Consider the following 56,874-nt stretch of genomic DNA (forward strand, 5'->3'; position numbering starts at 1 on the left):
AGGCGACCAGCAGGTTGACCCTTTCGGCAAATCGCCCGGCGGACGCCGCCATTGCCCACAATCGGTCGGACCGTTGAATCTGAGGTCGATCGAGATCATGGTTCGATCTTGGCAGCGCGGAAAGGGCCCGGTGCCGCCCTCGAAGCTAGGCCGGCGCCACGCTGAAGGTGCCAGCCGCGCAGCATCGAGTGCTTCTTTGCCGGTCGCCGGGTCGATCGGGATGCCCTGGTAGGTGTGCTTGCCCCGGCGGCGAAGGTCGCGGTTGCCCGCCGGTCTCTCCCGGGTCGGTGGCACCAAAAAACTCGCCGATCGCCTCGCCGCCTGGTCCGAGTACCTCAAATTCGTGGGGCTGGTCGCCGGTGTTGGTCATTTCAAATCGGATTGTCGTGCCGGCGGTGATGTCGGTGAGATCGAGGTCCTCGTAGAGTGGGGAGTCGATAACGTCAGACGTTGATCGTCGGTCGGGTTCGGCAGGCGGTGCCGCCCTCGCCGGTGACCGTGAAGTCCGACGTGATCCGTCGCCGGTCATGCCCGGCTTGCACTTCACCTGGTAGTCGCCGGCGACCAGGTCCACAGTGCGTGCAGGACTTACCGGTGATGACGCTCTCCACCTCGCCCATCACGTCACCGTCGCCGTTAGGGACGTATCCGTCCGACACCTTCTTACCGTCGTTGGTGAACTCGAAGCCCACCTTGCCCGGCCTCGATGATGTCGTTCTCGAGCGTGCAGGCGTCGTCAGTGCCGATGACCGTGGCCAGGATATCTGCCGCTTCACCCGAACAGGCGGACATCAATTGCGCTGGCAGTGATCAGGGCGACAGCAAGGGACCCGGCTTGGCGCAGGTGGACTTCAACATGGGCGCTCCGGAGGGGATGTGGACAGGGTCGGTGTGCGACTGCCGCCGATTGGGGCGACGGCGAGGGCGGTGTCGGCCTGGACCGGCGATAGGCTCGCCGGTCGACGGCTCTGAGGCTGCGGGCTGCCGCAGGGAACAGGAACATCGTCGGGACGAGGTAGCCGACGTAGGTGATCACCTCCGGCTACGGTCATCTGCGGGCCGAGGTTGAAGATGCCGCCAACCACGGCGCCGTACCAGCTTGGTGACGTCGTAACCCTGCAGGTCCCAGGCCAGCGTGTTGAGGCCGGGCACGATACCCCGCCTCCTGCGGGTCAATGCACCCGTGAGCGAAACACCCCCGCAGCGATCACGATCAGCGCGGCACCGGTGAACTTGAAGAACGCCGCCAGTTCCTTCGCACCGTGCCGCGATAGATGAAGACGCCGGCGACGACCACCGATGCCAATGCCGAGCACGGCGCCGATCGCCGGCGCTGCCCCCGCCCCTTGGGCCTGAAAGGTCGGGTAGAGGAACGGGGCCGGTTTCGAGGCCCTCCCTATCGACGGCCAGCAGCGCCGCCAGGAACACTCCGGCAGCGCCCGGCGGGGGCGGCTTCCATCTTTCCGTGCAGGTCGCCCTTGATCGTGCGCGAGGCCCGCTTCATCAGAACACCATCCAGGTGACGAACCCGACCGCCACGATCGACAGGATCTCGCCGAAGGCCTCCTGGGCCTCGAAGCTCATCGAGGCCGAGGTGAAATGCAACACCGCTCCAGAACCCGAACGACAGGAGGATCGCCATTCCCCACGCCGCCCCACGGTGCTGCGATGCGGTCGCACGCCGCTCGGCACGGACCAGGAAGGTCAACAGGATGCTGACAACCAGAGCTGCCTCGAGGCCCTCTCGCAGTCGGTGAGGAACGTCTGTAACACCTGCGGCCTCCAACGTGCGTTCTCGTGGGGTCGGGCGGCCATCAAGGATGCGTCCGGCCTGTTGCAAGGGAGCCTAACAACGATGCCCGGCAGGAATGCAACCACCCGGTCGAAATCGTTTCGGGGACGTCGACGTGGGCGGTTCAACACTCCGGAACCCGCACCGACACGTTGACCGCCAACCCATGCCCCGCGACGTCTCCTTGAAGCGGTCCGACATCGACTCGGCGGTATGCGCGCATCGTCGATCACCTCGGTGAGGTCACCCGAGCCGCCGCCGGATCGCCGGCGATCGCCGGAAACCGGCGGCGTTGATCGCTTTGACCGCCCCATCGTGTTGCGTTCGATGCAGGGCACCTGCACCAGGCCGCTTCACCGGGTCACACGTCGCAGGTGGTGCTCCGCAGCAATCTCGGCCGCCATGAGCGCCTGGTCAGGGTGCCGCCCATCGCCTCGGTAGGCGCTGCACAGCCGCCGCCACGGCGCTCGACACCCCACTTCAGCCATGCAGCCGCCCATCGCCGCCGAAATCGTAGCGCCCTTCTTGAACAACATCACCGACCTCGCCGGCGACCAGCGGGAAGTCGTGAACCACGGTCCGGGTGTCGGGGCCGAACGGTCGTCGGCGTCGTCAGCGAGCACAGGTAATACACGACCTTTGACCAGGATGCAGCGCCAGCGGCGCCGTTGGTGGGCGGCGGTGACGACCCGGCCCAGGTTGACGTTCTCCTCGTTGGTCGCCATCATAAGCGCGCTGATCCGCTACAGCACCTGGCCGAAGTCGTGGTCGCCGCCCCGGATCCGCGCCAGCCAGACGTCGACCGAGTTCTCCTCGGCGAAGGGGAGTCGTCGTCGATCCGGTCCTCGCTGAGCAGCAGCCGCACCACGGCGGCGCCGCTCGGCGCTGGACCCCAAGCCCGCCGGGCAGGGTGCCTGACCCCATGGCAGCCGCGGTACACGCCTCGACCATCACCCGCCCCGTCGTCCAGACCGGCTCGGATCCGCTCGTTGTTGCGCCCCGCCAGTTCGTTTGCCCACACCACGTCGGCGATGCGCCCCTCTGTTGCGACGCAGTGGGGCGCAAGTCGTCAGGTCGCTGGAGTGAAATTACCGCAGGTCGGCCTGACGCCTGCGTGTCCGGTCGGTTCCCGCCTCGCCGAGTTCGTCGTTACCCAGCCCGTCATGTCGCAGCACGAAACCTCCCCACCGAAGTAGGTCGATTTCAGCGAGCGACCCCGGCGCTTGCCACGCACGTCATGGCGTTGGCGTGCCCCGAGGAGAGCACTCGTCGGGGTGGAACACGCTGTCAGGTCAGGTCGAAGGCGATTGGGGCAGAGCGTCCGTCAAGCTGAGCGACCGTCGATGGAGCACCGCCGCAGGTTGGCAATGTCGTCGACGTCGACCGTCACCGGGGTCGTGGCCGAGCAGCGCCAAGGCAATCGCCTGATCGGTGGCGTGGCCTCGGCCCGGTGAGGAGCCGAGGAGCCATAGAGGTGCACCTGGATCCGTTCGACTGCGGCAGGCCTACCGTCCTCATCGCGTGACTCGTCAACTCGGCCAACCAGCGCCTGGATTGCCCGCCACGGAGGCCCGAGCGTGTGGGAAACCGGACGGCCCGATACCCACCTTCAACATGTCGAACACGCTGGGCACTTCCATCAGGCCCCTTAGCCAACACACCCAGACCCGCAACGTTCGCCGTCCGTGGTTGCGATCAGGCTGGAGCTTTGGTCTAATGGGGCCTCCCAACCAGTCGGCCTCCCGTCGATGCCGCCGCGCCACAGCATCAGGCCGTGACGCCAGTCGCCAGCGCAGCGACCGCCGGGAACGGCGGTCGCTGCGGGCGGGTTAGAGAGAAAGCGGATCGGGCCGCCGCCGACTTCTGCCGCAACCACCGCCCGGGGATGATGCCGATGCCGGTGCCGAGAGAAGGTGGGCGTGCCCACCCTGGTCGCCAGCCAGTCGGCGAGGCGGCGAAACCAGCCCGGGCGATTACGAGCCTGCCGCCCGACGATCGGCGTCAACCCGCCCTCAACCAATAACGCGTCGACGACGTGCATCCCCTGGGCAGGATGCGGGCCTTCACCCAATCCCGGGCGACCCATCGGGCGAAGGCGCAAGCCAGGTAGCTCGACCCCCCATGTTGCCGATCCACGACAAGCGCGATCGCCAGTGGAAACAGCCGCACCATGCCCGCCGGCGCCATGTAGACGAAACTCCCGGCACCGAAGGGCTGGGTCACCCACATCACCACCACGAAGATGATCAACCCGAGCGCTCCGGTGTCGGTGAGCAGGCCCTGCACGTTGCCGTCCTCGACGATCCAGCTCAGCGCGTAGGCGCCACAAGAAGGCGATCGCAACCAGCGCGAGCGATCAGGGCCACGATTCGGGAGTTCATCCACGTCACCGGAGGTCGAGCCTCAGCAACCCTTTTTGGCGATGTCCGGAGCGTATCCCTCCGCCATCTCGCGCAGCTGCGGATCCTCGGCGACGCGCGGCTCGAAGGCCTCCCAGGCCGCCTGGCGCTGTAGGAGGAGGTATTCGGTGGGCCAATTGCCTTCGTGGGGTCGGTAGCCCTTCAACACGTTGCGGGCGACCGTGGCCTTGTCGCACCTCGTGCACCCCATCAGCGATGCCCATCGTCGGTGCGATGGCGTACATCGCCTGCGGCACAAAGATGAGGTTGGTCGATACCGAGCGAACCGAGGATGTACGGCGCGTTGAACGACACCCACCGCGCAGCACCTTGGCCATCGTGAACTTCACGGCGGCGATGTCGATGCGCGCCTCCTGGAAATGCTCGTGTTGTCGATCTTCCAGGCGGTCTCCAACACGAGCAACCACCAACATTCGAATCGAGGCGTAGCTGTCGGCGATCTTCTCCTGCACCATCTGGTGGTCGCCGATGATCTTGCGCCGTGTGATTCGCGACTGAAGCGCACGCTCGCATCATATCGAAGGCAGCTTGCACTGGCTGATCGTGCCGCATGGCGTAGTGGATCCGTCCGCCGCCCAAGCAGCGCTGGGTGCTTACCTTGGCGCCGTCCTCGGGTCGAGCAGGTGATCGGCGGGGATGCGCACGTCGTTGTAGATGTGGTTATGGTTGCGGGGCTCAGGCATGATCTCGACGCCGGGGTTTTCCGGTACGACGAACATGCCGTTGGTGCTATGACGAACAGCAGGTCGGCCACCCGCCCGGCGCTGGTAAACCACTTCTCGCCGTTGATCACACTCGTCGCCGTCCTTCACCGGCCCTGGGTGGTGCCAACTCAGCTATGTTCGGTCAGCTGGCCCAGGGGTAGGGTCATCGCCATCGGAACCCCGGCGCACTCGCTCCTGGTTGAGCATCAGGGCCACCTCCCCAGCGCTACCACGGCCGGTCGGGTGACTTCGCCGGCGCGCATCCCTGTTTCTCGATCTCCAGGGCCCCCTAGCCCGAGGGTCTTCCCTCATCGCCCGAGCCGGCCTCGATCGCCGTCCAGCAGGCCTACCTCAGCTGGCCGGACCAACCCGCCGAGGCTACTCATCAGTAGCGCCTCTGAAAGGCCCTGGCGTCCGCCCCCACCTGGGCCGCCTGAAGCTCCCTGCACCAACGACCTCGGCTGGGGGTCCCCCGTCCCGTCACCGGCCACGACTACTGGAAGTCCAGCTCGGCGGTTCGACCTAACGTCCGTCGGCAGAACCGCTCCCACGTCAACTCCAGGCCCCTGAAACTCGGGTTCGGTCGAGAAATACAACCCAGATTACGCCCCGTCGTGTCCGTGCTCTCCCCAGGACCTCTACGGCTGCTCCGTCCGGCAGGTGGGCGGGCAGCAGCTCGTCAGCGGCCCCACCCAGTGCCGGGGCGACTTCCATCTCGGGATGAACTTCTGACGTTCACCTTCCATGGCCGGCACCCAAGCCGGGCCACTCCACCCAACAGGCCGCCCAGACGCCCAGCCCCTGTGCCATCTCGACCTTCCGGCGTAAAAGGCTTGACGCTGATCGAGAGCACCCGCCGCCAGCCTGGTCGCGATCGGTTCCTGAAGTCGGCGCCTGACGCTGCATGCCCGGCCGGAGTCGGCGATGTCGAACACGTGCGACGCGATCACAGGTCCTCTCAAACTTGCAGTGGCCGCCGTTCCTGAACAGGTTGTCGGCTGCCCTCATGAAGCTGGCTAACGTGCGGGCAGGTCCGTTACAGGGCCTTGATCGACAGCAAACCGCCGAGGCCTCATAGCGGGCGACCCGCTTCGTCTGTTGCCTCCGAACTGGACCGGGAGACTGAAGGACATCGCTGCGCACCGGCGGCGTTGGGGGCCCTCGCTGGTTACCCTGGATCGACGGACTGGGCCGCCGAAACTCCTCGCCCGGCCGCAGAAGGTTTAGGACGGCAACTCTCCCCGATGTGGGTGGCGCGACAGGGCCTTCACCGCCGGCACCGCCTGGTCGAAGCCCTCGAACACTTGGCTGCGGTGCACCAGCGCCCCAGCGCCGAAGAGCCGACCTGCCTCGGCGTTGGCCTCGTCGAAGCGGCCCAGTGGTCGAGAGCGTTAACCCTTCCATCTGGCGCCCGCATCGCCCAGCAGTTTACGTAGTTGGCCGGGTCAGTTGCTCGCCTGAGACGTAGCTGGAGATCACGCCGCACAGCACCACCCGTGCGTTCATGGCCAGCCGGCCGAGTGCTGCGCGTCGAGGATGGGCCCGCCGACGTTGTCGAAGTACACGTCGATGCGATCGGGGCACTGCTCCGAACTCGGCGCCGCCCGCAGGTCGGCGGTGCGGTAGTTGATGCAGGCGTCGAATCCGAAGTCGTCGACGACGGCGGTGCAACTCTCGTCGGAGCCGGCCAGCCTGACCACCCGCGCCACCGCCTTGGCCAGCGGACCGGCGATCGACCCGGTGGCGCCGGCCGCTGCGCTGACCAGCACGGTCTGCCCCGCCGGAGGCTGCCGATGTCGGCCACCGACGATGGGCGGTCCCCCCGGTCGAGCCGAACAGGCGAGCAACCCGGCACGATCGATGCCGGCGCTCCTTCTTTTCGCCCGCGGCCGCCGCTTTGGCACACTCGGTCGTGTACCACCAAGGTCGATCGCGGGCGATCGAGTAGTCGCTGAAGCCGCCGAGGGTGGTGACGACGTCGCCGACCTGGTAGGCCTCGCAGTTGGTGGCGACCACCTCGCCCACCGTGGCGGCACGGACCACTTCGCCCAGCTGCACCGGCGGGGTAGCCCGGCTGATCGTCCAGCCAAGTGCGCACCGCCGCATCGATCCCCACCAGGCTGGTCCGTACCAGCGCCTCGCCGTCGCCCAACGCTGGTACGTCGGTCTCGACGAGCTCGACGTTCTCATCGGCGACCAGCCCTGAGGGCGGCCGCAACACAACCTGGCGGTTCGTCTCGTTCATCGCGGCGAGTGTACGTGCCGACGTCGACCGATTCCCGGGAGAACTACGCCAGGCTGAGCACCGCCTCGGCGCAGCGCCGACCGAGTACAGCGGCCCCTGGATGGACGGTGTCGCGGTGGTCGCCTGCAGACGACAGTCCGTCTCCCTAGCGAGCGCCCCGCTGCTTCGGGGCGAATGGGGGCCGCTGTTCGGGTTGACCGTGAGCGATGGCGTCGGTGCGCAGGTGGGTCCACGAGTCGACCGTGGGACCCCAGATGCTGCGCAGCGGGGACCGGACGGCGGGCTCCGAGGTGGGCGTCATCGACGCCGGGGCAGGCGGCGGAGATCAGTGCCGATCCGGCCGGGCCGCACTCGGGGCGACGTTGGTCATCACGGCGATGTTGGGGCGGGGCCGCGTCCGGTTCCGTCCACGACGATGTAGCGGTCCAGGATCGCGGCGGTGCAGCGCCGAACCACACGCACGATGCCGACTTCGACCCGACGATGGGCAGGCTGAGCAGCGCCGCCGCGCCGGGACCCTCGGCGGCGACGATCACGCGGTCGGCTGCCAGTGCACGGCCATCGTCGACGAGCACCACCTCGCCGCTCGCACCGCCCCCACTTTGGCGTCGAGGTGGACCGTCCCAGCGGGGACCGCTCGCCAGCTGGTTCGGGATGGCCTGCATCCCACCGGCGGGCACTGCAGCCGCTCCGGCGAACAGGCTCTTCAACACCACGTCGAACATGCGTCGGCTGGCTCTGAAGCGCCGGATCGAGCTGGATCCGCCGACGAACGGCCGAAAGAACCCGTGATCATTCGTTGACTGAAGCCTCGCCGCCACGCAGCGCTTCGGATGTGGACACATCGTTCTGGCGCAACAGGTCCGACCCCGAGGTTCGTCCCAGGCGATCCCGCTGGCGCAGCAGCCTGGCCTTGTCGGCGATCGTGCCGATCCGGGGCGGAGCCGGTTTTTCCACCAGGTGCGGGGCCGACGATCGGATCGCCGACCAGGTGCATCGCGGTGCCGTTCCACACCAGGCGCCCGGCTCGAAGCGGCGCAACTCGGAGGGTCGACATCGAACTGCCTCTCCAGCTCCCGGATGGGCGGTCAGCAGCACCTGGAAGCGCGGTCGAGCCGAAACCCGTCGACCAGGTCGGTGCGCACCCCCCCGACGCCATCGGATGCCTCGAGCACGACGACGTCCCGGCCGGCCTGGGTGAGCTGGCGCGCCGCTGCCAGCCCGGCGAGACCTGCGCGACGATGGCGACCTCGGTCCGTTCGGGCAGCTGATGAGCGGCGCCATGAGAAGGTCTACACACGTGGGCTCCTTCCGCGCCCGCCGATCCTGCGCCGGGTGCAGACTGCCACGGACGCACCGTCGCTGCCCGAACGGGGTCGGTCGGTGACAACTGATCGTCGTGGGCACAGAAAGCCAAGGCGCTGCCGGCTGCTTCGAGTACTTTTCACGAAGGTCGGGCAGGCGGGACAACCCTCCCGTCCCACGCCAGACCGGAACCCCAAACCGAGGTGGCCCAGCCATGATCCAAGCTATTGGTGACCTACTCCCGTCGGCGTTGGGCGTGGCGCTCAGCCCAGTCCCGATCATCGCCGTCATCCTCATGCTGGGCACCCCCAAGGCCCGCAGCACCGGCTCGATGTTCGCCATCGGCTGGATCGCCGGGCTGGTGATCGCCTCGGCCATCGTCCTGGCCCCGACGTCCGGAGCATCGGATCCGGACAGCGCCATCAACCGGCGTGAACTGGTTCCAGGTGGTGGTGGGGGGTGCTCTTCCTGCTTCTCGCCCTGAAGCAGTGGCGCTTCGCGTCCTCGGCCCGGCGAGGAAGCGGGAGTTGCCCAAATGGATGGCGACCATCGACACCTTCACGCCAGGCAAGTCGCTCGGGCTCGGCGCTGCTCTCCGGGGTGAACCCGAAGAACCTGGCCCTCACCGCCGCAGCGGCTGCCAGCGTCGCTCAGGCCGGGCTGAGCGGTGCCGACAGCGCCGTCACGATGGCGGTGTTCGTCATCATCGGTTCGCTGACGGTCGCCGGACCGGTGCTGTTCTACCTGGTCGCGAGCGAACGTGCCGCCGGCCCGCTCGGCTCGATCAAGGACTTCATGTCTGCACACAACTCGGCGATCATGATGATCCTGCTGCTCGTGCTGGGAGCAAAACTGCTCGGGCAGGGCGTGGGGGCGTTGGGGGGGTAGCGCTGGTCGGCGCATCGCCGCTTCCGTTCGACAAGTTCGAGCGGTACGTTGGGTCGATGAGGCGGCTCTGGACCCATCGCGACATCGACGCCCCCGGCGCCGGTGGTGTGGCAGCTGTTGTGCGACTTGGAGCGGTGGCCGGACTGGGGCCATCCCGGTGCGCAGCGCCACCCTCGACGGCAAGGCGCTCTCATTGGGTGCGACCGGCAGGGTCACCACCGCAGTCGGGGTCGACCTGAGCTTCACGATCACCGAGTTCGAGGCCAACACCGCCTGGGCGTGGAAGGTTGCCGGGCTCCCCGCTACCGCACACTCGGTGGAGTCGCTCGGTGCCGACCGGTGCCGGGCGAGGTTCGGGGTCCCGCTTGCGGTGGCGCCGTACCTGGCGATCTGCGCGCTGGCGCTGCGCCGCATCAACGAACTGGCAACCGTCGACCGTCGGCTCCTGAGCGGGGTCAAACCGCCGGGCCGGACACCTTGGAGAACCGAGCCACCTGAACGTCGACGGCGGGCGAGTACATGGCATGGGGCTGCCCTCGGGCCTGGGCAACCCGGCGGCCTCGACGACCGGTTGGTCGATGTCGACTTCGTCGACACGGTGGAGGGGCCAGCGCTGGTGGTCCACCCGGCCGTAGAGCAGTTGGCGGCGCCGACAGGTGAGCAGAGCCCAACGAGCGGACAGAAAGTGCTCCAGGTCGCCGACCTCGTCGTACCGAGGCGGGTGCCGACACGAGAGCCAGGTCGGCCTCGGCTTCGGAGCTTCTGGGCCAGCGCCTCCTCATCGTGTAGCGCTGGCGGTCGGCGTCACGCTCGTGGCGCGTCTTCGCCCAGCAGTAGGGCAACGCAAAGGCTGCGCGCGCCACTGCGACGATCGGCGAACGGGGCACGTCAAGCGAGAAGAACCACACGCCTCGGCGGCCGAGCGCATCGGTCACGTAGGTGCGGACGTTGATCTCGGTGAAGTCCCCCAACCAGGGATCGGGGGCGTGGGCCCAACGCACCCGGCGCATCTCGAAGGATCAGCCCCCCAGGCTCGTCCGTCAAAGGTATCGACAGTGATGTCGGCGGGAGCAGCCGCTGGACCACCTCGGGCTCGTAGGCCCAATGGAAGTAGGCCAGCTCGGCCCTGTTGGCGCATGATCGTTCGGCCGGTCAGGGGAGGATCGGCGATGACAGGCTCCGGGGGTGGGGTGCTCGGCGATCGTCCCGGGGTGCCGCGGTGCGGCGGTGCTACCCTGGTCGAGGCCATCAGCCGGCGACCCGTTCGGCATGGATCACGGCGTGGGCGATGGCCTCGTCCAAGTCGTCGAAAAGAAGCTCGTGGGCAAGGCGGTCGATCGCCCCTACCTCTTGCAGGATCCGAAGATGCTCCGGGCGTGGGCCCTTCAACAGCACGGTGACGTTGCGTCGCTCGAGCTCGTCGATGATCTCGCCCAAGGCCTGCGCCCCGGTTGCGTCGAGCATCTGCAGCCCGGGGGAGGCACAGGATCACCACCCGCACCTCGTCGATCGAGGCCAGCTCGCCAGAAGGGCGTTGCACCGCACCGAAGAACAGCGCCCCGTCCAGGCGATAGGACACGATGTGTTCGGCCCGGAGCGGCAGAGGCGGTGTCGGCGTCGAGCAGCGGCAACGGCTCGGCGACCGGGCACCGACGTGCGCGCCAGCTGACGCAGCGCCAACACCGCGGCCGCCGCCATTCCCACCTGCACGGCCAGGATCAGATCGAACCCGACGGTCACCACCGCCGTCACCGCCAGGATGACCCCATCAGACCTGGTCGCACGTGCGACCGTGGCGACGTTTCCGACGTCGACCATGCGCACGGCCGTCACGATGAGCACCCCCGCAAGGGGCGGCCAGCGGGATCTCGGCCACCAGTCCAGACCCGACGAACACGACCGCGATCAGCACCAGCGAGTGGACGATCGAAGCCACCCGGGTGTGGGCACCCGCCTTGACGTTCACCGCGGTCCGGGCGATCGCCCCGGTGGCGGCACCCCGCCGAACAGCGGCACGATCATGTTGGCCAGGCCCTGGCCGATCAGCTCTCGGTTGGGATCGTGTCGCCCCCCCCAGCCATCCGTCGGCGACCTTGGCCGACAGCAGGCTCTCCAGCGCAGCCAGAGCCGCCACCGCCAGCACCGCACCGAACAGGTCGGAGACGACTCCGGCGTCGAATGCCGGCAACGAGGGGGTGGGCAGCGACGACGGCAACGCCCCGATCACGCCGACGTCGGCGCCGCCGAGCCGGGCGACGATGGTGGCCGCCACGACTGCGAGGAGCGAGGCGGGTATTCCCCGATGGATGCGGGGTACCCCCACCATGATGGCGACCACCAGTGCGACCAGGCCGAAGGCCCACCACATCCCTCCCCCGCCGACGGCCTCGCCCACCGCCCGAACCGCCACCGCCGCCGTGTTCTCCCCCTTCGGTTTGGGCACCCCCAGGGCGGCGGGCACCTGCTGCAGGAAGATGATGACGGCGATCCCCCAGGGTGAACCTTCGATCACCGGCCACGGGATGAACGCCAGGTAGCGGCCGAACTTGGCGGCGCCGGCCGCCACGATCACAGTCCCCGCCAGCAAGCCCACCACGAACACCGCTTCGACGCCGTGGCGGGCCACGATCGGCACCAACACCACCGTCATGGCGCCGGTCGGACCCGGACACCTGCACGCTCGATCCACCAAACACCGCGGCAACCAGACCGGCGATGATCGCCGTCACCAAACCAGCCTGAGCGCTCAGCCCGGAGGCGATACCGAACGCCAACGCCGGCGGCAGAGCCACGACGCCAACGGTGAACCCGGCGACGATGTCGCCACGCCACGACGTCGACAGGCCGTCGTAGTCCGACCGCTGGGGCAACAGCTCCCCCAGCCACAACCAGAACGATCGCCCGGTGCGGATCCCGTCGCTGGGTCGCACGATTGGCCGGCTCGTGGGCTCCTCGGGCTGGCTCATCGGCCGTCCTGATCCTGGGTGAGTCCTTGAAGAAGGTCCCGGGTCTCCTCCAGGTTGGAGATCCACAGCCGGCGGGCGACCGCCAACAGCTCCACCCATGAGCGGATCCTTCAGCGCGTAGAAGACCGTCGTCGCCTCCCGACGGGCGTTGACCAGGCCGGCCCGGCGGAGAATCGCCAGTTGCTGGGACAGGTGCGGGGCCTCGACCTCGACCTCGTCCGCCAGTACTCCCACCGGGTACTCCGCGCCGGCCGCCAGTACCTCGAGCACTCGGACGCGAACCGGATGTGCCAGGGCCTTGAAAAAGTTGCGCCTTCACCTCGAATACCGGCGCTCCGGCTTGCTGCTCAGTTCCGATGGGCGCCATGACTGCGTTTCTTCTATCTGCCAATAAAAGTTAGGTCAGCGGTATGTTAACCAGCGCCCATGCTGTGCCGTCAGGCGATGCACGCCGTGGCGGTTGGCCGCCCGTCAAGTGGGTTCGGCAGGTGTGGCGGTCTCCTCGGCCGGGACGTCATTGGCGGCGCTCACGTCGCCAAACCACGCCCGATCCGGGTCTCGCTCGACAAAGCTCAGCCCGAGCAGAACGCCGAGGGAGATCCCGATCATCGACGTCAACGTGGTGGCCAGGGTGGTCAGGCCGTTCGAGCCGAGCGGACCGAGCAACATCGTGACCCCCTGCAGGCCGAGCGACCCGGGGACCAGAATCCTGAAGGCGGGCAGGAAGATCACCAGCGGGCTTGGTGCGGACGAGTGCCGGGTGGCGAGCGCCGCAAAGGGGTCAACGCACCGCTCCGAAGAACGACGAGAGGGCCCCGCCGAAGAAAAAGGGCCCGAGCACCTGAGCCGCATAAGCCAGGTAGAGCATGCCGAGCAACCACCAGCGTGACGAGCGGGACCCACCGTTGTACCAAATGATGCCGATGCCGAATACGGCGACGCCCACCCACGGTGCGATCGTGCCGATGATGCTCGACGCCTCCCCGGTTGAAAGACCGCTTCCTTCGACGCCGACCAACTGAGCGCCGGCGACGATGCCGAACCCAAGCAGCACGAGCTGCAGTGATCCCGGAGGCCACTCGTGACGTGCCGGCAACCAAGTCGCCGGTGAGGAGTTCGATCACCCCATCGTGAGCTTTGTTCCCTGCATCAGCATGACCAGCGGAGCTATCAACGCAGGGATGACCCGAAAATCGCTGATGAAGTGGACTGCGGTGAACACCCCGATCGAGGCGGTCAGCGCCGCGACCAGAGGCTGGAACGAGACGTACCACGAAGCGGTGATGCCCCGGGTCCACACGAACACCGAGCCGATGGGGGCACCCAGGGCCCCACCGACGAGGAGTTCCTTCCAGGTGCCATGCAAGAGAAGCACGAGGCCAATCGTCGCCAGGATGTAGCCGCCCACCCTCACCTTGGGCGTGAACTGCGGGTCGGACTGCTGAATCCGTTCCAACTCCGCCCGAGCCTCATCGACGGTCATCGAAGTGCGCGTGACGCGTTGGATCAGGTTGGTGACGTCGTCCATCTGGTCAAGCCGCAACGGTGCGGTGTCGGCAGCGGCAGCCTCGGTGTGGACACTGTTCTCGTTGGGAATCGACAGCACCAACGAGGTAGGGAACACGATGGTTCCGAGGTTGTCGATGCCGTAACGGTTGGCCACCCGCTCCAAGGTGGATGCAACCATCGAAACCGCGACTCCCGACCTGATGAGAACCCGGCCCAGCTCGAGCAGGAGGTCGAGGGTTCGGACGTTGAGTTGCGCCGCGGTCTCATCGCGTCTGGGGGTGTGGTCGCGGGTCGGAGATGATCCGGCGCTTCCTCGGCGACGATGGGTCCGTCAGGCTGACGCCGCAGGATCACCCGAGTGGCGACGCCGATGACGACCAGGACGAACACGGCCAACAGGATCGAGCCGATGGGGACGTTGGAGCTCCGAACCTGGGCCGGCCGGCTGGTTCTGCTGCTCCCCTCGTCCTCGCGGTCTTCCTTGTCTGCGTCTGCGCCCGCGTCGTCCCGGCCCGGTACCTCGTCTCGGTCCGGTTCGCCGTCTGCGCCCGCGCCGTCCCGCCCTGGCTCCTCCTCTGGGTTCGATTCCTCGGGACCGGGCTCCGTCATCGTCGGGGGTGCCCTGGTGGGCGCCGTGCTCGGCGGTTGTCCGGTCGTCGACGGTTGGCTCGCCCCCGGCATGGTCGCCGGTACTTCACTCGCCGGCGTCTCCGCGTCGGTGGGTCGGTGTCCGGTGTCCCCTCCACCTGTGGTGCGCCCGCCGGAGTGTCCTCTCCCCTGGAAGCGCCGTCGGTGGTCGGCTCCTGGCGTTCCGAGGTCGTCGGGGCGCTGCCGTCGGGCTGGTCCTCCTGGTCGTCGGGTTGCCGGTAGCTCCACTTTGCGGCCGATCCGTTGGGCCCTACCGGGCTGCCGTGATGGCCGGAGCCGGCAGCGGTGAGCACTTCGACGAACACCAGCGCCAGCGATGCAACGATGAGGATGCGAACACCCCGGCTGCAGCCCCTCAAGGCGAACGCCCAGCTGTCGGCGGGGCTGTCATCGGCCGAGCGCATGTCTCCAAACCACGCCTGATCCGGGTCTCGGCCGATGAACGCCAGCCCCACCAGGATGCCGAGGGAGACCCCGATCATCGATATCAGCGTGGTGACGAGGGTGCTTGCGGCGTTCGAGCCGAGCGGACCGAGCAGCATCGATACCCCCTGCAGGCCGAGCGCACCGGGGACGAGCATCCAGAACGCTGGGAAGAAGGTCACCAGCGGGCTTGCTCCCGATGCCTGTCGGGACGCAGAACAGCGACGGGGTCATCGCTACCGCTCGAAGAACGCCGAGAGCGCCCCGCCGAAGAAGAGGGCACCGAGCACCTGGCCCGCGTAGGCGACGTAGAGCACGGCCATCATCCACCAGCGCGACGAGCGCCTCACGCCGTTAAACCAGACGACACCGACACTCATCACGGCAATGCCCACCCATGGGGCGATCATGCCAAGCAGGCTGGAAGCCGCGCCGGTTCGCAGGCCTTCACCGGCGACGCCGACCAACTGCGCGCCCGCGACGATGCCCAGGGCGAGCAGCACGAGTTGCATCAGTCCTGAGGCGACGCGAGCCGTACCGGCGACCAGGTGGCCGGTGACGAGCTCGATCACACCCATCGTCAGCTTTGACCCGGGGAGCATCGTCACCAGCGGGGCCACCAATGCGGGCACCACCCGGAAATCGCCGATGAGGTGAGCTGCGGTGAACGCAGCGATCGAAGAGGCCAGCGCTGCGACGAGCGGTTGGAATGGGACGTACCACGAGGCGGTGATGTGGCGGGTTGCCACGAGGGTCAGCCCGACGGCGGCGCCCACCGCCCCGCCGACGAGGAGTTCCTTCCAGGTTCCGTTCAAGATGAGCACGAGGCCGACCGTCGTCAGGAAGTAGCCGGCCACCCTCAGCGACGGCGAGAACGGGGGGTTGGACCGCTGGATTCGTCGCAGTTCCGCCTGAGCCTGCTCGACCGAGATCGAGGTGTGTGTCAGGCACCGGACCAGGTTGGTGACGTCGGCCATCTGGTCGAGCCGCAGCGGCGCTGGGTCGACGGCCCCAGCCTCGGTCTGTACCTCACCCCCGCCGGGAATCGAGAGGACGAGCGAGGTTGGGAGGATGATGGTGCCAAGGTCGTCGATGCCATGAAGTACGGCCACCCTCCTCAAGGTGGACTCGACCATCGAGACGGCGACCCCAGTACTGATGAGGACCCGCCCCAGCTCGAGCAGGAGGGCGAGGGTCTGAACGTCGGGCGGCGGTGCTGCCTCATCGTCGTCCTGGGGCTCGGCGACGACCAGAAGATCATCGGCCGCTCCATCGCCGGCGGCTCTGCCATCAGCCGGCCGGCGCCGGTTGAGTACCCGGGCCACGACGCCGATGACGACCAGGACGAGCACCGCCAACAGTATCGAGCTGATCGGTATCGTCGAACTCTTGACCTGGGCCGGCCGGCTCCGCCGTGTGCGGCCGTCGTCGGGGGTCGGAAGCTCTCGGTCGGTTTGATCTTCGCCGGGTTGTGTCGTCGGGGCGTCGGTTGTCGGAGCTTCCTCGGTGGCGGGTGCTTCGGTGGTGCGTGCGATGCTCGACGGAGGAGAGGTCGATGGTGCAGCGGTCGTCGGGGCATCGGTCGCCGGGACGCTTGAGGGTGCCCCGTCAGATGGTGTGCTCATCGGTGGGGCGCTTGCCCCGGGCTGCACGTCTGTTGTCGTCGGCCGGGATTCCACCGTCGTGGCAGCGCCGTCTGGCTGTCCCTCGTCGTCGATGGGCTGGCCCCGGGTTGTTGAAGTCTCGTCGGTCTGGAGCGATTCCACGGGGCGGCCGTGTTGGACCGAGGCTGCGGCCGGCAACAACAACACCAACATCAGCGCCATCGGAGCGCCGAGGGCGACGCAAAGCCGTCGAGGCCACTCTGCCTGGTTCCTATCCATCGCCATGTCGAGCATCGTAGGTACGGCGAGCCCGGTTTGGCAGTCGCCTGCGTGCCGCTGCTGCCGTGCGCCGACCCGCCAGAAGGATCCGGCGACTTCAGCCGTTGTTACAGTGCGCTATGCCCGAACCTGCCAAAGCTACGGCCGAACGTTCGGCTTGGCACGATAACATGCGTCTGGTCGCCATGTTTATTGTGGTTGCCGGGCACTGGGGAATCGGACGTGGAGCGTTCCCGGGAACTTCGTCCAACATTTCGTTTGTGATTTATATCTTTCACATGCCACTGTTCATTATGCTGGCCGGGCGGTTTGTTCGACCTCGAGCGTCTTTTGACGCTACATTCCGAAAGGGTTGGGGTCAACTCCTCATACCCTTCGCGTTCTTCTTTCTCGTTGATCTGTTTGTTTTGAGCAAGGTAAGCGGGCCTCCGTTCGTAGCATTCGGACACCTTCCATACGGCCTGTGGTTCTTGGTCTCCCTCTTCTTTTGGCGTCTCATGGTGGTGCCCGTTGGTCGCTGGCGATCGTTTGATCGACTCGTGTGGCCACTGGCGCTGTTGGGTCTGGTCCTCAGCGGACTGCTGCCCAACTGGTGGTCGCTTGTTCGCACGTTTGCCTTCTTCCCAGCGTTCCTGTTCGGCATGCTGGTTCTGCCCCGCTTGGAACCTCACCTGCGTCGTCCTTGGGTTCGCGTCGCTTCCGCTGCGCTCCTCGTCGCCACCGTGGTGGTCGTGTGGCCGCGAGCCCAGCAGTACAACTATCTCTGGCTGCATCAGTCGCGAAGTTACGACGAGCTTGGTCGGGACTTCGTCAGTGGCGCCGGTCTTCGTCTACTCGTCGCAGCAGCAGGAATCGTGGTTGCTTTGGCAGTCGTTTCGCTCGTACCTACCCGGCGGGTCGGGTCTTTGTCAGGCCTTGGTCGGTTCACGTTGTACGCCTACTTGCTTCATCTGCCGGTCACCGAGTTCATCATCTACTGGTTGATCCCGCGAACCGATTCCAACGCAGCGGTGTCGGTCTCGGTGAGTCTCGCAATTATCCCGTTCGTACTCGTGGTGATGACTCGACCGGTGCGCCGATTGACTCAGCCCTTGGTTGAGCCTGTCGAGTTTGCAAAATCGGTGCCGGTGCCATAGCCGGGTCGCTCACGGCGTCTCGACAGAGGCGATGTGGCCGTCGGCCAGCCGGAGCAGCCGGTCGGAGCGCTCGTTGAGCCGTGGATCGTGGCTGGCGGCCAGCAAGGTCAGCCCCGTCCGGGCGCGGAGGTCGTCGAACAGGTCGAGCACCAACGCCGCCGAATCGTCATCGAGGCTGCCGGTCGGTTCGTCGGCGAGCAGCAGAGCCGGCTCGTTGGCCAAGGCTCGGGCCACCTGCAACCCGCTGCCGTTCGCCCCCGGACATCGTCGGAGGTTTCGAACCAGCGCGGTGTGCGAGACCGACGGTCGCCAACAGCTCCTCGGCCCTGCGGGCGCGTTCGCGGTGGCCGAGACCGGTTCCGAACATGGCGATGGCAACGTTCTGGCGCGAGGTCAGCCGGGGGATGAGGTTGTGCAGTTGGAACACGAGGCCGATCTGGTTGCGGCGGTACTCGGTGAGCCGGTGCAGGTGGACCAGGTCGTGACCGGCGACCCGGATCGTGCCGGTGTCCGGGCGATCCAACGCAGCGAGCAGGTGCAACAGGGTGGTCTTGCCCGAGCCCGACGGTCCAGAGATCGCCACGAACTCCCCCGCCTTGATGTCGAAGGACACGCCGTCGATCACGCGGTCATTGCCGAAGGTGCGGACCAGATCGCGAACGGTTACCAGCGGCTCTCCGCCGTGATCGCCGTCGACCTCGGAGTGCCAATCCTTATTCACGACGCATCGCCTCCACGGGAGAGAGGAACGCAGCTCGAAGCGCAGGGTAGATCGCTCCGAGGAAAGCCACGCCGATGGCGAACACCAGCGACCTGGTGAAGATCGAAGCCGTGTAGATCGGGTGGAAAACACCCCTCAGCTCCGGGAGATTTTGCAGCAGGTTGATCGCCACCCAGCCAAGGAAAACGCCGATGGTGGCGCCGACGAGGCTGACGATCAGCGACTCGCCGAGGACGAGCGACACGATCCGTCGTCGGGTCCACCCGATGGATCGGAGCACGCCGAACTCTCTGATGCGTTCGAAGAATGACAGGAGGGAGGTGTTCAACACGCCGGTGATGGCGATCACCGCTGCGAGGATGGATCCGCCGGTGTTTCCCGCCGAAATCAACACCAAGGTGTTGTCCACCCGCCCGAAGTCGGTTTCGCTGTTCACCGTGGCCAACTGGGGGAACTTCGTGTCGATCGACTCGCGGACCTGCGCAGAGCTGGCCCCCGGGGCCAGCTTGACGAACCCCAGTGTCACCTGGCCGGCTGCCTGGTAGCGGCCCTGCAGCGCCGCCAGCGGGAACATCATCGTGGAGTTGCCGTACGAGACGCCGTTGGTCCGGTACAGGCCGGTCACGCGGTACTGATGGCCGTCCATCGTCAGGGTGTCGCCGGTCTTTTTGTCGATCGATTCGGCCAGTGTGTAGCCCAACATGACCTCGGTTTCGCTTTGGGCGGCGTAGGAGCGTCCTTCGAGAACGACGACCCCGAATCGCTTTTGGGCATCGGGTGCGAGGCCGACCTGGACAACGGTGGGGTGGCCGGCGTCGTACTTATCGAGCTCGATGAGGGCACCGATGGAATCCTCGACGCCGTCAACCTTGGCGATGGAGGCGATGTCGTCGCTGGAGATCAGCGAGTTCAGCAGGCTGTCGGTGTGCTTCTGGGCGATGGTGAAGTCGGCGTTGCCCGCTTTCAGGAATCCCGTGGCCGACTGCTCCAGGCTGGACGTCAGCGTCCCGAGCGCGACCACGGCCATGACGCCGATCGCCACCGCCCCAGCGGTGAGGGCGGCCCGCATTCGACGGGCGCTCACGTTGTGCCCACAAGCCCGATGAAGGTCATGGACGTACCTCTTTGTGACACCTTACCCATTGGCGGGCCGCCCCAAGCCGATAGGGAGAGTTGTAGGAAACCGCACGGGTCTGGCCGTCTCGCCAGCAGCGGCGAGCTCGATGTGGTTGCCTGGTACTCCACGACCAGCCAGAGGAGTCCGATCGCATGGATGCCGTTCAGCTCACCCAATGGAAGCACGACCCCGAGGTGCGTGACGTCCCCGAGCCCGAACCCGGTCCAGGCCAGGTGCTGGTGCGGGTGGGTGGCGCCGGCCTGTGCCACTCCGACCTGCACCTCATCCACGACTTTGAGTCGGGCATGGTGCCCTTCGAGCCACCCTTCACCCTCGGTCACGAGAACGCGGGTTGGGTGGAGGCGTTGGGCGCCGGCGTCTCCAGGCTGGAAGTCGGCCAGCCGGTCGCCGTCTATGGCCCTACCGGTTGCGGCCAGTGCCGCCGCTGCATCCAGGGGCTGGAGAACTATTGCGAGCGCCAGGGCGAGCTCACCTCGATGGCGGCAGGCCTGGGCACCGATGGCGGCATGGCGCGGTACATGCTGGTCGAGGACCCCCGCCACCTCCTGCCCCTCGGTGACTTGGACCCGGTGCAGGCGGCGCCCCTCACCGACGCCGCTCTGACGCCCTACCACGCGATCAAGCGGTCGCTCGGTCTGTTGGTGCCGGGGTCCTCCGTCGTCGTGATCGGTGTCGGTGGCCTCGGCTACATGGGCGTCCAACTGCTCGAGGTGCTCACCGGGGCCACGGTGATTGCGGTGGACACACGCCGATCGGCGCTCGACATGGCCGCCTCGGCCGGTGCCGAACACACGGTCACCGCAGGCGAGTCCGCCGCCCCCGAGATCGCCGAGCTCACCGGGGGCAAGGGTGCCGACGTGGTGCTCGACTTTGTCGGCAACGAGGCGACCATGCAGCTGGCCGTCGCCAGCGGTCGATCGCTCGGCCACATCACCATCGTCGGCATCGGCGGTGGCTCCTACCCGTTCAGCTTCTTCACCGTCCCCTACGAGGCCTCGCTGGCGTCGACCTATTGGGGCAGCATCTCCGAGCTGATCGAGGTGCTCGAGCTGGCCGAACGGGGCCTGATCCGCGCCGAGGTCGAGCGCGTCCCGATCGCCGAGGTGCCGGCGGCGTACGAGCGCCTCGCCCGAGGCGACGTCAACGGTCGCCTGGTGGCCGTTCCCGAGTGAACGATGTCGTTGGGCGAACCCCGGTCGTGTCGCCGCATCGTTGACCGACCCGCCCGGCTCATCCGCCTGCTCGTCGTTAGCCTTTCGCCATGTCCTCCGACCCGCCCACCTGGCTTCAACAAGCTCGCGACCAGTGGAAGCACCGAGGCCGAGACCGCCCGCCGTTTGCCGAGGAACCCGGCACCGATCAGGAGTCGGTGTGGGACTACCCGCGGCCGCCGGCGGTCGTGCCCGACGGACGCTCGATCGAGGTCGCCCACCTCGGTGACCTGGTTGCCCGATCGGCCACGTCGGTGCGGGTGCTCGAAACGTCCCACCCGCCGGCCTTCTATCTGCCGCCCGAGTCGGTGCTACCCGGGCGCCTGGTTCCGACGAGCGGCTCGTCACACTGCGAGTGGAAAGGCGCCGCCGAGTACCTGGCGGTGGCCGGCACCACCGAGCCCGTCGCCTGGCGCTACCCCAACCCCCTATCCGGAGTTCGCCGACCAGGCCGGGTGGGTCTCGTTCTATCCCGGCCGTGTTGCCTGCAGCGTCGATGGCGAAACGGTGCGCGCCCAGGCGGGCGGCTTCTACGGCGGGTGGATCACCGACGACGTGGTCGGCCCGTTCAAGGGTGAGCCCGGCACCTCCGGCTGGTAGGCCTTGGGGCAGGGTGGGTTCTCGGGAAGTGAGCGGCCCCTCGAAGCGAGGAACAAGGCACACGATGATCAGGAGCACGCGATGACCACGACCACCGACGCACTCGAGGTCGATCGGGGCGACACCTCGGTCACCAGGCTGGTCACCGACACCCTGCCCGATGCCGACGACCTGCCCGACGGACAGGTGCGCATGCGGGTGGACCGGCTGGCGATCACAGCCAACACGGTCACGTACGCCGAGATGGGCGACATGTTGGGCTACTGGGACTTCTACCCCACCGGTGACGACACCTGGGGCCGGGTACCGGCGATGGGGTGGGCCGACGTCACCGCTTCGGCGCACCCCGATGTCGAGGCGGGCGGGCGTTATTACGGCTGGTTCCCGATGGTTGGGACGGTCGACCTCTCCGTTACTCCCACCCGGCACGGGCTCCGCGACGACGGTGAGCACCGCCACGCCCATGCCCCGGTGTACCGCACCTTCGAGGACACCCGCACCGATCCCCTCGCTCCGACCGGGTTTGTTGATGCGGTGGAACTGGGCGACCTGGAGGACCGGCAGGCACTCCTGCGCGGCCTCTTTCTCACCGGCTTTCTCGCCGATGCGTTCTTCGAGCACAACGACTGGTTCGGTGCCCGCCGCGCGGTCGTGTTGTCGGCCTCGTCGAAGACCGCCATCGCCTTCGCGGACTGTGCGTCGCAGCGTGGGCTCGATGCCTTGATCGGGGTCACGTCGCCGGGCAACGTCGACTTCGTGCGTGGGCTGGATCGATACAGCGATGTGGTCACCTACGACGAGATCGCCTCGATCGCCCCCGGTCCGGCGGTTGCGATCGACATGGCCGGCAACGGCCCGGCGACGCGAGCTCTTCATGGGAACCTGGGTGATGCCTTGGCCCATTCGATGCTGGTCGGGCGCAGCCACCACGACGCTCCCCCGGCCCGGCCCGACAAGGGCCCGAAGCCGGAGGTGTTCTTTGCGCCGACGGCGATGAGCCAGCTCACCAGGGGTGGCACCGACCAGGCTGAGCTTCAGGAACGATCGGCGGCGGGGCTTCGGACTTTCGTCGAGGGCTCACGGGACTGGCTCGACGTCGATCGCTCGTTCGGCCCCGAGGCCACAGCGACAACGTGGGCCGAGGTTCACGCAGGGGTCGTGCCGCCGAACATCGGCCGGATCGTCTCGTTGCGCTGACCTACGTTGGGCCGTGCCTGCTGGGGTGCTCGTTGAGGTAGGCCACAAAGCTGTTCAGCGATGCTCGGTTACGGCCCTTGGTCAACGGGCCGAGCAACGGCGCCGTTGGAGCGATCAGACCGATCGGGGCCTCGTCCATGTCGATGCGGGTGCGGACGCTGCCGTCGGGTGCGGGGTCGCTCGCCAGCCAGAAGTCCACCCGACCTCGGCCGGCCGGACGGAACCGCACTTCCAGCGCCAGATGCCCGGGTCGGTCGATCTCGAGGATCTCGGAGCTGTCGTTGACCGTCAGAGGGCCGACCAGGCCCACCCGGTGATGAAAGTGCGCGCCCTCACTCGGCCAGTCATCGTCAACCGAGCGGATCGCCCGGCAACCGACCAGCCAGGTTGGGTAGGTCTCGGGATCGGAGAGGGCGTCGAACACCTCGTCGATCGGCCGGAGCACCCAACAACTGACGCGGGCGGCATGTGGGGGCGCTGTAGACACGAACGAATGCTACCGGCGGAGCTGAGCCGCTCCACGGTCGCTGCGACTGATTCGCCGTCCAGCGCCACCCTCTCTGATCAAACCCGGCCGCAACCGAACCGGGCGCCTCATGGTGGGCTGGACACGAGGCGTACCATTCAAAACGGGGATGCCCGTGAGCGACAAGATGACAGATTTCGGGGCAGCACAGGTTGGAGCGAGCTGGCCGGATGAGATCACCGAGCGGCTGCTGGACCTGAGCGTCGACCTGACGTGTGTGGCCAGCTTCGATGGCTATTTCGAAGAACTCTCCAACGGTTGGATCGAGCGCCTCGGTTACGACTGCAAGGAGCTATTGGGGCGGCCGCTGCTCGATTTCGTCCACCCGGACGATGTCGAGAACACCGCCACGCAGCTTGCCGCCGGTCGGGAGGGCGAGGACATCACGCAGTTCGAGAACAGGTTTCTCGATCACGCCGGCTCGAACCGCTGGCTCTCGTGGACCGCCGTGGCCGTCCCCTCGGTGCGCCGCTACTACGCCGTCGCTCGCGACCGAACGCCGGAGCATGTGGCAGAGGAGAAGGAGCGCGAGAGCGAACGTCGGTACGTGGACCTGATCGAGTCGTCACACGACATCATTCAGAGCATCGCAGCCGACGGCCATTTCGAGTTCGTCAATCGGGCCTGGTTCAAGAACTTGGGATACACCCCGGAGGAACTGCCAGGACTGACCCTGTTCGACATCGTCGAGGAGTCGTTCCACGATCACTGCACTCTGCTGATCGGGCAGATCATGAGCGGCATGTCCTTCGACTCGGTCGAGATCACCTTCGTCGCCAAGGACGGGCGTAAGTTTCCCGTCGAGGGCAACGCCACCGGCCGCTTCCGCGACGGAGAGTTCATTGCCACCCACACCTTCTTCCGCGATATCAGCGACCGTAAGGAAGCGGAGGCGCTGACCGAGCAGTACCAGCGCCAGCTCGAGCAGGAGGTAGCGGAGCGGACGTCGGCGCTCGTGCAGAGCGAAAAGCTGGCCACGCTCGGTCGTCTGAGTGCCGGCATGGCCCACGAGTTGAATAACCCTGCGGCGGCGGCCCAGCGGGGTGCGGTACAACTGCGGGAGGCGCTCTCGCAGACCTACCGTCGCTTTTTCGATCTTGCGTCCCGGGGAATCACCGTCGACGATGTTGACCGACTGTCGGCGTTGATCGATCGCGGTGCGCTTCAAGCCACGGTGCCCGACACGTTGGATCCGCTTTCGCGGAGCGACCGGGAAGCGGCGATCGAGGACTGGTTGGACGCCCGGGGTGTCGACCGTGCCTGGGAGTTGGCCGGTCCGATCCTCAGCCTGAACCTCGAGATCGGTGACCTGGACGCACTCGCCGGGGAAATCGACGCCGAGGCGCTCTCCTCGGTGGTGTCGTTGATGACGCACTCATACACGGCGTTCGCCCTTCTGGCCCAGGTGGGGCACGGTTCGGAGCAGATCTCCGAGATCGTCAAGGCCCTGAAGGATTACAGCTTCATGGATCAGGCCCCGGTCCAGGAGATCGATCTGCACGAGGGGCTCAACAACACGCTGATCATGTTGCAGGCGAAGCTGAAGCGTGGCATCGAGGTCGAGCGAAACTACGGCGAGGACGTGCCCCGGATCGACGCTCTCGGAAGCGAGCTGAACCAGGTCTGGACCAACCTGATCGACAACGCGGCCGATGCCATGGGCGGTTCGGGACATCTCATGATCACCACCTCCGCCGACGACGGCTGGGTGGTGGTCGAGATCGAGGACGACGGGCCGGGAATAGCGGACGATCTGATCGACAAGGTGTTCGAACCGTTCCTCACGACCAAGGGCCCGGGCAAGGGAACCGGCTTGGGGCTCAACATCGTATTCAACATCATTCGGGGGTCCGGCGGTCACATCGACGTCCGTTCCAAGCCGGGGAGCACCGTGTTCCGGGTGCGGCTTCCCGTACGCCGGGAGGCACGATGAGCGTCCAGACCGACCGTCCGATCATCATCGCCGTCGATGACGACCCGGCGGTTCTCAGTGCAGTTCGAGGTGATCTGCGCCGTCAATATGGCGAGCACTATCGCATCGTGGTGGCCCCTGGTGGGGCCGAGGCGGTCGAGGTCCTCAAGGAACTCAAGTTGCGCAGCTCGCCTCTGGCGCTCGTGGTGTCGGACCAGCGGATGCCCGAGGTGTCCGGCTTTGAGGTGCTGCGGGCTGCACGGGAGTTGTTCGACGATGTCCGCACCGTCCTTCTCACCGCGTACGCCGATACCGAGGTGGCGATCGGCGCCATCAACGACCTGCACCTCGACTACTACATCCTCAAGCCCTGGGATCCGCCCGAGGAGCAGCTCTATCCGGTTCTCGACGATCTGCTCGGTGACTGGCATGCCAGCCATCGAGCCGTCGCCGACGTGACCCGGGTCGTCGGCACCAGGTGGTCTGCCGCCTGTCACGATGTGCGGGACTTTTTGCAACGCAATCAGGTCCCGATGCAGTGGCTCGACGTGGATCTCAACGACGAGGGGCGACGTCTGCACGCGGCTTCCGGTGGAGCGACGCTGCCGATCGTGTTGACGCCCGACGGCCAGCACCTGATCAACCCGGACCTGGCCACGTTGGCGACGGCCCTCGGAAACCGCACCCAAACCGATGCGACCGCATTCGACCTGGCGATCGTCGGCGCCGGACCGGCCGGATTGGCTGCTGCGGTCTACGGGGCAAGCGAAGGCCTGTCCACGGTCTGCATCGAACAGTCGGCTCCCGGTGGGCAGGCGGGTCAGTCATCACGGATCGAAAACTACCTGGGCTTCCCGAACGGGATCGCCGGTGCAGACCTGGCCCGGCGGGCGGTGACCCAGGCAAAGCGATTCGACGTCGAGGTGCTTGCCCCCGCAGCCGTGACCCACCTGGACGTCAATGGGCCGTACCCGAAACTGCAGTTGGCCGACGGGTCCCAGATCAGCTGCGGCGCGCTGGTCCTGGCGTGCGGGGTGACCTACAACCGCCTCGACGTCCCGGGAGTGGCCGATCTGGAGGGAGCGGGTATCTACTACGGCGCCGGGCTGAGCGAACGCGACACTGTGGCCGGCGAGGAGATCATCATCGTCGGCGGCGCCAACTCTGCGGGCCAGGCGGCGGTGTTCTTCTCCGACCACGCGGCGAAGGTCACGATCCTGTGTAGGTCGGCATCGCTGAGCGAAGGGATGTCCGCGTATCTGGTCGACCAGATTGCCGAACGGCCCAACATCGAGGTGCGTCTCCGTGCGGAGGTCCAACAGGTCGGCGGCACCGACCGGCTCAACTCGATCACTGTCATCGACGGCAAGTCCGGTGAGACCGATGAGGTGAAGGCCTCAGCGATGTTCATCTTCATCGGGGCGTCCCCCCGCACACCATGGCTGCCGCCCCAGGTAGCAAAGGATGAGCGTGGCTTCCTGCTCACCGGTCCAGCACTTGGGGACCGTCGGTTCCCGGCGCCGGACGGGTTGCGGGACCCGTACCTCTATGAGACGAGCGTGCCGGGGGTCTTCGCAGTGGGTGACGTGCGGTCGAGGTCGGTGAAGCGGGTTGCGTCGGCGGTCGGAGAAGGTTCCGTCGCGGTGCAGTTCGTCCATCAGTTCTTACAGAGCTGAGGCAACGACCGGGCTCGGTCGGAATCCGGCATAGTCCCCTTCGAACGCCCATTCACGCTCGGCCACGAGAACGCTGGCTGGGCCGACGCCGGTAGCTTGTCGTTGGTGCCTTCGGGTCTGGCCGACGGCATCATCGCCGATGCTGGGATTGCGAAGCTCTACCGCGGCGCTGTCGACGTCGCTCTCCAACAAGCGATCGGATACGACGGGCCCGGGTTTCCGTCGATGGCACCGTTCGGGCAGGGCGGCGACATCGTTGATCTACGCCAAGTCGTCACGGAAGCGCTCATCGGCGTTGTCTCGACGTTTCTCGGCCGCCAGGATGCCGGGGGTGTTTCGGATGATCACTCGCCTGCGCTGCTCGATCGCATCCTGACCGATCCCCCCACTCGGCCGATTTCTGATCGGCTGGGGGCGCTGGAAATGGAAGGGATGCGTGAGGAGGCCTCGGGCGGCGTTAGCGGTGAAGAGGTGGTGCTCGTCCGAATCTCGGCGGCAGCGGAGACACCGTTGGCAGCTCGGTTCAGCACCTTGTTCGCCGAGTCGAAGAAGCTGGACTGCTCACACCGGGACGGTTGGGTGGGCCGCGAGAACTTCCTTCGGCCGGAGGTGAAGCTCGCCGGCAACGAACTGGCCAACTTCTCCGCGTTCCTCGATCACCGGTGGCGCAACAACGACTGGATGTGGGGTCGACTCGACGCAGCCTCCGATCTCATCGGGCTGGTGCTCAAGATGGCGGTCGATCGAGGTGAGCCTGATTTTCAGGGACGACTTCGTACCTCGCAGGCGTGCCGGGGGACGCCACGGAGCTCCAGGTCCGAAACAAACTGATCGAACGGCGCCAAGGCCAGATCCTGGAGGAGACCAAGGCGGTGGCCCAGGAATATGCCGAGTACAACATCCGGGTGAACTCGGTGCATCCCGGCGCCGTCTCTACCCCTGGCATCGAGGCCGACGACATCAAGGACGTCGTCCAGGCGTACGTGGAGCAGATCCCCATGAAGCGCATCGGGGACCCCGAAGAGGTGTCCAACCTGGTGTTGTTCCTGGCATCGGACATGTCGAGCTATTCCACGGGCGGCGCTTTTGTCTCCGACGGTGGAATCATCGCGGGCTAGGCGTCCCGCCTCAGTTACCAGCCGTCGGTGCGAAGCGGGGTCCGCAACCTGACCACGCACCGGTCAGGGTGATCCGCCGGTCGGGTCCTGGTCTCCCCAGTCGATCCGGGCCGAGTCCGTCTCGATCACTGCGTCCCCTCGGCTGGCACCGAGGAAGTCCCACGCCCATGACACGAAGGCGTCGACGCGTTGACGTACGCCGCTCATGAGCCAGGCGTGCACTCCCAACCAGGCCGCAAAGGCGACCGTTCCGTGAAGCTCGTGGTGCCGTTTGCCGACCTCGGCAACTGCCGAGCCCCTGCCGACCATGGCCATGATCCCCTTGTCGCGGTAGCGGAACGGTTCCCGCTGACGGCCATCGACGTCGGCGAGGATGTTCCGTGCGGCCCAGCGGCCTGCTTGCAAGGCGACCGACCCCAACTGCGGGAGTGCCTGGCCGGTGTCGTCGGTCATGTTGGCCATGTCGCCGATCGCATAGACGCTCGGATGCCCGTGCACTGTCAGATCGGGTTGGGCCGTGAGGCGACCACCCCTGCCGGCATCGAGGCCCGATGTAGCAGCCAGATCAGGTGCGGTGATTCCCCCTGCCCACACGACGGTCCGGCTGGCGATCTCGGTGCCGTCGCTGAGTAGGACGCCCTCGGTCGTGACCTCCTCAACCCCTGTTTTCAGGCGGAGGTTCACCCCGAGGGTCCCGAGTCGCTTCGTCGCATAGGCGCTCGCCGTGTCGGAAAAGGGTCCGAGCACCGCCGGGCCCAGATCGACGATGGTGATGGCCACCCTGTCCAGGTCGAGGTCCCGGTAGCGTTTGGGCATCACGTCATTGACCAGGTCGGCCACCGCCCCGGCCGTCTCGACGCCGGTGGGTCCAGCGCCGACCACGACGATGTTGAGCGCACCCCGATCGATAAGTGTCGCGTCGTTGTCGGCGTCCTCGAACACCTCGAACAGCCGGTTGCGCAGCCGGTTGGCATCGGCGACCGAGTAGAGCGGAAACGCATGCTGCTGCGCTCCGGGAGTGTTGAAGAAGTTCGGTTTCGAACCCGCTGCGAGCACGAGGTAGTCGCCGCCGAACGTGTCACCGTCGGCGGTGGTGACGCTTCGACCGTCGACGTCGACCGAGACGACGTCGACCCGTTTTACCCTGACGCTGGGATGCCTGGCGAAGATCCCCCGCAGCGGCCGGGCCACATCAACCACCGCCAGTTCGGCGGTGGCCACCTGGTAGAGCAGCGGTTGGAACTGGTGGTAGTTGTTACGGTCCAACAGCGTGACCGCAACATCGTGGCGGGCCAACCGGGTCGCGCACCCGACACCTGCGAATCCGCCCCCGACCACCACCACCGTGGACCGTTGCTCAGCCATCGCCGAGAGCCTGATCCAAGTCCATCGCTGCCACGATGAGCGAGAGGTGGGTGAACGCCTGGGGGAAGTTGCCGAGCTGGTCGCCGGTGGCCCCGATTTCCTCTGAGAACAGGCCGATGTGGTTGGCGTAGGTCAACATTTTGTCGAACGTGAGCCGGGCCTCGCCGACCCGGCCGGACTTCGCCAGAGCGGAGACATACCAGAAGGTACACAGTGAGAACGTGCCCTCCGAGCCCGCCAGCCCGTCGGGGGACGCACTTGGGTCGTAGCGGTACACCAGGCTGTCGGACACCAACGTTCGGTCCATGGCCGCCAGGGTGGAGATCCACTTGGGGTCGGTCGGTGAGATGAAGCCCACGAGCGGCATCAACAGCAGCGATGCATCCAGGACATCGCCGCCTTCGTACTGAACGAACGCAGCCATCTCCGCGTTCCAACCCTTGCTGTGGATTGTTCGGTGCAGCTCGTCGCGCACATCGGTCCATCGCTGAAGCGGCGCCGGCAGCGATCGGTTGGTTGCGATGCGGATCGCCCGGTCGAACGCGACCCAGGTCATCAGTCGCCCGTACACGAAGCGACGTTGCCCGCCCCGTGTCTCCCAGATCCCCTCCTCCGGTCGGTCCCAGTTATCGCACAGCCAGTCGATGATCTCGATGATGTCCGCCCAGCCGGCGTTTCCCAGGAAGTAGCCCGCCTCGTCGATGAGGAGTAACGCGTCGAGGAACTCGCCGTAGATGTCGAGCTGCAGCTGGTCCGCCGCGCCGTTCCCGATCCGCACGGGGCTCGAACCGCGGTAGCCGTCGAAACCCTCCACGATCTCCTCGGTCAGGTCGGAGCTGCCGTCGACTCGGTACATGATGTTGAGCGGTGTCGAGCCGTCGGACCGCCGCTCCTCCGCACGCTGGCGCATCCAGAGCGAAAAGCCCACCGCCTCGTCCTCGAAGCCCAGCTTGAGCAGCGCCCGCACCGAGAAGGATCCGTCGCGTACCCAGGTGTAGCGGTAGTCCCAGTTGCGTTCGCCTCCCATCTGTTCGGGGAGCCCGCCCGTGGGTGCGGCCACGATGGCGCCCGAGGGCGCATACGTCATGAGCTTCAAGGTGATGGCGGACCGGTAGACCGTCTCGCGCCATCGACCCCGGTAGCGTCCTCGCTCGACCCAGTCGTGCCAGTAACCGTTCGTGGCCTCGAAAAGCGCCTGGAGCTCGTCGCGTTTCACACGCTGTGGAGTGGCACCGGCCGTCGCATCCAGCACGAATCCGGCCTGGTCACCCTCCGAGAGCGCCACGTGTGCGGTGGCGTCGTCCCCATCCCGTTCGAGCACCTCTGACGACGACAGTCCCAGCACGACCTCCCCAGCGTCGAAGCGAGCGCGGTGGCCATCGACGCTCGTGGTGTGGGCGCGGCGGGCGAAGTCGAAACGCGGAGCCACTCGGACCCGGAACTCGAAGTGACCCCGCACGCACCGAAGCATCCGCACGATGCGGCGTCGTCCGTGGGCCACGTGCGGATCGTCGATCGGCATGAAGTCGATGAGTTCTGCGACGCCGGTGTTCGCCAGGTACCGGGTGACCAGGATGGCGCTGTCCGGCAGGTACATCTGCTTGGTCACGGTCGACGGGTCGTTTGCGTCCACGCGGAACGCCCCGCCCTTGTCGGCATCGAGCAGCGCGGCGAACACGCTCGCAGAGTCGAAGCGCGGGCAGCAGAAGAAGTCGATGGCGCCGTCGGTGGAAACAAGTGCCGCCGACTGCATGTCGCCGATCAGGCCATGATCAGCGATCGGTGGGTACTCAGCGGTGTTGTTCACGACGGCGGCTCGTCTCTCGGGGGGGTAGGTCAGGTTGTTCGGGGTGGGTACGTCGGGCCCTGCAGTTCGATCAGGTCCATGGCTCGTGCCACTTGCCGATGCCGTTGACGAGCGCATCAGCGGCTTCGGGGCCCATGGTCCCGGGCGCATAGGTGTGCACCGGCGGAGGGGAGTGAAGGAGCGGTTGCATGATCCGCCATGCCTCTTCCACCCCGTCCTGGCGGGTGAAGCGCGTCTTGGCACCGATCATGGCGGCGTGCAGGAGCACCTCGTAGGGGGTGGGGCCTTCGCCGCCCTCGTCTGCGAACAACATGTCGAGCGTGATCGGTTCGGGGTGGGGCGTGCCCGAACGGAGGGCGTCCAGCGTGATCTGCACGCCGGTGGAGGGGTCGAGCTTCACCACGATCTGGTCCGTTTCGGCCCGGTGGCCGCGCAGCTCTCCAAAACCGAGCCTCGGTGGGTTCTTCAACACGAGCCGGAGCTCGGTCTGGGTGGTGGCCAGGCACTTGCCGGTGCGGATGAAGAACGGGACACCCGACCAGCGCCAGTTGTCGATCTCCAGGCGAAGCGCGGCGAACGTCTCGGTCGTCGAGTCGGCGGCAACGCCGTCGACATCGAGGTAGCCGTCGTATTGTCCCCGCACGTAGTGAGCGGGGTCGGCGTCATCGACCGCCCGGAACGCCGCGACCACCGCATCTTTGAGGTAGCCCGGATGCCCACCGGCCGGTGGCTCCATGGCGGCGGCCGCAACCACCTGCATGAGGTGGTTGACCACGACGTCGCGGAGGGCTCCAATCGGATCGTAGAAGTGGCCGCGATCGGCCACCCCGAAGTTCTCGGCCAGGGTGATCTGCACCGACTCCACGTGGTTGCGGTTCCACACCGGCTCGAGCAGCGTGTTGGCAAACCGCAGATAGAGGATCTCCTCGAGACCCATCTTGCCGAGGTAGTGGTCGATCCGCAGCAGCTGCGACTCATCGAGGTACTGGTGGAGCTCATCGGACAGCGCCCGCGCCGATGCGAGGTCGTTGCCGAACGGTTTCTCCACCACGACCCGCGCTGTGCCGGTGAGTCCCGCGTCGGACAGCCCTTTGATGACGGTGGCGAAGAGGAACGGCGGGATCTCCAGGTAGAACACCGGTTGCTCGACGCCGGCGATCGCTGCGCCCACCCGCCCGTAGGTCGAGTCGTCCGCGAAGTCGCCCTGCACATAGGACATCCGGTTGGCCAGCCGGCCGAACACCTCGTCATCGAGTTCTTCGCCCGTTCCCACAATCGAGTCCCTGGCCCGCTCAACAAGTTGGTCCTTGGTCCAGTCCTCGAATGCAACGCCGACGATGGGGCAGTCGATCAACCCCCGGCGTTCCAGTCGGTACAACGACCGAAACGTCATCACCTTCGCCAGGTCGCCGGTGATCCCGAAGACCACAAAGACATCACATTTCCGGGGCGCGTCCGTCACGTCGGCTCCTCTCTCGGTGTAGTCCGCTGGTGCTCGGGCCAGTCCCTCAGCTTCAGTGGACCACGCGTTCCGCCGCGTCGGCATCCCCCGACCTGGGTGAGCTGTCGTCGGCCTAGTTCGGGACGGTCCCCTTGCCGGCCTTCTTGTCCTTCTTGACCTGCCGCTTTTCTTTTGCGGTTTTGGATGCTCGACACCGGCGCCAGAACTACATCCACCACCAGGCCCGAGATCGCACGGTCGCACTGTTCGTCCGCACCGCCAAACAGGACGAATCCGGCCGCACACTGCCCTACTTCTGCGCCGGCACCGCCAGCTACGTCGAGCACCGGTCCGAGCGGCCGATCCAGATCACCTGGAAGCTGCACCACCCACTGCCAGGCGACATCTTCACCAGCTACCGCGCCGCCGTGGTTTAGCCCGGCGAGGGCAGGGATGCAACCGTCGAGGCCGATGCCGGGGGTACGTTCATGACGATGCATCAACTCGTTGTCTCCGGGGTGTGTAAACGCTTCGGGCGTACCACGATCCTGGAAGACGTCGACCTGGCGGTGGCACGCGGGGAGGTGGTGGCGCTCACCGGCGAAAACGGGGCTGGCAAGTCCACGCTGATGGGGATCTGCGCCGGGCTGATCCGAGCCGACAGCGGCACCGTTCAACTTGGCGGGGCCATCGGGTACTGCCCGCAGACTCCGGGGCTGTTCGACCTGCTCACGGCGGAGGATCACCTGGTGATGTTTGGTCGTGGCAGCGGGCTGGGTCGGGCCGAATCGCTGCGTCGTGGCTATGCCGCTCTCGAGGAATTTGGCTATCCGATGCACGAACGGACGGTCGTGGCCGACCTATCGGGCGGTACCCGCCAGAAGCTGAACCTGGCGCTGGCCCTGCTGACCGACCCGTCCGTGCTGCTGCTCGACGAGCCCTACCAAGGGTTCGACCGGGGCACGTACGTCAACTTCTGGGACCACTGCGAGACGTGGCGTCGCGCCGGCAAATCGGTCGTGGTCGTCACCCACATGCTCGCCGAACTGGACCGCGTCGACCGGGTGGTCGAGCTGCCCGCACACCCGTCGAGGGCACATCACCCTGGATGGTGAAAGGAGACGGCTCATGAAGGCACTGCAGCGGGTGTTGATTATGGCGGAGATGCACGGCCGCGACCTGACCCGTCGCCACGTCGCCCTGGGCCTCCTCGTCGCCCTGCCGTTGTCCTTCTACCTTGCGTCAAGCCGCGACAACACCCAGGCCCTGTCCGCCGGTGGCATCGGCATGGCCTTCGCCGTCTCGGGGGCAACGCTGTTCTCGGTTCTCTCCTCACAAAACGTCGACCAGCGCCTCATCCTCGGCGGCTACCGCCCGGTCGATCTGCTGATCGGCCGGCTCCTGTTTCTCGGGCCGCTTGGCCTCGTCATCGCCGCCGGTTTCAGCGTTTTGATGAGCGTGATCTCCCACCCGGCGCGTCCGTGGGTCCTCGTGCTTGGCGTGGCCCTCGTTGCGTTGCAGTCGGTGCCGTTCGGGTTGGCGGTGGGATCGGCCTTGTCTCGTGAACTCGAAGGCACCCTGGTGCTGATCGGCGTGGTGGGCATGCAGCTCGCGGTGGGGCCCGACGCCGCCATCGCCAAGTTTCTGCCGTTCTACGGCCCCCGCCGCCTGATCGAGGGCGCCAGTCAACAACAAGCGGCGATCCTCGGGCCGGTCGTTCAGACCGTGCTCTACGGACTCGCCCTGCTCGTGGTGGCGCGGTTGTTTATGAACCGACGCATCGCCGTGCAACGTCACCCCTTCATCGATCCAACCGGTGACCCGCAGGACACCAACGCTTCGCCAGCACGAGCGGACGGGAGCAATTGAAGGGGGACTTGCCATGGTGTTGCTTGGGAACAAGGTTGCCGTCGTGAACGGTCGGGCAGAGGGCATGGGCGCATCGCACGTCCGTGTACTGCTGGCGACCACAAGCCCTCTTCGGGCCCGCTCCGTCCCATGTGAATTCTCACGGCAATTACGTGAGACTCCGAGCGATCGGGTAGAAATGAAGGTTCCGCACGTCTCCCAACGAAGCGAGCCTTCACCATGCGAGTACGGAACTGTCTGGTAGCTGTGATCGCGGGCGCCAGCGTGCTGGCCGCCTGCGAGCCGTCCCCACCGCCCCCGACGAACCCACCCCCTCAAAGCTGGAAGCTCACCTTCTCGGACGAATTCCAAGGCTCCAGCCTGGACACGTCGAAGTGGACCCCGGAGCACTCCACCTATGGCGACGGCGGTGGCTCCATCCACTGCAACACACCCGACAACGTGAGCGTGGCCGATGGTGCGCTGGTGATCGAGGGACGCAAGGAGCAAGTCCGTTGCCCGAACAACGGCGGAATCGATCGGGATTACTCGACCGGCCTGGTCCGCACGAAGGGCAAGTTCTCCCAGGCGTATGGTCGCTTCGAAGTCCGGGCGAAAATGCCGAAGGGAAAGGGACTCTGGACCGGACTGTGGATGCTGTCTGAGAACTACCCGTACGGCGATAACGGGCAGTCCGGAGAGATCGACATCGTGGAGACGTTCGGCGACCGGGCCGACGAGGCGACGACGACGGCACATTGGAGCCACAATCGATGTGGGTGGGGGTGCTCCAAGATGGGCAAGAGCACCAAGCTCACCGGCGGAGATATCTCCGCCTGGCACACCTACGCCGTCGAATGGGAGCCCCGCTCCATCGCGTGGTTCATCGACGGCAAGCAGGTCCACAAGCTGGGCGAAGGTGGCTCCTACAAGTGGGGCGACCAGGGTCCGAAGGCGGACGCCTGGCCTGCCGACGGCGGAACCCAGCCGCGCTTTCCGCAGCCGTTCACCGCAGACAACCCGATGAACCTCCTCATCAACTTGCAGATCGGGGGTACCTGGCCGGGTTACCCGGATGGCTCCACCCGGTTCCCCGCCAAGATGTCGGTTGACTACGTGCGGGTGTATCAGCGGTCCTGACCCTCAGGCTGGTGCCATGGCGTCCCCGGACGTTCGGTGCACGGCGCGTCAGACGGCGCCCGTCGGCCGCTTCGGAGGCTGGAGTGCCGTCGCGATCGGCGGCCGCAAGCGTCTCGTCCATGATCTTGCGCATCGTCCCAAAGCTCAGCTCGTCGGCCAGCTGCAGGGGCCCGGCGGGATACCCGGCCTGAAGGGCGGCCTGCTCGATCACCGCCGGGTCGATCCCCTCGTGCAGCATTTTGATCGCCTCGGTGAGGAACGTTGCGAAGACGCGCGAGGTGAAGAAGCCCCGACCGTCGTTGACGACGATCGGATACTTCCCAATCGCCAGCACGAAGTCGATGGCCTTCGCCAGGGCCTCGTCCGAGGTCTGCTCGCCTCGGATGACCTCGACGGGGTCCATCTTGATCACCGGTGAGAAGAAGTGGATGCCGACGAAGTTCTCCGGCCGTGTCACGCCCGTGGCCAATCCGGTGATCGGGAGGGACGAGGTATTGGAGCCCAGCACTGCGTCGGGATCGATGTGACCCTCGATCTCGGCAAACACCTGGTGCTTCAGCTCGGTGTTTTCGAACACCGCTTCGACCACAATGTCGACGCCCTCGAAGTCGGCGGCGTCCGCGATGGGGGTGATCCGGTTGAGCAGCGCCGTGGACCGCTCCTCGGTGGTCAGCCCCCTGGAGAGTGTGCCCGCCTCGCGGCCCTCGCCATAGGCTCTTCCTTTCAGCGCCGCGTCGTGGGTGACGTCCTTGAGCACCACATCGATGCCGGCCTTGGCCGTCACGTAGGCGATGCCGGCGCCCATCATCCCGGCACCGACGATCCCCACCTTGGTCGGCCGGCTCTTCGCAACACCTTTCGGCCGGGAGTCGCCGCGCTGCACGGCCTGCAGGTCGAAGAAGAACGCCTGGATCATGTTTTTGGACACCTGGCCGGGTGACCAGGCTGATGAAGTACCGGGTCTCGATGGTCGACGCCGTGTCGAAGTCCACCTGGGCGCCCTCGACGGCCGCGGCCATGATCGCCCGGGGAGCGGGCATCGGCTGACCGTTGAGCTGGCGGCGCAGGTTCGCCGGGAAGGCAGGCAGAAACTCCATGAACGCCGGGGTCGACGGGGTGCCGCCGGGGATCGTGAAGCCGGGGGCATCCCAAGGCTGCACGTGACCGTCCGGGTTCGCCGCGATCCAGGCCTTGGCCGCGGGCACGAGCTCGTCGATGGTGCCGACCAGCTCGTCGACCACGCCCACCTTGAGGGCCTTCGACGGCCTCATGCGGTCGCCGTTGAGCAGCACCGACATCAGCGCGTTCTGGATGCCGAGCAGGCGCACGGTGCGCACCACTCCCCCGGCCCCGGGCAGAACCCCGACCCCGTCGCTCCCAAGGGGTGGCCCAAGGCGATGGCGCCGCCGTTGACGTTGTAGCGGTCGTCCGAGACGTCGAACGTCTTTTGGACGTGCAGGGCGACGGCGCGAAGGCCTCGTTCATCTCAAACACGTCGATGTCGGCGACCGACAGGTCGGCAATGGCCAGTGCCTTGTTGACCACAGGGATAGGCCCCTCAAACATCAGCACCGGGTCGGCGCCACTGGTAGCGGCGGCGATGATGCGCGCCCGGGGCGTCAGTCCGCTGGCCCGACCGGCCTCCTCGCTGCCCACCAGCACCAGCGCTGCGCCGTCGACGATGCCCGAGCTGTTGCCGGCGGTGTGCACGTGATCGATCCGCTCGACGTGCGGGTAGCGCTGCTTGGCCACGTCGTCGAAGCCGCCCAGCTCGGCGAGGCCTGCGAAGGCGGAGCCAAGCTTGCCGAGCCCGTCGGCGGTCACCTCGGGTCGCATGTGCTCGTCCTCAGCGAGGATGGTGAGCCCGTTGATGTCCTTGACGGGCACGACCGACCTGGCGAAATACCCGCCGGACCAGGCGGCGGCGGCCAGCTGTTGGGAACGCATCGCGCACTCGTCGACGTCGCGGCGGGAAATCCCGTTGATCGTGGCGAGCAGGTCACACGCGATGCCCTGCGGGATGAAGTAGTTGTCGTAGGCGGTGGCCGGGTCCATCGCCATGGCGCCGCCGTCGGAGCCCATCGCCACCCGCGACATCGACTCGACGCCGCCGGCGATCACCAGCTCGTCGAACCCCGAACGGATCGACTTGGCGGCCAGGTTGACCGACTCGAGGCCGGAGCCGCAGAAGCGGTTCAGCTGCACGCCGGCGACCGTGTCGGGCATCCCGGCAGCGGTGGCGGCGGTGCGGGCGATGTCCATGCCCTGGTCCCCCACCGGCGTCACGCAGCCCAGGATCACGTCGGAGATCCGCTGCTCGTCCAGATCGGGGAACCGGCCCCGAAGCTCGTCGATCAGGCCGACGACCAGATCGATCGGCTTCACGCCGTGCAATGCGCCGCTGCGCTTGCCCGTGCCACGGGGGGTGCGGATGGCCTCGAAAATGAAGGCATCGGTGATGGCGGAGGTCATGGCCCTACGGTACGAGCGGGGGCTCGCAGCCGATATGACCGAACAGGTCGAGTTACGTGACCAGATTGTCCACATGGGCGGTCGCCGTACACGAAGGTCGCCGACTGCGCCCGCTCCCGTCAGAGCAGTGACCGGCGGCATACCGTTGACTGGAGGCCACTGCCCCCAATCTACGAATGGAGATCGACCATGACCGAGCGCTACCGCTGGATGGACGACGAGACCGAAGCACTCGAGAAGCTCGCCTTCGACTTTTTTTCCAAGGAGGCGACGCCCAACGAGGAGCGCTACCGCGCCCAGCACCACGTCGACCGCGACCTGTGGACCAAGGCGGGCGAGCTGGGCCTGCTGTGCGCCAGCATCCCCGAGGAATACGGCGGGGGCGGCGGCACCTTCGCCCACGAGGCGGCGCTTGTCTACGGGCAGATGCGTGCCCAGGCGTCCAGCTTCGGCGGCCAGGTTCACTCGGCGATCATCGCCCACTACCTCAACGGCTGTGGCACGGAAGCCCAGAAGCAGGAGTGGCTGCCCAAGATGGCGACGGGCGAGGTGGTCACCGCGATCGCCATGACCGAACCGGGCACCGGGTCCGATCTCCAGGCCATCCGCACCACCGCCATCAAGGACGGCGACGAGTACGTCATCAACGGGTCGAAAACGTTCATCACCAACGGCTTCCTGTGCGACCTGGTCGTGGTGGTGGCCAAGACCGACCCGTCGGAGGGCGCCAAGGGCATCTCCCTGCTGCTGGTCGAGACCGACCGCGACGGCTTTGAGCGGGGCCGCAACCTGGAGAAGGTGGGCCAGCATGGTCTGGACACCTGCGAGCTCTTCTTCGACGACGTCCGGGTGCCGGCCGGCAACCTGCTCAGTGGCGTCGAGGGCCAGGGGTTCGCCTCGTTGATGGAGCAGCTCCCCCAGGAACGGCTGATCCTGTCGGTCAGCGGCGTCGCCAACATGCACGTCATCATGGAGGAGACCCTGCGCTACACCAAGGAGCGCCAGGCGTTCGGCAAGGAGCTCTTCGGGTTTCAGAACACGCGCTTCGAGCTCGCCGAGTGCGACACGCTGGTCAGCGTCACCCAGTGCTACCTCGACGAGTGCATCATGAAGCATCTCGACGGCGCCCTCGACTACAAGGACGCCTCCAAGATCAAGTGGTGGAGCACCGAGCAGCAGAACGTCGTCGCCGACCGTTGCCTCCAGCTGTTCGGGGGCTACGGCTACATGACGGAGTACCCCATCTCCCGGCAGTGGACCGATGCCCGGGTGCAGAAGATCTACGGCGGCACCAACGAGATCATGAAGGAACTGATCTCGCGGTTCCTGTGAGCGCAGAGCAGCCCCAAACGGGCCGCTCGTCGGGCTGAAGGTGCTCGAGATCGCCAGCCTGGCCCCGGCCCCGGCTCCAGAACCTGGTGACACAGGCGGACGTCTTCGTCGAGGGGTTCCGGCCCGGCGTTGCCGAACGGCTGGGCATCGGCCCCGACGACCTGCAGGCTGTCAACCCCCGTCTGGTGTATGCCCGCATGACCGGGTGGGGGCAAAACGGCCCGCTGGCCGACCGCGCCGGCCACGACATCAACTATCTGGCCATTTCGAGTGCGCTCGAGCCGATCGGTCACGCCGGCGGGCGCCCGGTGCCACCGCTCAACCTGGTCGGTGACTTCGGCGGGGGCGGTCTGACGATGACGATGTGCATCCTCGCTGCGCTGTTCGAGCGCAACAGCTCGGGGCGTGGCCAGGTGGTCGATGCGGCGATGGTCGACGGGTCCAGCCTGCTGATGTCGTTCATCCACGGACTGGGCGATTCGGGAACTGCTCACGACCACGTTCAAGCTGCGCACCCGCTCCGAGTGGGCCGACCTCTTCGAGGGGAGCGACGCGTGCGTCTCGCCGGTGCTGACACCATGGGAGGCGCCGAAGCATCCACACAACGTTCAGCGCCGCTCCTTTTTGATCTCGAGGGTTGTGTTCAGCCCTCCCCTGCCCCACGCTTTGAGCGAACGCCCACCGAAACACCAACCGGCCCCCGAGACGCCGCCGACCTCCTCACCAGATGGGACTCCACATGAGCTTCTGCCAGACCTTCCAAGACACGGTCGCCAAGCATCCGACGCGCATCGCGCTTCGCAACTCGGAGGGCACCGTCGTCATCACCTATGCCGAGTACGCCAAGCGGGTGCACCAGATCGCCGCCGGATTCCATGAGTTGGGCGTGCGCCGCGGCGACACGGTTGCGCTGATGCTGACCAATCGGCCCGAGTTCCACCTGGTCGACACCGCATTGCTGCATCTCGGCGCAGTGCCGTTCTCGGTGTACAACACCAGCTCGGTCGACCAGATCGCCTACCTGTTCGAGAACGCCGGGAACAGCGTGGTGATGTGTGAGGAGCAGTTCCTCGGCACCATCGCCGAGGCGGCGGGCAAGGTCAGAGGGAAGATCGAGCACATCTTGAAGGTCGAGGAGCTGGCCGACCTCGAACAGAGCGACGGGGACGACTTCAACTTCGAGGCATCCTGGCGTGCGGTCGAGCCCGACGACCTGATGACCATCATCTATACGTCCGGCACCACGGGCCCCCCGAAGGGCGTCGAGCTCACCCACGCCAACGTGGCGTTCAGCATCGAATCTGCCTTGAAAGTCCCCGAGATCAGCCGGGCGGCTGAAGGAACCCGGGCGCTGTCGTACCTTCCCGACGCACACCTGGCCAACCGGTGGCTGGCCCACTATGTCCCGGTGGCCATGGGGATGACCGTGACCACCCTCGCCGACACCAAGCAACTGGCCCCAACCATTGCTGCGCTGAAACCGACGATGCTGCTGGGCGTTCCGATGGTCTGGTACAAGTTCAAGGCGGGCCTCGAAGCGGCGGTGGCGGCCGAGGAGGGGCCCAAGGCGAAGCTGATCAACTGGGCGCTGGATGTCGGATCCCAGCAGGCGGATGCCCTGATCGCAGGACGCTCGATGCCCCCTCTTCTCAAAGCGCAGCATGCGATCGCCGACAAGCTGGTGCTCAGCAAGCTGCGGGAGCGGGTGGGGCTGGATCAGATGCTCCTCGCCGTCTCCGGGGCCGCTCCGGTCTCGCCCGATGCGCTCAAGTTCTTCATCAGCCTCGGCCTGCCGATGGCCGAGGGCTGGGGAATGTCGGAATCGTGTCTCGTCGGCACGCTCACGCCCCTGGAGCACCCCCGCCCGGGCACGGTGGGCAAGCCGTTGCCAGGCGTCGAGGTCAGAATCGCCGACGACGGCGAACTGCTCGTGAAGAGCGCCGGGGTGATGCGGGGCTACCGCAACTCGCCGGCACAGACCGCCGAAGCGATCGACCCGGAGGGCTGGCTGCACACCGGCGACGTTGCGACGATCGACCAGGACGGCTACGTCGTCATCGTCGACCGCAAGAAGGAGCTGATCATCAATGCGGCCGGCAAGAACATGTCGCCCACCAACATCGAGTCCGCCATCCAGGTGGAGTGCGGCCTGATCGGAAGCGTCATCGCCATCGGCGACCTGCGGCCCTACGTGACGGCGCTCGTCTGCCTCGACCCCGAGGCTTCGGCCGGCGTTGACGACGCAGCGGCGCTGGTGCAGGTGGAAGCGGCCGTCGAGCGAGCCAACGCCGGGCTGTCGCGCGTCGAGCAGATCAAAAGGTTCAAGATCGTGCCGAACGCATGGGAGGCCGGAGGCGATGAGCTCACACCGACGATGAAGCTCAAGCGTAAGCCGATCGCCGAGAAGTACAGCGACCTGATCGACGAGCTCTACGCCACCGACGATCGTAAGAAGTAGCTGAGACGAGCGCCAAGTGTTTGCGCGGCCGTGCTACCGGGGCCTGTAGGCGCCGGGAGGCATCCCTGTCCATCGGCGAAACGCCCGCCGAAAGGCGCTGGGCTCGGAGAACCCGAGCCGGGCAGACAGCTCGTCGATGCTCTCCTTGCCGATCACCAGGCTGTTGATCGCTGTGTCTCGCATGAGGTCTCGTCGCAGGTCGCTCACCGTGGTGTCCTCCTCGCGGAGGAGTCGACGGAGGTGGTGCACGCTCACCGACAGGCGGGCGGCAATCTCGTCCGGGGTTGGCCAGTCGCCGGTCAGGCCCTGCTCCAGCAGGCGACGTACCTGGTCGGCTGTCGTCGAGCCGTGATCCCGAATTGAGAAGAAGTTGGTCGGTGACTCCCCGATGTACGCCTCGAGGTCTACTGGGGTGCGCAGCAGTGGGGCGTCGAGCAGGTCGGCGTCGAAGCCCAGGACCGCCACCTCGGCGCCGAAGGTGGGCAGCAGGCCGAAGGCGGCCTCGTAGTAGCGCATAAACGGCGGCGTCTCGTACGGCATCGCCAGGACGACGAGGGGCACGCGGCGGCCGATCGCCCAGCCGATCGTGCGGTGAATGAAGCCGATCAGCGTTTCGATCACGATGTGCTCGGGGTCGTCCAGCCGGTGGACGTCGACCGTCAGCCGGGGCGTGTCGTCGTCGAGCAGTGCCTCGATTCGCGGGGCAGCAGTGAGCACCCGGGTCGCCTGATCCATCCTGATCAGCATGGTGCGCAGATCGGAAGCGCTGAAGATCCTCGGTGCGACCAATCGGAAGCTGCCAAGTGCCAAGTGCCAAGTTTGGTCCAACCCCGAACAGTTCGTCGTCGGTCTCAGCCCAGATGCTGCGGGTCAGGCCGGACAGCTGGTTCAGCGTCACCCGGGCCCGAGGGTTGTAGGCGACGTCGTCGGGGATCCTTGCCGACCTCAGCAGTGCCCCCAACTCCAGTCCCTGCCGCTCGGCGTTGAGGAGCAGGCGCTGGACTAAGTGGCTTGGGACCGTCTCCTCAGACACGAAGTTCAAGGTAGCTCAGGCAGCCTCACATCCAGATGCTCGACGCGGACGCCGTCACTGATGCTCGATCAACTACCCACCGCAGCCCATGTCTTGGCGCCAACAATTCCATCGACCTTGAGGCCATAGTCGGTCTGAACGGCTTTAACGGCGGTTTCGGTGAGCGAACCGAATTTGGCATCCACTGGGCCAGGATCATACGGCGGGTATCCCCAGCTTTTGAGAATCTCCTGAAGGAGCCGTACTGCGTTTCCCGTAGACTTCTTCTTGATCACCGGCGGAGTCAGCCTGGACCAAGTTGCTGGGCCGACGATTCCATCGATCTTCAAGGGGTACGAGTAGGCATTCCACTCGCCAGCAGAGCGGTCTAGCTGATACCTGATGACGTTCTTCCTCGTCACCGGCCCAAAGATACCGTCAGCGGTTCCGTCCCAGAGGTAGTAGCGATCGATGAGCGCTTGTTGCGCCTTCTTCACTGCAGCGCCGTTTGAGCCAATCTTGATGATGGGGTCAGCCATGAGAATCTCCTAATCGTTTTCTCGTCATTCCGTGCGGCTGGTTCTCGCCCGCCCACGTGTTCACATCGCGTGAACCTCGTCTGTCAATTATGACCATCTCTATAGCGATGTCAACCCGCTCCGACGACGTCGTTCTGCGGCTCAACGACGAGGAGCAGCCGCTGAACAAATGGCTACACCGGTACGTCCTTGGACATGCAACCAAGGAGCCCAAGGACGCTCACGTCCCCGATGTTTGACGCGGACGTCGTCACTGATGCTGGGAGGAACGGTTTGTACCCCCCGCATCAGTGACGCTGTTTCATCCGGTCAGATTGCCGCCTGCATTCCCGCCCAGGATCACGATTCACCGAAAGACTCGGTCAACTCCCGAGGGCTGCCCACGTTTTCCCACCGACAATTCCATCAACAGTCAGCCACCCTAGCTGAAAGTCCTTGACAGCGGTTTCGGTAAGAGGGCCGAATTTTCCGTCCATCGGGCCAGGGCTGTACCCATTGCCGTTGAGGAGTTCTTGCAGGAGCCTCACGGCGTTTCCCGTCGCTTTCCTTTTGATCACGGGCGGCGTCAGTCGAGACCAGGTTGCTGGGCCAACGATTCCATCGACCTTCAAGGGATACGAGAATTCCCACCCCGAGCCGACGGATCGTTGCGTCTGATAACCGACGACAGCGTTTCGTGTCAATGATCCGAAGATCTTATCTACTGTCAACCACCATCCACGATCATTGAGCGCTTTTTGCGCCTTCTTGACGGCATCGCCGTTGGAGCCAATTGTGATGATTGGGTCAGCCATTGAAATCACCTTCCGATATCCTTGATGTTCCGTGCGGCCGGTTCTCGCCAGTCTCACGTGTTCACGTCTGGTGAACCTGATTTCTTAAGTATGTACCGGACAGGGGCGATGTCAATACTTTCATCCAATATCGACGACGACTTAGCTGTGACGCCTGTCAGGTGAACGCTGTACTGGGAAGGTCGGTGGTGTCGCCGGCGAGGGCGTCGCAGATGGTTGCTGCCACCGCCACCGGGTCCAGACCGTGGGGCATTTTTGGTGTCTGACCCTCGAGGGGACGATTCGCCAAGCCGGTCTCGGTGTGTGGCGGTCGGGCGTCGATCACGCGGATCTTGCGGCGACGTGCCTCGCGAGCGAGCGCTTCGTCGAAGGACCGCGCTGCGGCCTTGGAGGCCCCGTAGGCGGCCATGCCGGGCAGGTTCTGTTCCGCGATCACACCCGGGATGTTCACGATGACCCCTCCCTTGCTGAGCGCACCGAGGGCAGCTTTGGCGAGCAGGATCGGGAGGAAGGTGTTGGTCATGAAGAGCTCCTCCATGCTGTCGACCGAGAGGTCCTCGATCGGGCCGAAGGCCACAACGCCGACTGCGTTCACCACGACGTCGAGCTTCCCTGCGTGCTCGACGGCCGCCCGGACCGCAGCTTCACACGCCTGCGGGTCTCGGAGATCCAGTGCCAGCCGATGACCGGGCACGTCCAGCGCCGCCAGGGCATCGCGATGACGGGACACCAGCGTCAGTACCGCCCTGCGCCGGGCCAGGTTTTGGGCGATCGCCGATCCCAACCCTCCGGTTGCCCCGGCCACGAGCACCGATCGACCCGCCATGGGATCCCCGGCTTCCAGCGCACGTTCGTCAACCATTGGTCCTCCTTCGGGCCCAGTATTGCGCGGCGGATGGCTCCCGCTGCCGATGTGGGTACCTTGGCGCATGGCCCTGATCGACTTCACCGTCTCCCACCAGTTCCACGCACCGTCTCGAGCGGTCTGGGACGAGATGATCGACTGGCCCAACCACGCCAAATGGATTCCCGCCACCCGGATGGAAGTCGACTCGAGCGACTACCAGGTGGAGGGGGCAACGTTCACCGGATACACCGGCTTGTGGAAGCTGGCGCTGGTCGACCGCATGCGGATCTCTGCAATCGAGTGGGACGAAGCGACGGCGCTCGGCTCGTGTGAAGTCGAGAAACTCGGACCGGTTCTCCGAGGTCGGGCCGGCTTCGACGTTTCGCCTCACGGCGACGGCTCCAACGTCGACTGGTTCGAGCAGGTCACCGTTCCGTACCTGCCCAAACTTCTCGCACCTATCGTCAGCAAGCTGAGCGCACTCGGTTTCGCATTCGGTATGCGCCGGCTGGCAAAGATCGTCGAGAAGCGTTGAACCTCAGCCTCCGCAGCCTGAGGGATCCCGTCGTGTCGGCGATGACGGGACTCTTTGCACACGGTCCCACGCCACTGGCCAACACGCTGGACTTCCCCGGCGATCCCGGCATTCTGGGCCCCGATTCGGTGTCGTGGCGGGTGCTCGGCGACGCCTCGGTGTTCGTCGGGGGAATCCGGGCGCTCGTCATCCAATCCGCCCACGCCGAGGTGGTGGCAGGGGTGGAGGACCACTCCACCTATCGTTCCGATCCCCTCGGACGGCTGTCACGCACCTCGGTATATGTCACCGAGACGACCTATGGGGCGATGCCGGAGGTTGAAGCGGCCGTCCAGGTCGTGCGCCGAGCACATCGTCCCGTGCACGGAACGTCCGAGCGCAACCTGCCCTACAGCGCCGGCCGTCCCGAGATGGCGGCATGGGTCCACAATGTCCTGACCGACTCGTTTCTCGCTGCCTACCAGGCGTTCGGCCCCGCCCGGCTGAGCGCTGTCGATGCCGATCGTTTCGTGGCCGAGCAGACCCGGATCGGCCGGCTTCTCGGAGCCGATCCGCTTCCCGAAACATCAGACGAGCTCACCGATTGGATCGCCAACCACCCCGACCGCGTCGTGACGAACGCTCAACGGAACGCCATCTCCTTTCTTCGGAGTCCCCCGCTGAGTCCACCGATCAAAATCGCCTACCGGCTGTTGTTCAACGCCGCCCTGACGACGGTGCCCTCCGACATGCGACAGCAGCTGGGGGTCGAGCCGGGAAAGCGGGCGGGCGGAATCGGGAGGAACGCGACCGGTGCCCTTCGATGGGCCCTTGGGGCGTCGCCGTCCTGGCATCTGGCGTTGGTGCGCTGCGACGCCACGATCCCGGTCGGCCTGTTTCGCCAGCCGCTCCCCTCGTCCGGCCCGGTCAAGCCGTGACGCAGCTCGACACCGTCTGGGTGCTCGGAGACCAGCTGAACCGAGCCGTCGGTGCGCTCGCCGATCGCAAGCCGGGTGACTGCCGGGTTCTGCTGGTGACGAGCGAAGCTAAAACCAGCGGGAAGCGGTGGCATCGCCAGCGGCTACATCTGGTGCTGTCGGCGATGGCGCACTTTGCAGCAGAGCTGCGGGCCGAGGGATTCGAGGTCGACCATCGACGGGCACCGACCCTCGGTGCCGGGCTCCAAGCCCATCTGGCCGAGAACGACGTCAGCCAGGTCATCGCCATGGAGCCCATGAGTTGGGATGGGCGGGCCATGCTGACCGATGCCGGCGTCGAGCTCGTCTCCAACGACCAGTTCCTCTGCCATTACGACGATTTCGCCCGCTGGGTTAATGACAGAAGGTCCTTCAAGATGGAGGACTTTTACCGATGGCAGCGCGTCGGGCTCGACGTGCTGATCGAGCCCGATGGTGAACCGGTTGGCGGTCGCTGGAACTTCGACCACGACAACCGGGAACCCCCGCCCAGGGATGGCAGGTCCTGGCCGCCCCTCACCCGGTTCGAGCTCGATGACATCGACCGGGCCGTCGTCGCCGACCTCGGTGCCGATGTCTGGGGTGCGCCGCCCGACGGTACGTGGCCGATCAGTCGTGAGCAGGCCCTCATCCGACTTGAGGAGTTCATCGGGAACGGCTTGCAGCAGTTCGGTGCACACGAGGACGCCATGCTCGCCGACGAGTGGAAAATGGCTCACTCGGCCCTGTCGTCGTCGATGAACTTGGGGCTGTTGCACCCGGCCGAGATCGTCGACGCAGTTGTCGACGCCTATCGGGCGGGCACCGCGCCGCTCAACTCGGTTGAGGGGTTTCTGCGTCAGGTCATCGGCTGGCGCGAGTACGTGTGGGGCCTGTTCTGGCTGTGGATGCCATCGTTTCGCGAAGCCAACGGACTTGAGGCCAACCGGCCGGTGCCGCCTGCGTTCACCGGTGAGTCGTCGACCGGAATGGCCTGTGTCGCCAACACGATCAGCCACGTCGAACGTCACGGCTACGCGCACCACATCGAACGGCTGATGGTGCTGGGCAACCTGGCACTCACCGCCGGTGTCAGCCCTCAGGCGATGACCGACTGGATGTGGGCGAGCTTCGTCGACGGCGCAGAGTGGGTCATGGTGCCCAACGTCGTCGGCATGGCGCTTCACGCCGACGGCGGACGGATGGCGACCAAGCCGTACGCCTCAGGTGGGGCCTACATCAACAAGATGAGCGACTCCTGCAAGGGCTGCCGTTATGACCCCAAAAAGCGGGTCGGTGACGATGCCTGCCCGTTCACCACCTTGTATTGGGACTTTCTTGCCCGTCACGAGGACGTCTTCGCCGGCAACCACCGCATGGCCCGACAAGTGGCCGGCATGCGACGGCTCTCCGACCTTCCAGCGGTCCGCGAGCGCGCCGTCGACGTGCTGGCGGCGCTTGATGCAGGAGACCTGTAGGCATCTTCGGTGGGGATTGCGGAGGGCGGGTCGTACGCTGGTTGACTCCGGGACGACCCGGGAGCGGCTGTGCTCACAGATCCGCTGTGACCTCAACGAAGGACCCCTATGAAAATCATCGGCAAGATCGGCCAGGCGGGCTCAGCGCTCTGGATTCTCAACGTCTGGTTCAACCGGTTCAACAAGGACACCGGTTACCGGGGCGGCAACGCCACCAACATGCGCGAGGAGTTTGAAGAGTACGGGCTTCCTGAACCCGTCATGTACGCCGTCGGAGCGACCAAGGTGAGCCTCGCAACCATGATGTTGATCGGGCTCGTCAAGCCGAAGCTCGCTCGGCCGGCCTCCGCCGGGCTGGCGACGCTGATGGTCGGCGCCATCGGGATGCACATGAAGGTCAAGGACCCCCTCAAGCGCTCGATCCCCGCCATCTCGGTCTTCACCGGTGCCGTCCTGGCTGCTGCTCTGGCTGGAGACGAGAGCGACGAGCAAACCGTGGGCCTTCCCCACTCAGCCCAGGTGGAGCGCTAGTAGCACCCCGTTGAGAACTGCGAGCGATGCTGCCTGCACCATCTGCCGAGGCGTGTCGTGAATGCGGAGGCGCACGATCACGCCAATCAGCATCATCAGCATCAAGCCTCCGGTTGCCAAAGCTCCGATCGTGTCGTTGACCAAGCCGATCAACACACCCAGCGCGCCGACGACCTGCAGCGAGCCAACCAGGACTCTGAACTGCGGGACGCCGTAACGCTCGAACTCCTGACGGACGCGATCTGCAAACAACGCTTCGAATCCGAAGTACAAAAAAGCTCCGGCTGAAACGAGCGTGAGTATCAGCAGGAGCATGCAGCGGCCAAGGTACGGGCTTAACCCGCCTTGGATCCGTTCTTGGTGAGCGTCACAACGTTCAACGGGCCGCGCCGCACGGTCGCTGTCGTGGTGTGCCTGCGGCCCCAGTACCAAACAGCGGTCTTGTCGTTGGCTGCGACGTTCTTCAGCCATTGCGACCGCTCACGAACCGTCGACACCACCACCGTGTCGCCAAGGCGAAGCCCAAGGAGCGGCACCTCCCGACGCTCACCTGACACCCTGCCCGTTGCCTCCATCACCACCGCTCCGAGGCCGAGCGGCAAGGGCGACCCGACGCCGGACTTCACCAGCGGTTTCACCACTCGGTTCAGCGATCGGAAGAACAGTTGCTTTGGATCTGCATGCTTGGCGCGGTCAGCACCGGGGGAGTTCATCCCGTCAGTCAACCACGGACGCGCGCTACCTGTGGGTGCGCGCCTGGGTGGTAGGAGGGGCCCGCCAGCGCGTCCAGGACGGCTTTGATTCCATTGCCGATCTGCTCCAGCACTCTCGGTGAGCTCAGAATCCAAGCAGGTCGGCGATCAATTCTCGGATCTGTTGCAACGCAAGCGGTCCGATATTCGTGTCGCCAACGTCAGCGATGCGATCGACGCTGATGGTGGTCGGAAGGTGCGCTTGGGCGACACCGAACCCGGTGACATCGACCTCACTCAACCAGCCTCGCCTCGTGGTCGTGCAGGGTACGACCACGATCGCGTGTTGCTGGAACGCCAGAACGTCGTCCGACGTGACGACGATCGCGGGTCGGACGAACCCCGGCTCGCCCCGAGCGGGCGTCCCGAAGTCGCAGCGGATGACGTCACCCGCTCGCATCGGCAACATCGCTCGCCGATGCGTCGAGCACGGCCTCTTCGTCGGCGCCGAGGGGAGCACTTGCGAGTTGGGCCCCGATGATGCGACGTCGCTCCCGCCGGATCAGCTTCTCGAGCTGGGCGTCGAGTGTGAGTCCGTCACGATCGGCGAGCTGTCGCAACGCATCACGTGTGCTGACCGAAACCTTCATGGTCGTTGATGCAGCCATACTCCTGAGTATACCCCTCAGGTAAACCAATCAGCTCCACCTTGAGGTCACACCCCGGCTTGCAGTTCGCTCGCACCGCCCTCGCCGTCGAAGCGAAGGACCCGGTTGGCGACCTTGTCGATGAAGAAGCGGTCGTGGCTCACGACCAGCACGGCGCCGGGAAAGTGCGCGAGCGCCCGCTCCATCACCTGGGTGCTCTGCATGTCGAGGTGGTTGGTGGGCTCGTCGAGCATGATCGCCGCCGCTCCCGAGAGAAGGCATTGGGCGAGCGCCACCCGTGCGGCCTGGCCGCCGGAGAGATCGCGGATCTTGGTCGCACGGTCCAGCTCGGAGAACTGAAAGAGGCCGAGGAACCGTCCGACCGACTTCTTGGTGGCGTGAAAGGCCAGGCTGTCCGGCATGGCGGAGACGGCGTGGCCGACGGTGTCGTCGAGGTCGAGTTCATCGACCACTTGGTTGAACGAGGCGTAGTTGGTGCCGCTGGTCCAGTTGACCTCTCCGCTGGAGGCAGGCGCTCCGGCGAGGGCGTCGAGCAGGGTGGTTTTGCCACAGCCGTTGGGGCCGAGGATCGCTATCCGGTCGCCGCGGTGGACATCGAAGCTGAGGCCCTCGAACAAGCTGCGGCCGTCGAAGGCCATCCCAAGGCCGGTCACTTCGCACAGCCTGTCCTTCACGTGCAGACCGGCGTAGATCTCGGTCACGATCCGATCGACGGGGCGGGGTGATCCGCTCTTCCTCACCCTCGCCAGGCGGCGCCGCAGCGCCGGGCTGGGGTTCTTCGCCAGTTCCTTGCGGTTCGAGATCGCCTCCTGTTCGTAGGCGAGCAGCTCGGCCTCGTGGGCAAACTCCCGCTCGAGGCTCTTGATCCGCATCTGCTTCTTCTGTACGTAGTTGGCGAAGCCGCCCTCGTACTCGTAGAGGCGGTGATTCTCGACCTCGACGATCCGGTTGCAGACCGCCTCCAGAAACTGGCGGTCGTGGGAGATGACGATGAGCGCACCATCGAACTTCTGAAACCAGCTTTCCAACCAGCGCAGGCCGGCGATGTCGAGGTAGTTGGTCGGCTCGTCCATCAGCAGAACCTGGGGTTGTTGCAGGATCACTTTGGCGAGCGCCGCACGATTTCTCCAACCGCCGGAAAGCCGACCGATCGGCAACTCCCGGTGCTCGGCTGAGAACCCGAGCTTGGTCAGCACGGTGTCGATGTCGTTCTCGTAGGTCCAGGTACCAGCCCGGTCTTGTGCATCCAACAACTCGGCCTGGCGGTCGACCAGCGCCATCAGCTCTGCCTCGTCGGGCCCACTGGCGAAACCGGCGTTGACCTCGTCCATCTGCGCGTCGAGCGCGTGCACCTCACCGAAGAGTGCGACCAGTTCGGCCTGGATCGTGGTGTCACTGTCCAGTTCGGAGAACTGCGAGAAGTAGCCGATGGTGATGTCGTTCGAGATGTCGACCGTGCCCTCGTCGGGCGCTTCCTCGCCGAGGATCAGCTTGATCAGCGTCGTCTTACCGGCACCGTTACAGCCGACGAGCCCGACCTTGTCGTCCGGGCTCAATTTGAAGTGGATCTCCCGGAAGATCGTGACCCGGTCATAGGACTTGGAGATGTTCTTCAGGCGTATCCAGCTCAAGTCGAGAAAGCCTACGCCCGCTCAATCGACGCATACGCACTCGGAATCCCCTAGAAACAGGGCATGGGGAAACGGGGCATGGGAACCAACCAGGTGCTGGACGCCGTGAAGCAGATCGGTCCGACGCTTGAGGGTCGGTCGGCCGAGATCGAGCAGGCGCGCGGCCTTCCACCCGATGTCGTCGAGCTGATCAAACCGACGGGGGCGTTCCGGATGTACGTCCCGGCGGATCTCGATGGTCCCGGCGTCACGGCATGGGAAAGCCTGGAGGTGATTGAGGAGCTGGCGTACCACGACGGCGCCGCCGGTTGGTGTTCGATGATCGGCTCGACGACCTCCCTCACGGCATCGATGCTTCCGGATCCGTTTGCGAGCGAGGTCTTTGGTTCCACCGGCTCCATCGCCGGCGGGTTCGCCATGCCGGCCGGTCGTGCGACGCCCGTCGACGGAGGTCTGCGTGTGAGCGGCCGCTGGCAGTGGGGTTCGGGCACCCGTCACTGCACCTGGATCGCCGGCGGCTGCCTGCTGGTCGGCGAGGACGGAACCCCCCAGGCGAGAGCCGACGGCCTGGTGGCCCCCTTCGTCTTCTTTCAACCCGACGACGTCGAGTTCATCGACAACTGGGACGTCTCCGGATTGTCCGGAACCGGCTCGGGCGACTACCAGGTGAACGACGTGTTCGTTCCGGAGGGCCGCTGGGTGGAGTTGGGCGACGACGCAACGGTGCGGCACAACAGCAGCCTGTCGCGGTTCTCGTTCTTCGGGTTGCTCGCCTGCGGCGTGGCCTCCTGCGCGATGGGCATCGCCCGGCGGGCCGTCGACGAGCTCGTCGAGCTCGCCGGGACAAAGAAGCCCCAGGGAAGCTCGAAGTCGCTCGGCCGGCGTCCCCAGGTTCAGGCCGACGTTGCGATCGCCGAGGCCAAGCTCGCCTCGGCATGGGCGTTCATCGAGGCATCCATCACCGACTCCTGGGTGACGGCCGAGTCGGGCAGCGCTCCAACGGTCGAACAGAAGCGCCGGCTTCGGTTGAGCGCCACCCACGCCACGCAGACGGCGGCCGAGGTGGCCGAGCTGATGTACAAGGCAGGCGGCGGCGCGGCGGTCTACAAGTCGTGTCCGTTGCAGCGAACGTTCCGTGACGCGTTTGTCGCCACCCAGCACGCGATGGTCGCACCTCGAACGCTCGAAACCTATGGTCGGCTCCGGCTGGGCATCGAGACGGACACGGGACTTCTGTGAACGAGCTGACCAACGAGCTTGACCCCGTCGAACAGCGGCGGCTGCTCCGGGCCTGGCTCGCTGATCATCGGTCCCCCACCCCCCGCCAACTGGCCGAGGCCGGGCTGGTCGCACCGCACTGGCCACGGCCCTGGGGGCTCCATGCCGACCCACACCTGCAGCTGCTCGTCGCCGAGGAGTTGGCGGCGGCCAACGTGGTGGTCCCGGACAGCACGATCGGCCTGGGCTGGGCCGGCCCGACGATCCTGGCCGGGGGCACCGAGGCTCAACACCGACGCTGGCTTCCGGGCATCCTGGACGGAACCGAGATGTGGACCCAGCTGTTCAGCGAGCCGGACGCCGGCTCTGACCTGGCCTCGCTTCGCACCAGCGCCGAGCGCGACGGCGACCACTACGTCGTCAACGGTCAGAAGATCTGGTCGACGTGGGCGAACCGGTCCCAATGGGGAATCCTGCTGGCCCGCACCGACGCAACCGTGGCGAAGCACCAAGGCATCTCCTACTTCGTGGTCGACATGGCCACCCCCGGTGTCGAGGTGCGCAAGATCATCGAGATGACCGGTGGTAACCACTTCAACGAGACGTTCTTCAACGAGGTCCGGATCCCCGTCGAGAACCGGATCGGCGCCGAGGGCTCTGGGTGGCGCCTGGCGACGGTCACGCTGGGCAACGAGCGGGTCGCGCTGAGCGAAGGCGGCGTGCTCTGGGGGATGGGGCCGACCTTCGGGGAGTGCATGGACGAGATTCGTCGGAGATCGGCCGCCGGCACGCCGGTGAGCCGTCAGCAGGCGGCCAAGGTGTACAGCGACGGGTTCGTGACCAACCTGCTGACCCAGAAGATCGTCGACGCGATGCTCCGGGGTGAGGATCCGTCGCCCTTCGCATCGATTCGCAAGGCGAAAGCCGATGCCAACGCCCAGGCACTTCTCGATCTCATCTGTGACCTCGCCGGGCCCGCCGGCATGCTCGGGATTCAAAACGAGGAAGCCGAAACGACAGACCCCTGGCATTGGGCCTACCTGTTCAGCCGAGCGCTCACCATCGGCGGCGGCACCTCGGAGATTCAGCGCAACATCATCGGCGAACGCCTCCTCGGCCTGCCGCGTGAACCACGGCCCCAACCCTGAAAGCAGGCACCCCATGCAGCTGTATGACGCCATGAGCACGCTTCGAGCGGTTCGGAGGCTGCGACCCGACCCGATCCCGGACGTTGTGCTCGATCGGGTGCTTCAAGCCGCCTGCTGGGCACCGACCGGCGGCAACACACAGCCATGGAAGGTGATCGTCGCCACCGACCCAGACGTGAGGGCCGGGCTCCAGGCGATCTATCGCCCGGAATGGCAACGCTACGCCGCGCAGGTTCTCGCCCGTCTCGACGGCCTCCCCGATGATGTAGCCGAACCGCAGCGCCGGGTGGTGAGTGCGGGCGACCATCTTGCGAACCACCTGCACGAGGCACCCGCGATTCTCGTGTTCTGCGCCAACCCGGCGGCCATGGCCATCACCGACGCCAACCTCGATCGCATCAGCATGGTCGGCGGCGCCTCGGTCTATCCGGCGGTGCAAAATGCCATGTTGGCGTGTGTCGCCGAAGGGCTCGGCTGCACGCTGACCACGCTGCACTGCCTTCGCGAACCCGAGGTGAAAGACCTTTTGGACATTCCGGACTCGTGGGCAACCGTCGCGCTCGTGCCGATCGGCTACCCGGTCGGTCGCGGCCACGGACCCATCACCCGAAAGGGCCCGGATGCGATGGCGGCACGCGACGCGTTCACCACACCATGGTCGGGCACCTCACGCTAAAGAGCGCTTACCTGTCGACCGACACCACGACCCGCAACTCGAGCGATCGGCGGACGACGCTGCGACGAGCGGCTTGTGAACTCGCCACCCAGTCCTGAGACCTCGGGCCGCATACCGCCTCGGGATCGGAGCGCGCCTCGTCGGCCAGGGCGAGCATGCCCTCGATCGCCCGGCGCAGCGCCGGGGTCGCCTCGTCAGGTGCTCGGGTTTCGTCGATGTCGGCCAGCGCGTCGACGAGCCCGTCGGCGTCGCCTCGCTCGGCCGCCGACTCCCCCGCCTCCAGCGCCCGAAAGCAGCGTTCTGCGAGGCTCTCGCCCGGGAGCACACCGGCGCCGTGGGGCGTGCTCAACGTGTTGAACACGTAGGCGGAGCGGTGGTCCATCTCGGAACGGAAGAACCAGCGCTGGTCCGGGTCGTGCAGGAACATCCAGATGTCGTTGATGGCCGCGTCGTCCTCGCGCTCCAGGAACGAGTCGGTGGCGAGCCCGTAGCGGAGCTGGTGGCTCCTCCGGTCGATGCTGCGTCCGTCGGCGAGCACCAGCGGCTGGGTGATCTGCTGCAACGGAATCCACAGGTTGACCAGCATCAACGAGGGTTCGTGATTGTGAACGCCGGGCGAGTCATGACGAAACAGCGTGGGCGCCTCGCCACCCATCAACTGTCGTATCGGCGTCCCGAACACGTCCTGGTCGCCGTGGACCGAGGTGGCAGGGCCGTGGTCGTTCCTGCCGATCGACCGGGGTGGCACCATCGACATCCGGTTCGGCCCGGCGGTGCGTATGAACTGGCCCTCATCGGCCACGTACAGCACCGTCAGCGTCAGCCCACTGCGGCACTGCAGCACCGCGCCTTCCAGCGCTGCCTGGACCGCTTCGGCGTCGGAGTCGTTCATGTTGCCGGCTTCGTCAACACGCCCCAGGACGCTCTGAAGGGCGGCGAACGGCGTCAGGTCGACGGTATCGAAGCCGGCGCCGAGCAGGTCGGTGCCAATGTCGCCGTCCTGATCGCAGTCGGTCGCCGGGCACTCGTGAAACTCGACGCTCTCGTCTCCGTACGGTGCGGACGCACGCTCACCTGCCCGTAGCAACCCTGGGTGGTCGACGTCAGGAGTCGCAAACGCATCCGGTAGGAAACCCAGCTCGACGGGATACGTGCCGGTTTGGCGTGCCATGGGCTCGATCGTACCGCCGAGCGCCCGGCAATCTCACCACATGTGGGGGATGCGTCGGCGGGACCGACACCAATACCGTCGTTCACACGACCTGCCCGACGAGGAGAGCCGAATGACCGATCCATACGCCGACGGCTCGGCGATCGACCGTTGGTTCCACTCCGACGTCATTCAACCAATGGACGACTTCAACAACCCGCGACAGGAATGGCGCCGCCTGATCTCCGAAGCATTCGGCACGTTCCTCCTCGTCCTGGTCGCCGCCGGCGGCGGCATGATGGGCCAGGCGTTCCCCGACACGATCAGCCGCCAAGCCGCAGTGGTCGCTCCCGGCCTGATGGTCATGGCGGTCATCTTGTTCATGGGCAAGGTGTCCGGCGCCCACCTGAACCCGGTGGTCAGCATCGCTTTTGCCCTGCGACGCGACTTCCCATGGTGGCGGGTTCCCGGCTACATCATCGTTCAGTTGCTCGGCGCGTCGCTCGCAGCGCTCTTCCTCCAGTCGGTCGTCAACGTTTCGGCCACGTACGGCTCGAACTACCCGGCCTCCGGCTACTCGAACGGCTCAGCATTCTGGATGGAGTTCGTCCTCACGCTCGGGCTTGTCAGCGTGATCCTTGGGACTGCGTCCGGTGCCCAGAACGACGGGATCATCGGGGCGTTGGGCGTCGGCGGCTACATCGCACTCGCTGGCCTCTGGGGCAGCCCGATCTCCGGCACCTCCATGAACCCTGCACGTACCTTCGGTCCCGACCTGGTCGGCGCCGACTTCGCCTCCTATTGGGTGTACCTCGGCGGTCCGCTCGCCGGCGCAGCCGTCGCAACGGCGTTTGGTTTCGTGCTCAGAGGCCAGGGTGGAGGCAGGGCCGGATCAGCGGCCGGTCAGGGCGCCCTCGACACCAAGGAGGCCGAGCCGACCAGGGCCTGACGGGTTCTGTCGCCGTTGGAGGCCATCATCATCGATGCGGGTGACGCAGGATACCTGCCGCGAGGGCGCCGCACACCATTACTAGCGAGACCACAAATCAGCAACCGTCTCATGCAATGAACCGAAGTCGTTCCAGAGGGCTGACTCCTAGACATCCACAAAACGTTTATCTAAACTTGAAGGATGGAAA

General features: G+C 66.1%; 52 protein-coding genes and 9 pseudogenes (1 of these 61 only partly in view). 26 read left to right on the top strand and 35 right to left on the bottom strand.

The features are described from left to right. Positions 1–443: 443 nt before the first annotated feature. The 8 genes and pseudogenes from IPN02_16435 to IPN02_16470 form a co-directional block, all read right to left on the bottom strand. Entirely contained in the window at positions 444–692 is a 249-nt protein-coding gene (locus IPN02_16435) for a hypothetical protein (GenBank protein ID MBK9298386.1), read from the bottom strand. Between the two features lie 480 nt (positions 693–1,172). Beyond that, positions 1,173–1,316 carry a hypothetical protein gene (locus IPN02_16440; GenBank protein ID MBK9298387.1) on the bottom strand — a complete coding sequence of 48 codons (144 nt, stop codon included), beginning with the start codon at positions 1,314–1,316 and terminating at the stop codon, positions 1,173–1,175. Between the two features lie 829 nt (positions 1,317–2,145). After that, on the bottom strand, positions 2,146–2,517 hold the full coding sequence (locus IPN02_16445; protein MBK9298388.1) for an L-serine ammonia-lyase, iron-sulfur-dependent, subunit alpha: 372 nt from the start codon (positions 2,515–2,517) through the stop codon (positions 2,146–2,148). A gap of 18 nt (positions 2,518–2,535) precedes the next feature. Beyond that, on the bottom strand, positions 2,536–2,688 hold the full coding sequence (locus tag IPN02_16450; protein MBK9298389.1) for a hypothetical protein: 153 nt from the start codon (positions 2,686–2,688) through the stop codon (positions 2,536–2,538). A gap of 1,105 nt (positions 2,689–3,793) precedes the next feature. Further along, a complete protein-coding gene (locus IPN02_16455; GenBank protein ID MBK9298390.1) occupies positions 3,794–4,135 on the bottom strand; it encodes a hypothetical protein in 342 nt (113 codons plus the stop codon). Positions 4,136–4,195: 60 nt separating this feature from the next. After that, positions 4,196–5,024 (bottom strand): annotated as a pseudogene (locus tag IPN02_16460) (acyl-CoA dehydrogenase). 1,320 nt (positions 5,025–6,344) lie between these two features. Beyond that, a pseudogene (locus tag IPN02_16465) lies at positions 6,345–7,161 on the bottom strand (NADP-dependent oxidoreductase). A gap of 792 nt (positions 7,162–7,953) precedes the next feature. Beyond that, positions 7,954–8,381, bottom strand: a pseudogene (locus IPN02_16470) (FAD-dependent oxidoreductase). Between the two features lie 299 nt (positions 8,382–8,680). Between IPN02_16470 and IPN02_16475 the strand changes: the two are divergent. Both IPN02_16475 and IPN02_16480 read left to right on the top strand, forming a co-directional pair. After that, positions 8,681–8,950, top strand: a complete 270-nt coding sequence (locus tag IPN02_16475) for a GAP family protein (protein MBK9298391.1) — start codon at positions 8,681–8,683, stop codon at positions 8,948–8,950. Continuing rightward, positions 8,926–9,354, top strand: coding sequence for a GAP family protein (locus IPN02_16480; GenBank protein ID MBK9298392.1), 429 nt, complete (start codon positions 8,926–8,928; stop codon positions 9,352–9,354). The genes IPN02_16475 and IPN02_16480 overlap by 25 nt, the downstream gene beginning before the upstream one ends. Before the next feature lie 455 nt (positions 9,355–9,809). Here the strand turns inward: IPN02_16480 and IPN02_16485 are convergent, their stop codons facing one another. From IPN02_16485 to IPN02_16520, 8 genes and pseudogenes are all read right to left on the bottom strand, one after another. Continuing rightward, complete coding sequence (locus IPN02_16485) at positions 9,810–10,355, bottom strand: DUF2071 domain-containing protein (GenBank protein ID MBK9298393.1); 546 nt, start codon at positions 10,353–10,355, stop codon at positions 9,810–9,812. 247 nt (positions 10,356–10,602) lie between these two features. Then, positions 10,603–12,320, bottom strand: a pseudogene (locus tag IPN02_16490) (SulP family inorganic anion transporter). Between the two features lie 96 nt (positions 12,321–12,416). Further along, positions 12,417–12,614: pseudogene (locus tag IPN02_16495) on the bottom strand (helix-turn-helix transcriptional regulator). Between the two features lie 177 nt (positions 12,615–12,791). Then, entirely contained in the window at positions 12,792–13,052 is a 261-nt protein-coding gene (locus tag IPN02_16500; protein ID MBK9298394.1) for a hypothetical protein, read from the bottom strand. Between the two features lie 49 nt (positions 13,053–13,101). Next, a complete protein-coding gene (locus IPN02_16505; protein MBK9298395.1) occupies positions 13,102–13,374 on the bottom strand; it encodes a hypothetical protein in 273 nt (90 codons plus the stop codon). Positions 13,375–13,440: 66 nt separating this feature from the next. Next, positions 13,441–14,055, bottom strand: coding sequence for a threonine/serine exporter family protein (locus IPN02_16510; GenBank protein ID MBK9298396.1), 615 nt, complete (start codon positions 14,053–14,055; stop codon positions 13,441–13,443). A 379-nt stretch (positions 14,056–14,434) separates the two neighbouring features. Further along, positions 14,435–15,082 carry a hypothetical protein gene (locus tag IPN02_16515; GenBank protein MBK9298397.1) on the bottom strand — a complete coding sequence of 216 codons (648 nt, stop codon included), beginning with the start codon at positions 15,080–15,082 and terminating at the stop codon, positions 14,435–14,437. A 54-nt stretch (positions 15,083–15,136) separates the two neighbouring features. Next, positions 15,137–16,789 carry a threonine/serine exporter family protein gene (locus tag IPN02_16520; protein ID MBK9298398.1) on the bottom strand — a complete coding sequence of 551 codons (1,653 nt, stop codon included), beginning with the start codon at positions 16,787–16,789 and terminating at the stop codon, positions 15,137–15,139. Positions 16,790–16,902: 113 nt separating this feature from the next. Here IPN02_16520 and IPN02_16525 point away from each other — a divergent pair, with 113 nt between their 5' ends. Then, positions 16,903–17,919 carry an acyltransferase family protein gene (locus IPN02_16525; GenBank protein ID MBK9298399.1) on the top strand — a complete coding sequence of 339 codons (1,017 nt, stop codon included), beginning with the start codon at positions 16,903–16,905 and terminating at the stop codon, positions 17,917–17,919. Between the two features lie 9 nt (positions 17,920–17,928). Here the strand turns inward: IPN02_16525 and IPN02_16530 are convergent, their stop codons facing one another. The 3 genes from IPN02_16530 to IPN02_16540 are packed head-to-tail and all read right to left on the bottom strand — an operon-like array spanning position 17,929 to position 19,724. Then, entirely contained in the window at positions 17,929–18,141 is a 213-nt protein-coding gene (locus IPN02_16530; GenBank protein ID MBK9298400.1) for a hypothetical protein, read from the bottom strand. Continuing rightward, positions 18,086–18,640, bottom strand: coding sequence for an ATP-binding cassette domain-containing protein (locus IPN02_16535; protein MBK9298401.1), 555 nt, complete (start codon positions 18,638–18,640; stop codon positions 18,086–18,088). The genes IPN02_16530 and IPN02_16535 overlap by 56 nt, the downstream gene beginning before the upstream one ends. Beyond that, complete coding sequence (locus IPN02_16540) at positions 18,633–19,724, bottom strand: ABC transporter permease (GenBank protein MBK9298402.1); 1,092 nt, start codon at positions 19,722–19,724, stop codon at positions 18,633–18,635. The genes IPN02_16535 and IPN02_16540 overlap by 8 nt, the downstream gene beginning before the upstream one ends. Before the next feature lie 185 nt (positions 19,725–19,909). Between IPN02_16540 and IPN02_16545 the strand changes: the two genes are divergently transcribed. The 3 genes and pseudogenes from IPN02_16545 (at position 19,910) to IPN02_16555 (ending at position 22,786) form a co-directional block, all read left to right on the top strand. Continuing rightward, a complete protein-coding gene (locus tag IPN02_16545; protein MBK9298403.1) occupies positions 19,910–20,950 on the top strand; it encodes an NAD(P)-dependent alcohol dehydrogenase in 1,041 nt (346 codons plus the stop codon). Between the two features lie 89 nt (positions 20,951–21,039). Further along, positions 21,040–21,589, top strand: a pseudogene (locus IPN02_16550) (DUF427 domain-containing protein). A gap of 81 nt (positions 21,590–21,670) precedes the next feature. After that, on the top strand, positions 21,671–22,786 hold the full coding sequence (locus IPN02_16555) for a DUF2855 family protein (protein MBK9298404.1): 1,116 nt from the start codon (positions 21,671–21,673) through the stop codon (positions 22,784–22,786). Between the two features lies 1 nt (position 22,787). On the opposite strand, the gene IPN02_16560 is transcribed toward IPN02_16555, so the two are convergent. Further along, positions 22,788–23,273, bottom strand: a complete 486-nt coding sequence (locus IPN02_16560; protein ID MBK9298405.1) for an SRPBCC family protein — start codon at positions 23,271–23,273, stop codon at positions 22,788–22,790. Between the two features lie 148 nt (positions 23,274–23,421). Here IPN02_16560 and IPN02_16565 point away from each other — a divergent pair, with 148 nt between their 5' ends. The 4 genes from IPN02_16565 to IPN02_16580 all read left to right on the top strand — a co-directional run bounded on the left by IPN02_16565 (position 23,422) and on the right by IPN02_16580 (position 28,018). Further along, the gene (locus IPN02_16565; GenBank protein MBK9298406.1) at positions 23,422–25,245 is read left to right on the top strand and encodes a PAS domain S-box protein; all 1,824 of its coding nucleotides are present in this window, start codon (positions 23,422–23,424) and stop codon (positions 25,243–25,245) included. Then, positions 25,242–26,900, top strand: coding sequence for an FAD-dependent oxidoreductase (locus IPN02_16570; protein ID MBK9298407.1), 1,659 nt, complete (start codon positions 25,242–25,244; stop codon positions 26,898–26,900). The genes IPN02_16565 and IPN02_16570 overlap by 4 nt, the downstream gene beginning before the upstream one ends. 105 nt (positions 26,901–27,005) lie before the next feature. After that, complete coding sequence (locus IPN02_16575) at positions 27,006–27,731, top strand: DUF3376 domain-containing protein (GenBank protein ID MBK9298408.1); 726 nt, start codon at positions 27,006–27,008, stop codon at positions 27,729–27,731. Further along, entirely contained in the window at positions 27,689–28,018 is a 330-nt protein-coding gene (locus IPN02_16580; GenBank protein MBK9298409.1) for an SDR family oxidoreductase, read from the top strand. The genes IPN02_16575 and IPN02_16580 overlap by 43 nt, the downstream gene beginning before the upstream one ends. Positions 28,019–28,081: 63 nt before the next feature. Here IPN02_16580 and IPN02_16585 read toward each other — a convergent pair whose 3' ends face one another. The 3 genes from IPN02_16585 to zwf are packed head-to-tail and all read right to left on the bottom strand — an operon-like array spanning position 28,082 to position 32,736. Next, positions 28,082–29,383 carry an NAD(P)/FAD-dependent oxidoreductase gene (locus IPN02_16585; GenBank protein ID MBK9298410.1) on the bottom strand — a complete coding sequence of 434 codons (1,302 nt, stop codon included), beginning with the start codon at positions 29,381–29,383 and terminating at the stop codon, positions 28,082–28,084. After that, positions 29,376–31,307: a glycoside hydrolase family 15 protein gene (locus IPN02_16590; GenBank protein ID MBK9298411.1), complete on the bottom strand. Its 1,932-nt coding sequence runs from the start codon at positions 31,305–31,307 to the stop codon at positions 29,376–29,378. The genes IPN02_16585 and IPN02_16590 overlap by 8 nt, the downstream gene beginning before the upstream one ends. After that, positions 31,261–32,736: a glucose-6-phosphate dehydrogenase gene (gene zwf / locus IPN02_16595; protein MBK9298412.1), complete on the bottom strand. Its 1,476-nt coding sequence runs from the start codon at positions 32,734–32,736 to the stop codon at positions 31,261–31,263. Before zwf ends, IPN02_16590 begins: the two co-directional genes overlap by 47 nt. Before the next feature lie 59 nt (positions 32,737–32,795). On the opposite strand from zwf, the gene IPN02_16600 reads away from it, so the two are divergent. From IPN02_16600 to IPN02_16615, 4 genes are all read left to right on the top strand, one after another. Beyond that, on the top strand, positions 32,796–33,068 hold the full coding sequence (locus tag IPN02_16600) for a DUF3427 domain-containing protein (GenBank protein ID MBK9298413.1): 273 nt from the start codon (positions 32,796–32,798) through the stop codon (positions 33,066–33,068). A gap of 57 nt (positions 33,069–33,125) precedes the next feature. Beyond that, a complete protein-coding gene (locus IPN02_16605) occupies positions 33,126–33,746 on the top strand; it encodes an ABC transporter ATP-binding protein (GenBank protein ID MBK9298414.1) in 621 nt (206 codons plus the stop codon). Between the two features lie 13 nt (positions 33,747–33,759). Next, the gene (locus IPN02_16610; GenBank protein MBK9298415.1) at positions 33,760–34,500 is read left to right on the top strand and encodes a hypothetical protein; all 741 of its coding nucleotides are present in this window, start codon (positions 33,760–33,762) and stop codon (positions 34,498–34,500) included. Positions 34,501–34,746: 246 nt separating this feature from the next. Next, on the top strand, positions 34,747–35,619 hold the full coding sequence (locus IPN02_16615; protein ID MBK9298416.1) for a glycoside hydrolase family 16 protein: 873 nt from the start codon (positions 34,747–34,749) through the stop codon (positions 35,617–35,619). Here IPN02_16615 and IPN02_16620 read toward each other — a convergent pair. Together IPN02_16620 and IPN02_16625 are read right to left on the bottom strand one after the other, a co-directional pair. After that, positions 35,516–36,917 (bottom strand): annotated as a pseudogene (locus IPN02_16620) (3-hydroxyacyl-CoA dehydrogenase family protein). The gene IPN02_16615 and the pseudogene IPN02_16620 sit on opposite strands and share 104 nt — an antisense overlap. Further along, positions 36,917–38,091: pseudogene (locus tag IPN02_16625) on the bottom strand (acetyl-CoA C-acetyltransferase). The pseudogenes IPN02_16620 and IPN02_16625 overlap by 1 nt, the downstream one beginning before the upstream one ends. 189 nt (positions 38,092–38,280) lie before the next feature. Here IPN02_16625 and IPN02_16630 point away from each other — a divergent pair. The 3 genes and pseudogenes from IPN02_16630 (at position 38,281) to IPN02_16640 (ending at position 41,881) form a co-directional block, all read left to right on the top strand. Continuing rightward, on the top strand, positions 38,281–39,423 hold the full coding sequence (locus tag IPN02_16630; protein ID MBK9298417.1) for an acyl-CoA dehydrogenase family protein: 1,143 nt from the start codon (positions 38,281–38,283) through the stop codon (positions 39,421–39,423). A gap of 86 nt (positions 39,424–39,509) precedes the next feature. Beyond that, a pseudogene (locus tag IPN02_16635) lies at positions 39,510–40,166 on the top strand (CoA transferase). Further along, positions 40,163–41,881 carry a long-chain fatty acid--CoA ligase gene (locus IPN02_16640; protein MBK9298418.1) on the top strand — a complete coding sequence of 573 codons (1,719 nt, stop codon included), beginning with the start codon at positions 40,163–40,165 and terminating at the stop codon, positions 41,879–41,881. Before IPN02_16635 ends, IPN02_16640 begins: the two are co-directional and overlap by 4 nt. Before the next feature lie 33 nt (positions 41,882–41,914). Here the strand turns inward: IPN02_16640 and IPN02_16645 are convergent, their stop codons facing one another. The 4 genes from IPN02_16645 to IPN02_16660 all read right to left on the bottom strand — a co-directional run bounded on the left by IPN02_16645 (position 41,915) and on the right by IPN02_16660 (position 45,088). After that, the gene (locus IPN02_16645) at positions 41,915–42,691 is read right to left on the bottom strand and encodes a helix-turn-helix domain-containing protein (GenBank protein ID MBK9298419.1); all 777 of its coding nucleotides are present in this window, start codon (positions 42,689–42,691) and stop codon (positions 41,915–41,917) included. Between the two features lie 291 nt (positions 42,692–42,982). Further along, the gene (locus IPN02_16650; GenBank protein MBK9298420.1) at positions 42,983–43,432 is read right to left on the bottom strand and encodes a peptidoglycan-binding protein; all 450 of its coding nucleotides are present in this window, start codon (positions 43,430–43,432) and stop codon (positions 42,983–42,985) included. 362 nt (positions 43,433–43,794) lie between these two features. Continuing rightward, positions 43,795–44,226: a peptidoglycan-binding protein gene (locus IPN02_16655; protein MBK9298421.1), complete on the bottom strand. Its 432-nt coding sequence runs from the start codon at positions 44,224–44,226 to the stop codon at positions 43,795–43,797. A gap of 157 nt (positions 44,227–44,383) precedes the next feature. Next, positions 44,384–45,088, bottom strand: coding sequence for an SDR family NAD(P)-dependent oxidoreductase (locus IPN02_16660; protein MBK9298422.1), 705 nt, complete (start codon positions 45,086–45,088; stop codon positions 44,384–44,386). A 67-nt stretch (positions 45,089–45,155) separates the two neighbouring features. On the opposite strand from IPN02_16660, the gene IPN02_16665 reads away from it, so the two are divergent. The 4 genes from IPN02_16665 to IPN02_16680 all read left to right on the top strand — a co-directional run bounded on the left by IPN02_16665 (position 45,156) and on the right by IPN02_16680 (position 48,552). Beyond that, positions 45,156–45,608 (top strand): SRPBCC family protein, encoded by a 453-nt coding sequence (locus IPN02_16665; GenBank protein MBK9298423.1) that lies wholly within the window; start codon positions 45,156–45,158, stop codon positions 45,606–45,608. Next, positions 45,605–46,525 carry a DUF2236 domain-containing protein gene (locus IPN02_16670; protein MBK9298424.1) on the top strand — a complete coding sequence of 307 codons (921 nt, stop codon included), beginning with the start codon at positions 45,605–45,607 and terminating at the stop codon, positions 46,523–46,525. Before IPN02_16665 ends, IPN02_16670 begins: the two co-directional genes overlap by 4 nt. Then, entirely contained in the window at positions 46,522–48,021 is a 1,500-nt protein-coding gene (locus IPN02_16675) for a cryptochrome/photolyase family protein (GenBank protein ID MBK9298425.1), read from the top strand. The genes IPN02_16670 and IPN02_16675 overlap by 4 nt, the downstream gene beginning before the upstream one ends. A 108-nt stretch (positions 48,022–48,129) precedes the next feature. Continuing rightward, on the top strand, positions 48,130–48,552 hold the full coding sequence (locus IPN02_16680) for a DoxX family protein (protein MBK9298426.1): 423 nt from the start codon (positions 48,130–48,132) through the stop codon (positions 48,550–48,552). On the opposite strand, the gene IPN02_16685 is transcribed toward IPN02_16680, so the two are convergent. From IPN02_16685 to IPN02_16705, 5 genes are all read right to left on the bottom strand, one after another. Further along, on the bottom strand, positions 48,532–48,867 hold the full coding sequence (locus IPN02_16685) for a DoxX family protein (GenBank protein ID MBK9298427.1): 336 nt from the start codon (positions 48,865–48,867) through the stop codon (positions 48,532–48,534). The genes IPN02_16680 and IPN02_16685 overlap by 21 nt on opposite strands. Positions 48,868–48,887: 20 nt before the next feature. Next, on the bottom strand, positions 48,888–49,265 hold the full coding sequence (locus IPN02_16690; GenBank protein ID MBK9298428.1) for a nitroreductase family deazaflavin-dependent oxidoreductase: 378 nt from the start codon (positions 49,263–49,265) through the stop codon (positions 48,888–48,890). A 124-nt stretch (positions 49,266–49,389) separates the two neighbouring features. Next, positions 49,390–49,704, bottom strand: coding sequence for a type II toxin-antitoxin system PemK/MazF family toxin (locus IPN02_16695; protein ID MBK9298429.1), 315 nt, complete (start codon positions 49,702–49,704; stop codon positions 49,390–49,392). Further along, positions 49,691–49,912 carry a hypothetical protein gene (locus IPN02_16700; GenBank protein ID MBK9298430.1) on the bottom strand — a complete coding sequence of 74 codons (222 nt, stop codon included), beginning with the start codon at positions 49,910–49,912 and terminating at the stop codon, positions 49,691–49,693. Before IPN02_16700 ends, IPN02_16695 begins: the two co-directional genes overlap by 14 nt. Positions 49,913–49,959: 47 nt before the next feature. After that, on the bottom strand, positions 49,960–51,543 hold the full coding sequence (locus tag IPN02_16705) for an ABC-F family ATP-binding cassette domain-containing protein (protein ID MBK9298431.1): 1,584 nt from the start codon (positions 51,541–51,543) through the stop codon (positions 49,960–49,962). Between the two features lie 63 nt (positions 51,544–51,606). On the opposite strand from IPN02_16705, the gene IPN02_16710 reads away from it, so the two are divergent. Genes IPN02_16710 through IPN02_16720 form a run of 3 tightly spaced genes read left to right on the top strand, consistent with a single transcriptional unit; the run spans position 51,607 to position 54,585 of the window. Next, entirely contained in the window at positions 51,607–52,782 is a 1,176-nt protein-coding gene (locus tag IPN02_16710) for a hypothetical protein (protein MBK9298432.1), read from the top strand. After that, entirely contained in the window at positions 52,779–53,909 is a 1,131-nt protein-coding gene (locus IPN02_16715) for an acyl-CoA dehydrogenase family protein (GenBank protein MBK9298433.1), read from the top strand. The genes IPN02_16710 and IPN02_16715 overlap by 4 nt, the downstream gene beginning before the upstream one ends. Positions 53,910–53,922: 13 nt before the next feature. Beyond that, complete coding sequence (locus IPN02_16720; GenBank protein ID MBK9298434.1) at positions 53,923–54,585, top strand: nitroreductase family protein; 663 nt, start codon at positions 53,923–53,925, stop codon at positions 54,583–54,585. A gap of 7 nt (positions 54,586–54,592) precedes the next feature. Here the strand turns inward: IPN02_16720 and IPN02_16725 are convergent, their stop codons facing one another. Continuing rightward, positions 54,593–55,756: a hypothetical protein gene (locus IPN02_16725; GenBank protein MBK9298435.1), complete on the bottom strand. Its 1,164-nt coding sequence runs from the start codon at positions 55,754–55,756 to the stop codon at positions 54,593–54,595. Positions 55,757–55,868: 112 nt separating this feature from the next. Between IPN02_16725 and IPN02_16730 the strand changes: the two genes are divergently transcribed. Both IPN02_16730 and IPN02_16735 read left to right on the top strand, forming a co-directional pair. Next, positions 55,869–56,684, top strand: a complete 816-nt coding sequence (locus IPN02_16730; protein MBK9298436.1) for an aquaporin — start codon at positions 55,869–55,871, stop codon at positions 56,682–56,684. Positions 56,685–56,867: 183 nt separating this feature from the next. After that, positions 56,868–56,874 carry the beginning of a hypothetical protein gene (locus IPN02_16735; GenBank protein MBK9298437.1) on the top strand. The gene runs 527 nt beyond the window's last position, so only the first 7 of its 534 coding nucleotides appear in the window; it begins with the start codon at positions 56,868–56,870; the stop codon falls past the right edge of the window.

The sequence above is a fragment of the Candidatus Microthrix subdominans genome, assembly GCA_016719385.1.
GTDB lineage: Bacteria > Actinomycetota > Acidimicrobiia > Acidimicrobiales > Microtrichaceae > Microthrix > Microthrix subdominans.

Bases quoted from the DNA above. Each gene is read 5' to 3' on its own strand.
- IPN02_16690 (MBK9298428.1), bottom strand. From the start codon at position 49,265: ATGAACTCCCCCGGTGCTGACCGCGCCAAGCATGCAGATCCAAAGCAA.
- IPN02_16585 (MBK9298410.1), bottom strand. From the start codon at position 29,383: ATGGCTGAGCAACGGTCCACGGTGGTGGTGGTCGGGGGCGGATTCGCA.
- IPN02_16610 (MBK9298415.1), top strand. From the start codon at position 33,760: ATGAAGGCACTGCAGCGGGTGTTGATTATGGCGGAGATGCACGGCCGC.
- zwf (MBK9298412.1), bottom strand. From the start codon at position 32,736: ATGCCGACGCGGCGGAACGCGTGGTCCACTGAAGCTGAGGGACTGGCC.
- IPN02_16695 (MBK9298429.1), bottom strand. From the start codon at position 49,704: ATGCGAGCGGGTGACGTCATCCGCTGCGACTTCGGGACGCCCGCTCGG.
- IPN02_16710 (MBK9298432.1), top strand. From the start codon at position 51,607: ATGGGGAAACGGGGCATGGGAACCAACCAGGTGCTGGACGCCGTGAAG.
- IPN02_16445 (MBK9298388.1), bottom strand. From the start codon at position 2,517: ATGGCGACCAACGAGGAGAACGTCAACCTGGGCCGGGTCGTCACCGCC.
- IPN02_16680 (MBK9298426.1), top strand. From the start codon at position 48,130: ATGAAAATCATCGGCAAGATCGGCCAGGCGGGCTCAGCGCTCTGGATT.
- IPN02_16725 (MBK9298435.1), bottom strand. From the start codon at position 55,756: ATGGCACGCCAAACCGGCACGTATCCCGTCGAGCTGGGTTTCCTACCG.
- IPN02_16665 (MBK9298423.1), top strand. From the start codon at position 45,156: ATGGCCCTGATCGACTTCACCGTCTCCCACCAGTTCCACGCACCGTCT.
- IPN02_16700 (MBK9298430.1), bottom strand. From the start codon at position 49,912: ATGGCTGCATCAACGACCATGAAGGTTTCGGTCAGCACACGTGATGCG.
- IPN02_16545 (MBK9298403.1), top strand. From the start codon at position 19,910: ATGGATGCCGTTCAGCTCACCCAATGGAAGCACGACCCCGAGGTGCGT.
- IPN02_16555 (MBK9298404.1), top strand. From the start codon at position 21,671: ATGACCACGACCACCGACGCACTCGAGGTCGATCGGGGCGACACCTCG.
- IPN02_16640 (MBK9298418.1), top strand. From the start codon at position 40,163: ATGAGCTTCTGCCAGACCTTCCAAGACACGGTCGCCAAGCATCCGACG.
- IPN02_16475 (MBK9298391.1), top strand. From the start codon at position 8,681: ATGATCCAAGCTATTGGTGACCTACTCCCGTCGGCGTTGGGCGTGGCG.
- IPN02_16590 (MBK9298411.1), bottom strand. From the start codon at position 31,307: ATGCGCTCGTCAACGGCATCGGCAAGTGGCACGAGCCATGGACCTGAT.
- IPN02_16650 (MBK9298420.1), bottom strand. From the start codon at position 43,432: ATGGCTGACCCCATCATCAAGATTGGCTCAAACGGCGCTGCAGTGAAG.
- IPN02_16630 (MBK9298417.1), top strand. From the start codon at position 38,281: ATGACCGAGCGCTACCGCTGGATGGACGACGAGACCGAAGCACTCGAG.
- IPN02_16730 (MBK9298436.1), top strand. From the start codon at position 55,869: ATGACCGATCCATACGCCGACGGCTCGGCGATCGACCGTTGGTTCCAC.
- IPN02_16605 (MBK9298414.1), top strand. From the start codon at position 33,126: ATGCATCAACTCGTTGTCTCCGGGGTGTGTAAACGCTTCGGGCGTACC.
- IPN02_16660 (MBK9298422.1), bottom strand. From the start codon at position 45,088: ATGGTTGACGAACGTGCGCTGGAAGCCGGGGATCCCATGGCGGGTCGA.
- IPN02_16720 (MBK9298434.1), top strand. From the start codon at position 53,923: ATGCAGCTGTATGACGCCATGAGCACGCTTCGAGCGGTTCGGAGGCTG.
- IPN02_16570 (MBK9298407.1), top strand. From the start codon at position 25,242: ATGAGCGTCCAGACCGACCGTCCGATCATCATCGCCGTCGATGACGAC.
- IPN02_16655 (MBK9298421.1), bottom strand. From the start codon at position 44,226: ATGGCTGACCCAATCATCACAATTGGCTCCAACGGCGATGCCGTCAAG.
- IPN02_16565 (MBK9298406.1), top strand. From the start codon at position 23,422: ATGCCCGTGAGCGACAAGATGACAGATTTCGGGGCAGCACAGGTTGGA.
- IPN02_16685 (MBK9298427.1), bottom strand. From the start codon at position 48,867: ATGCTCCTGCTGATACTCACGCTCGTTTCAGCCGGAGCTTTTTTGTAC.
- IPN02_16525 (MBK9298399.1), top strand. From the start codon at position 16,903: ATGCCCGAACCTGCCAAAGCTACGGCCGAACGTTCGGCTTGGCACGAT.
- IPN02_16520 (MBK9298398.1), bottom strand. From the start codon at position 16,789: ATGGCGATGGATAGGAACCAGGCAGAGTGGCCTCGACGGCTTTGCGTC.